At 71.9% G+C, this 57671-nt stretch carries 49 protein-coding genes, 1 pseudogene and 1 riboswitch (2 of these 51 running past the window's edge); of the genes and pseudogenes, 39 read left to right on the forward strand and 11 right to left on the reverse strand.

Annotation, left to right across the window (positions count from 1 at the left end; genetic code table 11):
* The 12 genes from AB0F29_RS09700 to AB0F29_RS09755 all read left to right on the forward strand — a co-directional run.
* Positions 1-579, forward strand: partial view of a dihydroorotase gene (locus AB0F29_RS09700; protein ID WP_018960534.1) — the end only. The gene continues 708 nt to the left of window position 1, outside the view; only the last 579 of its 1287 coding nucleotides appear in the window; the start codon falls outside the window, past its left edge; its stop codon occupies positions 577-579.
* The gene (locus AB0F29_RS09705; RefSeq protein ID WP_361869392.1) at positions 576-1184 is read left to right on the forward strand and encodes a hypothetical protein; all 609 of its coding nucleotides are present in this window, start codon (positions 576-578) and stop codon (positions 1182-1184) included. The genes AB0F29_RS09700 and AB0F29_RS09705 overlap by 4 nt, the downstream gene beginning before the upstream one ends.
* Positions 1181-2344, forward strand: coding sequence for a glutamine-hydrolyzing carbamoyl-phosphate synthase small subunit (carA, locus tag AB0F29_RS09710; protein ID WP_361869395.1), 1164 nt, complete (start codon positions 1181-1183; stop codon positions 2342-2344). Before AB0F29_RS09705 ends, carA begins: the two co-directional genes overlap by 4 nt.
* Complete coding sequence (carB, locus tag AB0F29_RS09715; protein WP_361869397.1) at positions 2337-5645, forward strand: carbamoyl-phosphate synthase large subunit; 3309 nt, start codon at positions 2337-2339, stop codon at positions 5643-5645. Before carA ends, carB begins: the two co-directional genes overlap by 8 nt.
* 104 nt (positions 5646-5749) lie before the next feature.
* Positions 5750-6862, forward strand: coding sequence for a quinone-dependent dihydroorotate dehydrogenase (locus AB0F29_RS09720; RefSeq protein ID WP_361869399.1), 1113 nt, complete (start codon positions 5750-5752; stop codon positions 6860-6862).
* Entirely contained in the window at positions 6859-7698 is an 840-nt protein-coding gene (gene pyrF / locus AB0F29_RS09725; protein WP_361869401.1) for an orotidine-5'-phosphate decarboxylase, read from the forward strand. Before AB0F29_RS09720 ends, pyrF begins: the two co-directional genes overlap by 4 nt.
* Before the next feature lie 244 nt (positions 7699-7942).
* Positions 7943-8266 (forward strand): integration host factor, encoded by a 324-nt coding sequence (locus AB0F29_RS09730; RefSeq protein ID WP_003970367.1) that lies wholly within the window; start codon positions 7943-7945, stop codon positions 8264-8266.
* A 38-nt stretch (positions 8267-8304) separates the two neighbouring features.
* On the forward strand, positions 8305-8898 hold the full coding sequence (gene gmk, locus AB0F29_RS09735) for a guanylate kinase (RefSeq protein WP_026290991.1): 594 nt from the start codon (positions 8305-8307) through the stop codon (positions 8896-8898).
* Between the two features lie 62 nt (positions 8899-8960).
* On the forward strand, positions 8961-9233 hold the full coding sequence (rpoZ, locus tag AB0F29_RS09740) for a DNA-directed RNA polymerase subunit omega (protein WP_003970369.1): 273 nt from the start codon (positions 8961-8963) through the stop codon (positions 9231-9233).
* Positions 9234-9417: 184 nt separating this feature from the next.
* Positions 9418-10668, forward strand: coding sequence for a bifunctional phosphopantothenoylcysteine decarboxylase/phosphopantothenate--cysteine ligase CoaBC (gene coaBC / locus AB0F29_RS09745; RefSeq protein ID WP_361869405.1), 1251 nt, complete (start codon positions 9418-9420; stop codon positions 10666-10668).
* A 192-nt stretch (positions 10669-10860) separates the two neighbouring features.
* Positions 10861-12069 (forward strand): methionine adenosyltransferase, encoded by a 1209-nt coding sequence (gene metK, locus AB0F29_RS09750; protein ID WP_361869407.1) that lies wholly within the window; start codon positions 10861-10863, stop codon positions 12067-12069.
* Between the two features lie 132 nt (positions 12070-12201).
* A complete protein-coding gene (locus AB0F29_RS09755; RefSeq protein WP_361869409.1) occupies positions 12202-14346 on the forward strand; it encodes a primosomal protein N' in 2145 nt (714 codons plus the stop codon).
* Between the two features lie 146 nt (positions 14347-14492).
* On the opposite strand, the gene AB0F29_RS09760 is transcribed toward AB0F29_RS09755, so the two are convergent.
* Complete coding sequence (locus AB0F29_RS09760) at positions 14493-15056, reverse strand: hypothetical protein (protein WP_018960544.1); 564 nt, start codon at positions 15054-15056, stop codon at positions 14493-14495.
* A gap of 269 nt (positions 15057-15325) precedes the next feature.
* Here AB0F29_RS09760 and fmt point away from each other — a divergent pair, with 269 nt between their 5' ends.
* Positions 15326-16258 (forward strand): methionyl-tRNA formyltransferase, encoded by a 933-nt coding sequence (gene fmt, locus AB0F29_RS09765; RefSeq protein ID WP_361869412.1) that lies wholly within the window; start codon positions 15326-15328, stop codon positions 16256-16258.
* Positions 16259-16383: 125 nt separating this feature from the next.
* Here fmt and AB0F29_RS09770 read toward each other — a convergent pair whose 3' ends face one another.
* The gene (locus AB0F29_RS09770; protein WP_361869414.1) at positions 16384-17328 is read right to left on the reverse strand and encodes an erythromycin esterase family protein; all 945 of its coding nucleotides are present in this window, start codon (positions 17326-17328) and stop codon (positions 16384-16386) included.
* 465 nt (positions 17329-17793) lie between these two features.
* Between AB0F29_RS09770 and AB0F29_RS09775 the strand changes: the two genes are divergently transcribed.
* The 3 genes from AB0F29_RS09775 (at position 17794) to AB0F29_RS09785 (ending at position 21254) form a co-directional block, all read left to right on the forward strand.
* Complete coding sequence (locus tag AB0F29_RS09775; protein ID WP_361869416.1) at positions 17794-19227, forward strand: transcription antitermination factor NusB; 1434 nt, start codon at positions 17794-17796, stop codon at positions 19225-19227.
* 214 nt (positions 19228-19441) lie between these two features.
* Positions 19442-20125, forward strand: coding sequence for a ribulose-phosphate 3-epimerase (gene rpe / locus AB0F29_RS09780; RefSeq protein ID WP_361869419.1), 684 nt, complete (start codon positions 19442-19444; stop codon positions 20123-20125).
* A 133-nt stretch (positions 20126-20258) separates the two neighbouring features.
* Positions 20259-21254: a sugar-binding domain-containing protein gene (locus AB0F29_RS09785; protein WP_018960549.1), complete on the forward strand. Its 996-nt coding sequence runs from the start codon at positions 20259-20261 to the stop codon at positions 21252-21254.
* Between the two features lie 68 nt (positions 21255-21322).
* Here AB0F29_RS09785 and AB0F29_RS09790 read toward each other — a convergent pair whose 3' ends face one another.
* Positions 21323-22396 (reverse strand): terpene cyclase, encoded by a 1074-nt coding sequence (locus AB0F29_RS09790; RefSeq protein ID WP_361869421.1) that lies wholly within the window; start codon positions 22394-22396, stop codon positions 21323-21325.
* Positions 22397-22703: 307 nt separating this feature from the next.
* On the opposite strand from AB0F29_RS09790, the gene AB0F29_RS09795 reads away from it, so the two are divergent.
* From AB0F29_RS09795 to AB0F29_RS09815, 5 genes are all read left to right on the forward strand, one after another.
* Entirely contained in the window at positions 22704-24170 is a 1467-nt protein-coding gene (locus AB0F29_RS09795) for a GuaB1 family IMP dehydrogenase-related protein (RefSeq protein WP_361869423.1), read from the forward strand.
* A gap of 165 nt (positions 24171-24335) precedes the next feature.
* Positions 24336-25793, forward strand: a complete 1458-nt coding sequence (locus AB0F29_RS09800; RefSeq protein WP_361869426.1) for an aldehyde dehydrogenase family protein — start codon at positions 24336-24338, stop codon at positions 25791-25793.
* Between the two features lie 140 nt (positions 25794-25933).
* Complete coding sequence (locus AB0F29_RS09805; RefSeq protein WP_018960553.1) at positions 25934-26392, forward strand: Lrp/AsnC family transcriptional regulator; 459 nt, start codon at positions 25934-25936, stop codon at positions 26390-26392.
* 206 nt (positions 26393-26598) lie between these two features.
* On the forward strand, positions 26599-27396 hold the full coding sequence (locus AB0F29_RS09810) for a carbon-nitrogen hydrolase family protein (RefSeq protein WP_361869428.1): 798 nt from the start codon (positions 26599-26601) through the stop codon (positions 27394-27396).
* A 48-nt stretch (positions 27397-27444) separates the two neighbouring features.
* Positions 27445-29154 (forward strand): NAD(P)/FAD-dependent oxidoreductase, encoded by a 1710-nt coding sequence (locus tag AB0F29_RS09815; protein WP_361869430.1) that lies wholly within the window; start codon positions 27445-27447, stop codon positions 29152-29154.
* 85 nt (positions 29155-29239) lie between these two features.
* On the opposite strand, the gene AB0F29_RS09820 is transcribed toward AB0F29_RS09815, so the two are convergent.
* Together AB0F29_RS09820 and AB0F29_RS09825 are read right to left on the reverse strand one after the other, a co-directional pair.
* Complete coding sequence (locus tag AB0F29_RS09820) at positions 29240-30682, reverse strand: solute carrier family 23 protein (protein ID WP_361869433.1); 1443 nt, start codon at positions 30680-30682, stop codon at positions 29240-29242.
* A 243-nt stretch (positions 30683-30925) separates the two neighbouring features.
* A complete protein-coding gene (locus tag AB0F29_RS09825; RefSeq protein ID WP_361869435.1) occupies positions 30926-32155 on the reverse strand; it encodes an MFS transporter in 1230 nt (409 codons plus the stop codon).
* A 162-nt stretch (positions 32156-32317) separates the two neighbouring features.
* Here AB0F29_RS09825 and AB0F29_RS09830 point away from each other — a divergent pair, with 162 nt between their 5' ends.
* Positions 32318-33508, forward strand: coding sequence for an ROK family transcriptional regulator (locus tag AB0F29_RS09830; RefSeq protein WP_361869438.1), 1191 nt, complete (start codon positions 32318-32320; stop codon positions 33506-33508).
* Positions 33509-33612: 104 nt separating this feature from the next.
* Here the strand turns inward: AB0F29_RS09830 and AB0F29_RS09835 are convergent, their stop codons facing one another.
* Together AB0F29_RS09835 and AB0F29_RS09840 are read right to left on the reverse strand one after the other, a co-directional pair.
* Positions 33613-34356, reverse strand: a complete 744-nt coding sequence (locus AB0F29_RS09835) for an SDR family oxidoreductase (protein WP_361869441.1) — start codon at positions 34354-34356, stop codon at positions 33613-33615.
* A 188-nt stretch (positions 34357-34544) separates the two neighbouring features.
* The gene (locus tag AB0F29_RS09840; protein WP_361869443.1) at positions 34545-36911 is read right to left on the reverse strand and encodes a chitinase C-terminal domain-containing protein; all 2367 of its coding nucleotides are present in this window, start codon (positions 36909-36911) and stop codon (positions 34545-34547) included.
* A gap of 332 nt (positions 36912-37243) precedes the next feature.
* A riboswitch (FMN riboswitch) is annotated at positions 37244-37374 on the forward strand.
* A gap of 173 nt (positions 37375-37547) precedes the next feature.
* Here AB0F29_RS09840 and ribD point away from each other — a divergent pair.
* From ribD to AB0F29_RS09890, 10 genes are all read left to right on the forward strand, one after another.
* On the forward strand, positions 37548-38648 hold the full coding sequence (gene ribD / locus AB0F29_RS09845) for a bifunctional diaminohydroxyphosphoribosylaminopyrimidine deaminase/5-amino-6-(5-phosphoribosylamino)uracil reductase RibD (protein WP_361869445.1): 1101 nt from the start codon (positions 37548-37550) through the stop codon (positions 38646-38648).
* Positions 38649-39257 (forward strand): riboflavin synthase, encoded by a 609-nt coding sequence (locus tag AB0F29_RS09850; protein WP_361869448.1) that lies wholly within the window; start codon positions 38649-38651, stop codon positions 39255-39257.
* Positions 39254-39898 carry a nicotinamide mononucleotide transporter family protein gene (locus AB0F29_RS09855; RefSeq protein WP_050359349.1) on the forward strand — a complete coding sequence of 215 codons (645 nt, stop codon included), beginning with the start codon at positions 39254-39256 and terminating at the stop codon, positions 39896-39898. The genes AB0F29_RS09850 and AB0F29_RS09855 overlap by 4 nt, the downstream gene beginning before the upstream one ends.
* Complete coding sequence (locus AB0F29_RS09860; RefSeq protein WP_361869450.1) at positions 39895-41193, forward strand: bifunctional 3,4-dihydroxy-2-butanone-4-phosphate synthase/GTP cyclohydrolase II; 1299 nt, start codon at positions 39895-39897, stop codon at positions 41191-41193. The genes AB0F29_RS09855 and AB0F29_RS09860 overlap by 4 nt, the downstream gene beginning before the upstream one ends.
* 41 nt (positions 41194-41234) lie before the next feature.
* Positions 41235-41720, forward strand: coding sequence for a 6,7-dimethyl-8-ribityllumazine synthase (gene ribH / locus AB0F29_RS09865; RefSeq protein ID WP_018960584.1), 486 nt, complete (start codon positions 41235-41237; stop codon positions 41718-41720).
* A gap of 35 nt (positions 41721-41755) precedes the next feature.
* Positions 41756-42028 (forward strand): phosphoribosyl-ATP diphosphatase, encoded by a 273-nt coding sequence (locus AB0F29_RS09870; RefSeq protein WP_018960585.1) that lies wholly within the window; start codon positions 41756-41758, stop codon positions 42026-42028.
* A gap of 91 nt (positions 42029-42119) precedes the next feature.
* Positions 42120-42968 carry an ATP phosphoribosyltransferase gene (hisG, locus tag AB0F29_RS09875; protein WP_361869454.1) on the forward strand — a complete coding sequence of 283 codons (849 nt, stop codon included), beginning with the start codon at positions 42120-42122 and terminating at the stop codon, positions 42966-42968.
* A gap of 34 nt (positions 42969-43002) precedes the next feature.
* Positions 43003-43473 carry a PH domain-containing protein gene (locus tag AB0F29_RS09880; protein WP_361869457.1) on the forward strand — a complete coding sequence of 157 codons (471 nt, stop codon included), beginning with the start codon at positions 43003-43005 and terminating at the stop codon, positions 43471-43473.
* Between the two features lie 230 nt (positions 43474-43703).
* Positions 43704-45077 (forward strand): hemolysin family protein, encoded by a 1374-nt coding sequence (locus AB0F29_RS09885; protein ID WP_361869460.1) that lies wholly within the window; start codon positions 43704-43706, stop codon positions 45075-45077.
* Positions 45074-46180: a hemolysin family protein gene (locus AB0F29_RS09890; RefSeq protein ID WP_361869463.1), complete on the forward strand. Its 1107-nt coding sequence runs from the start codon at positions 45074-45076 to the stop codon at positions 46178-46180. Before AB0F29_RS09885 ends, AB0F29_RS09890 begins: the two co-directional genes overlap by 4 nt.
* A 43-nt stretch (positions 46181-46223) precedes the next feature.
* On the opposite strand, the gene AB0F29_RS09895 is transcribed toward AB0F29_RS09890, so the two are convergent.
* Together AB0F29_RS09895 and AB0F29_RS09900 are read right to left on the reverse strand one after the other, a co-directional pair.
* Positions 46224-48134: an AAA family ATPase gene (locus tag AB0F29_RS09895; RefSeq protein ID WP_361869464.1), complete on the reverse strand. Its 1911-nt coding sequence runs from the start codon at positions 48132-48134 to the stop codon at positions 46224-46226.
* 356 nt (positions 48135-48490) lie between these two features.
* Complete coding sequence (locus tag AB0F29_RS09900; RefSeq protein ID WP_361869467.1) at positions 48491-49120, reverse strand: hypothetical protein; 630 nt, start codon at positions 49118-49120, stop codon at positions 48491-48493.
* Between the two features lie 186 nt (positions 49121-49306).
* Between AB0F29_RS09900 and AB0F29_RS09905 the strand changes: the two genes are divergently transcribed.
* The 3 genes from AB0F29_RS09905 (at position 49307) to AB0F29_RS09915 (ending at position 51948) form a co-directional block, all read left to right on the forward strand.
* On the forward strand, positions 49307-50671 hold the full coding sequence (locus AB0F29_RS09905) for a peptidase C39 family protein (RefSeq protein ID WP_361869470.1): 1365 nt from the start codon (positions 49307-49309) through the stop codon (positions 50669-50671).
* 93 nt (positions 50672-50764) lie between these two features.
* Positions 50765-51547 (forward strand): SAM-dependent methyltransferase, encoded by a 783-nt coding sequence (locus tag AB0F29_RS09910; RefSeq protein WP_361869472.1) that lies wholly within the window; start codon positions 50765-50767, stop codon positions 51545-51547.
* Positions 51548-51795: 248 nt separating this feature from the next.
* Entirely contained in the window at positions 51796-51948 is a 153-nt protein-coding gene (locus AB0F29_RS09915; RefSeq protein ID WP_018960604.1) for an SCO1431 family membrane protein, read from the forward strand.
* Here AB0F29_RS09915 and AB0F29_RS09920 read toward each other — a convergent pair.
* Positions 51926-52173, reverse strand: a pseudogene (locus AB0F29_RS09920) (glycoside hydrolase family 18 protein); the annotation flags it as partial. The gene AB0F29_RS09915 and the pseudogene AB0F29_RS09920 overlap by 23 nt on opposite strands.
* Before the next feature lie 428 nt (positions 52174-52601).
* Here AB0F29_RS09920 and AB0F29_RS09925 point away from each other — a divergent pair.
* Positions 52602-53774, forward strand: a complete 1173-nt coding sequence (locus AB0F29_RS09925; RefSeq protein WP_361869475.1) for an acyl-CoA dehydrogenase family protein — start codon at positions 52602-52604, stop codon at positions 53772-53774.
* Positions 53775-54208: 434 nt separating this feature from the next.
* Here AB0F29_RS09925 and AB0F29_RS09930 read toward each other — a convergent pair whose 3' ends face one another.
* Positions 54209-54607, reverse strand: a complete 399-nt coding sequence (locus AB0F29_RS09930; RefSeq protein ID WP_361869477.1) for a hypothetical protein — start codon at positions 54605-54607, stop codon at positions 54209-54211.
* A 202-nt stretch (positions 54608-54809) separates the two neighbouring features.
* On the opposite strand from AB0F29_RS09930, the gene AB0F29_RS09935 reads away from it, so the two are divergent.
* From AB0F29_RS09935 to AB0F29_RS09945, 3 genes are all read left to right on the forward strand, one after another.
* Entirely contained in the window at positions 54810-55250 is a 441-nt protein-coding gene (locus AB0F29_RS09935; RefSeq protein ID WP_215111217.1) for an Lrp/AsnC family transcriptional regulator, read from the forward strand.
* A gap of 71 nt (positions 55251-55321) precedes the next feature.
* Positions 55322-56968, forward strand: a complete 1647-nt coding sequence (locus AB0F29_RS09940) for an amidohydrolase (RefSeq protein WP_361869479.1) — start codon at positions 55322-55324, stop codon at positions 56966-56968.
* Between the two features lie 599 nt (positions 56969-57567).
* Positions 57568-57671: the start of a polyprenol monophosphomannose synthase gene (locus AB0F29_RS09945; protein WP_361869482.1), read on the forward strand. Its footprint extends 664 nt past the window's final position; only the first 104 of its 768 coding nucleotides appear in the window; it begins with the start codon at positions 57568-57570; the stop codon falls past the right edge of the window.

Consider the following 57671-nt stretch of genomic DNA (forward strand, 5'->3'; position numbering starts at 1 on the left):
GTGGAGATCGTCCGCTGGGCCAAGTCCAAGGGCTGGAACGTCACCGCCGAGGTCACCCCGCACCACCTCCTCCTCACCGACGAGCTGGTCCGCACCTACAACCCGGTCTACAAGGTGAACCCGCCGCTGCGCACCGAGGCCGACGTCCTGGCCCTGCGCGAGGCGCTCGCCGACGGCACGATCGACTGCGTCGCCACCGACCACGCCCCGCACCCGCACGAGGACAAGGACTGCGAGTGGGCCGCGGCCGCCATGGGCATGGTGGGCCTGGAGACCGCGCTCCCGGTCGTCCAGCAGACGATGGTGGACACCGGCCTGATGGACTGGGCGGGCGTCGCGGACCGCATGTCCTTCCGCCCCGCGGCCATCGGCCGGCTCGAAGGACACGGCCGCCCCGTCTCGGCGGGTGAGCCCGCCAACCTCACTCTGGTCGATCCGGCATACCGTGGAGCCGTGGACCCCGCGGGCTTCGCGTCCCGCAGCCGCAACACCCCCTACGAGGGCCGTGAGCTGCCGGGCCGCGTCACCCATACCTTCCTGCGGGGCCGTGCCACGGTCGTCGACGGGAAGCTCGCGTGACAACTCTGACCCCCCTGTACCACCTGGCCGCCGAGCAGAAGTCGGCGGAAGTGACGGACTGGGCCGCCCGCATCGCCTGGGTGGTCGGCCTGTTCGTCTTCATCGCCCTCGTCTACTGGCTGATGCGCCAGGGCTGGAAGTGGCGCGCCAGCCTCCAGTCCGACCTGCCGGAGCTCCCGGCCGCCCCCGAGGACTTCGCCGACGACGAGACGCTGCTGACGCTTCAGGGGCGCTACCACGCCTCCACCACCGCCGGGCAGTGGCTCGACCGGATCGTCGCGCACGGCCTCGGCACCCGCAGCCGCACCGAGCTCACGCTCACCGCCCGCGGCCTCGACGTCGTACGCCCCGGGGCGGCCGACTTCTTCATCCCGGCCGACGCCCTGCGCGAGGCCCGCCTCGACAAGGCGCTCGCGGGCAAGGTCCTCCCCGAGGGCGGCCTGCTGATCATCACCTGGGCGCACGGCGAGACGCTGATCGACTCCGGCTTCCGCTCCGACCACGCCGCCGAGCACCAGGCCTGGGTCGACGCCGTCAGCCGGCTCACCGGCGCACCGGCCGCCACGGAACTCACCAGCACCACTACGGAAGGCACCGCACGATGACGATCTCCACCCGGGGGGCCCACACCCCCGCCGTACTCGTCCTGGAGGACGGTCGCGCCTTCCGCGGCCGCGCCTACGGGGCCGTGGGGGAGACCTTCGGCGAAGCGGTGTTCTCCACCGGCATGACCGGCTACCAGGAAACGCTGACCGACCCCTCGTACCACCGCCAGGTCGTCGTCATGACGTCCCCGCACGTCGGCAACACCGGCGTGAACGACGAGGACCCCGAGTCCGCTCGCATCTGGGTCTCCGGCTACGTCGTCCGCGACCCCGCCCGCAAGCCCTCCAACTGGCGCTCCCAGCGCTCGCTGGACGAGGAACTGGTGGCGCAGGGCGTCGTCGGTATCAGCGGCGTCGACACCCGCGCCCTCACCCGCCACCTGCGCGAGCGCGGCGCGATGCGCGTCGGGATCTTCTCCGGCCCTGCGCTCATCAGCGGCTCCGCCGCGGGCATCCCCGACGAGGGGGCCCTCCTCGCCAAGGTCCGCCAGGCCCCCGAGATGACCGGCGCCGACCTCTCCGCCGAGGTCGCCACCAAGGAGGCCTACGTCGTCCCCGCGATCGGCACGAAGAAGTTCACCGTCGCCGCGATCGACCTCGGCATCAAGGGCATGACCCCCCACCGGATGGCCCAACGCGGCATCGAGGTGCACGTGCTGCCCGCCACCGCCACCCTGGACGAGGTGTACGCCGTCAACCCCGACGGCGTCTTCTTCTCCAACGGCCCCGGCGACCCGTCCACCGCCGACCACCCGGTCGCCCTCATGCGCGGCGTACTGGAGCGCTCCACGCCGCTCTTCGGCATCTGCTTCGGCAACCAGATCCTCGGCCGCGCGCTCGGCTTCGGCACCTACAAGCTGAAGTACGGCCACCGCGGCATCAACCAGCCGGTGCAGGACCGCACCACCGGCAAGGTCGAGGTCACCGCGCACAACCACGGCTTCGCCGTCGACGCCCCGCTGGACAAGGTCTCCGACACGGAGTTCGGCCGGGCCAAGGTCTCCCACGTCTGCCTGAACGACCAGGTGGTCGAGGGCCTCCAGCTCCTGGACCGGCCCGCCTTCAGCGTCCAGTACCACCCCGAGGCGGCCGCGGGCCCGCACGACGCCGCGTACCTCTTCGACCGTTTCACCACCCTGATGGAGGGCCAGCGTGCCTAAGCGCTCCGATATCCAGTCCGTCCTGGTCATCGGCTCCGGTCCGATCGTCATCGGCCAGGCCGCCGAGTTCGACTACTCCGGCACCCAGGCCTGCCGCGTCCTCAAGGCCGAGGGCCTGCGCGTCATCCTGGTGAACTCCAACCCGGCGACGATCATGACCGACCCGGAGATCGCCGACGCCACCTACGTCGAGCCGATCACCCCCGAGTTCGTCGAGAAGATCATCGCCAAGGAGCGCCCCGACGCGCTCCTGCCCACCCTCGGCGGCCAGACCGCGCTGAACACCGCGATCTCCATGCACGAGAACGGCGTTCTGGAGAAGTACGGCGTCGAGCTCATCGGCGCCAACGTCGAGGCGATCAACAAGGGCGAGGACCGCGACCTCTTCAAGGGCGTCGTCGCGGCCGTCAAGGAGAAGATCGGCTACGGCGAGTCCGCCCGCTCCGTCATCTGTCACACCATGGACGACGTCATCGCCGGCGTCGACACCCTCGGCGGCTACCCCGTCGTCGTCCGGCCCTCCTTCACCATGGGCGGCGCCGGCTCCGGCTTCGCCCACGACGAGGAGGAGCTGCGCCGCATCGCCGGACAGGGCCTCACGCTCTCCCCGACCACCGAGGTGCTCCTGGAGGAGTCCATCCTCGGCTGGAAGGAGTACGAGCTGGAGCTGATGCGCGACAGACACGACAACGTCGTGGTCGTCTGCTCCATCGAGAACTTCGACCCGATGGGCGTCCACACCGGCGACTCCATCACCGTCGCCCCCTCGATGACGCTCACCGACCGCGAGTACCAGCGGCTGCGCGACGTCGGCATCGCGATCATCCGCGAGGTCGGCGTCGACACCGGCGGCTGCAACATCCAGTTCGCCATCGACCCCGCCGACGGCCGGGTCATCGTCATCGAGATGAACCCGCGCGTCTCCCGCTCCTCGGCGCTCGCCTCCAAGGCCACCGGCTTCCCGATCGCCAAGATCGCGGCCAAGCTGGCCGTCGGCTACACCCTGGACGAGATCCCCAACGACATCACCGAGAAGACGCCGGCCTCCTTCGAGCCGACCCTCGACTACGTCGTCGTCAAGGCCCCGCGCTTTGCCTTCGAGAAGTTCCCCTCCGCCGACTCCACCCTCACCACCACCATGAAGTCGGTGGGCGAGGCCATGGCGATCGGCCGGAACTTCACCGAGGCCCTCCAGAAGGCCCTGCGCTCCCTGGAGAAGAAGGGCTCGCAGTTCGCCTTCACCGGCCCCATCGGTGACAAGGCCGAGCTGCTGGCCGAGGCGGTCCGCCCCACCGATGGCCGCATCAACACCGTCATGCAGGCGATCCGGGCCGGAGCCACCCAGGAGGAGGTCTTCGACGCCACGAAGATCGACCCCTGGTTCGTCGACCAGCTCTTCCTGATCAAGGAGATCGCCGACGAGCTGGCCTCCGCGGAGCGCCTGGACGCCGACCTGATCGCCGAGGCCAAGCGGCACGGCTTCTCCGACGCCCAGATCGGCGAGATCCGCGGGCTGCGCGAGGACGTCGTCCGCGAGGTCCGGCACGCGCTCGGCATCCGCCCGGTCTACAAGACGGTCGACACCTGCGCCGCCGAGTTCGCCGCGAACACGCCGTACTTCTACTCCTCCTACGACGAGGAGAGCGAGGTCGCGAGCCGCACCAAGCCGGCCGTGATCATCCTCGGCTCGGGCCCCAACCGCATCGGCCAGGGCATCGAGTTCGACTACTCCTGTGTGCACGCCTCCTTCGCCCTGAGCGACGCGGGCTACGAGACCGTCATGGTCAACTGCAACCCGGAGACCGTCTCCACCGACTACGACACCTCCGACCGGCTCTACTTCGAGCCGCTCACCCTGGAGGACGTCCTGGAGATCGTGCACGCCGAGTCGCTGGCGGGCCCGATCGCCGGTGTCATCGTGCAGCTCGGCGGCCAGACCCCGCTCGGCCTCGCGCAGGCGCTCAAGGACAACGGCGTGCCCGTCGTCGGCACCTCCCCGGAGGCCATCCACGCCGCCGAGGACCGGGGCGCCTTCGGCCGGGTCCTGGCCGAGGCCGGACTGCCCGCGCCCAAGCACGGCACGGCCACCACCTTCGGCGAGGCCAAGGCCATCGCCGACGAGATCGGCTACCCGGTCCTGGTCCGCCCGAGCTACGTGCTCGGCGGGCGCGGCATGGAGATCGTGTACGACGAGACGCGCCTCGCCTCGTACATCTCCGAGTCCACCGAGATCAGCCCCACCCGGCCGGTCCTGGTCGACCGCTTCCTCGACGACGCCATCGAGATCGACGTGGACGCCCTCTACGACGGCACCGAGCTGTACCTCGGCGGCGTCATGGAGCACATCGAGGAGGCCGGCATCCACTCCGGCGACTCGGCCTGCGCCCTGCCCCCGATCACGCTCGGCGGCTTCGACATCAAGCGGCTGCGCGCCTCCACCGAGTCCATCGCCAAGGGCGTCGGCGTCCTCGGACTGATCAACATCCAGTTCGCGCTCTCCGGCGACATCCTCTACGTCCTGGAGGCCAACCCGCGCGCCTCCCGCACGGTCCCCTTCACCTCGAAGGCGACCGCCGTGCCGCTCGCCAAGGCCGCCGCCCGCATCTCGCTGGGCGCGACCATCGCCGAGCTGCGCGCGGAGGGTCTGCTGCCGAAGACCGGCGACGGCGGCACCCTGCCGCTGGACGCGCCGATCTCCGTCAAGGAGGCCGTGATGCCGTGGTCGCGCTTCCGCGACATCCACGGCCGGGGCGTCGACACGGTCCTCGGCCCGGAGATGCGCTCCACCGGCGAGGTCATGGGCATCGACTCGGTCTTCGGCACGGCGTACGCCAAGTCGCAGGCCGGCGCCTACGGCCCGCTGCCCACGAAGGGCCGCGCGTTCATCTCGGTCGCCAACCGCGACAAGCGCTCCATGATCTTCCCGGCCCGCGAGCTGGTCGCCCACGGCTTCGAGCTGATGGCCACCTCCGGCACGGCCGAGGTCCTCAAGCGCAACGGCATCAACGCCACCGTCGTGCGCAAGCAGTCCGAGGGCACCGGCCCGAACGGCGAGAAGACGATCGTCCAGCTCATCCACGACGGCGAGGTCGACCTCATCGTCAACACGCCGTACGGCACCGGCGGACGGCTCGACGGCTACGAGATCCGCACCGCGGCCGTCGCCCGCTCCGTACCGTGCCTGACCACGGTCCAGGCGCTCGCCGCCGCGGTCCAGGGCATCGACGCCCTCAACCACGGTGGCGTCGGGGTCCGTTCCCTCCAGGAACACGCGGAACACTTGATCGCGGCCCGCGACTAGCGGCCCGGAGAGGGGGACACCGGAAACGGTGTCCCCCTCTCTGTGAGCCCTGTCGACTCCTCGCGAGCCCTGTCGAGCACACCGAGCACCAAGGACATCTCTTCATGTACGAGCTCTTCTTCCGGCTGGTCTTCAAGCGGATGGATCCCGAGAGGGCCCACTACGCCGCCTTCCGCTGGATCCGCCTCGCCGCCCGCATCCCCGTCCTGCGCACCTTCGTCGCGGCCACCCTCGCCCCGCGCTACAAGGAGCTGCGCACCGAGGCCCTCGGCCTGCGGATGCACGGTCCCTTCGGCCTCGCCGCCGGCTTCGACAAGAACGCCGTCGCGATCGACGGCATGGCGATGCTCGGCTTCGACCACATCGAGATCGGCACCGTCACCGGCGAACCGCAGCCGGGCAACCCCAAGAAGCGCCTCTTCCGGCTGGTCGCGGACCGCGCGCTGATCAACCGCATGGGCTTCAACAACGAGGGCTCCGCCGCCGTCGCCGCCCGCTTGGCCGCCCGCAACCCCGTCTTCCGCACCACGGTCGGCGTCAACATCGGCAAGACCAAGGCCGTCCCGGAGGCCGAGGCCGCCGCCGACTACGTGAAGTCCACCGAGGCGCTGGCCGGCCACGCCGACTACCTGGTCGTCAACGTCTCCTCGCCCAACACCCCCGGCCTGCGCAACCTCCAGGCCACCGAGTCGCTGCGCCCGCTGCTCACCGCCGTGCGCGAGGCCGCCGACCGCACCGTCACCACCCGGCGCGTCCCGCTGCTCGTCAAGATCGCCCCGGACCTCGCGGACGAGGACGTCGACGCCGTCGCCGACCTCGCCGTGGAGCTGGGCCTGGACGGCATCATCGCCACCAACACCACCATCGCGCGGGAGGGTCTGGGCCTGAAGTCGGCCCCCGGCCTGGTGGGGGAGACCGGCGGACTGTCCGGCGCGCCCCTCAAGGAGCGCTCACTGGAGGTCCTGAGCCGTCTGTACGCCCGCGTGGGGGACCGGATCACGCTGGTGGGCGTCGGGGGCGTCGAGAACGCCGAGGACGCCTGGCAGCGCATCCTCGCCGGAGCCACCCTCGTCCAGGGCTACAGCGCCTTCATCTACGAAGGTCCCTGCTACGCCCGCGCGATCCACAAGGGCCTCGCCGCCCGGCTCGCCACCTCCCCGTACGCCACCCTCGCCGAGGCCGTCGGCGCCGAGACCCGGAAGAAGGCCGCCCTGTGACGCCCGAACCCTTCGGCGCCCGCCTGCGCCGTGCCATGGACACCCGCGGGCCGCTCTGCGTCGGCATCGACCCGCACGCCTCCCTGCTCACCTCCTGGGGCCTCGACGACGACATCGCCGGCCTGGAGCGCTTCACCCGGACCGTCGTGGAGGCGCTGGCCGACCGGGTCGCCGTCCTCAAGCCGCAGTCCGCGTTCTTCGAGCGCTTCGGATCGCGCGGCGTCGCCGTCCTGGAGAAGGCCGTCGAGGAAGCACGCGCCGCCGGGGCGCTCGTCCTGATGGACGCCAAGCGTGGCGACATCGGCTCCACCATGGGCGCCTACGCGGCGACCTACCTGGACAAGGACTCCCCGCTCTTCTCCGACGCGGTCACGCTCTCCCCGTACCTGGGCTTCGGCTCGCTGCGCCCGGCGCTCGACGCCGCCGCAGTCTCCGGCGCGGGCGTCTTCGTTCTCGCCCTCACCTCCAACCCGGAGGGCGCCGAGGTCCAGCGGGCCACGGCGGCCGACGGCCGCTCGCTCGCCCAGCTGATGCTCGACCACATGGCCGCCGAGAACGCCGGGGCCCTCCCGCTCGGCTCGGTCGGCGCGGTGGTCGGCGCGACGCTCGGCGACGCCGGGGTCAACCTGGCGATCAACGGGCCGCTCCTCGCGCCCGGCATCGGCGCCCAGGGCGCGACCCCGGCGGATCTTCCGGCGGTGTTCGGCGACGCGGTGGGCAACGTGGTCCCCAGCGTGAGCCGGGGCGTGCTGCTCCACGGCCCGGACGTCTCCGGGCTGCGCGAAGCCGCCGAGCGGTTCGCGGACGAGGTCCGCGGGGCCGTATCCGGCAGCTGACCCTGACACGTTTACAGCGTGTTGACGAAATACTGACGGGAAACCTGGTCGATATGTCGCGAAAATCCTGGTCGGCCACAGCTGACCAGGACTTTTCGTCTGTTCTCGCTGACTACAGCGGCCCTTGCCGCTAGTCTCCGTCGAGAGCGGCCGAGCACAGTGTGTTCTCCGCTCACCTGGTGGGTGGCGTCCAGCTTCCCCGCCGGTCCGTATCCGACAGATCGACATCCGAGGTGACGTAGGCGTGGCTCTTCCGCCCCTTACCCCTGAACAGCGCGCAGCCGCGCTCGAAAAGGCCGCCGCGGCTCGCCGGGAGCGGGCCGAGGTCAAGAATCGACTCAAGCACTCCGGCGCTTCCCTCCATGAGGTCATCAAGCAGGGCCAGGAGAACGACGTCATCGGGAAGATGAAGGTCTCCGCACTGCTCGAATCCCTGCCGGGCGTCGGCAAGGTCCGCGCCAAGCAGATCATGGAGCGTCTCGGCATCTCCGAGAGCCGCCGGGTCAGGGGTCTTGGCTCCAATCAGATCGCGTCCTTGGAGCGTGAGTTCGGCGGCAGCCCCGCCTGACGTTCTCAGGCACTCCTGAGAACGGGGATAATCGCCCCATGGCTGCAACATCCCGGGGGACGTCCCCCGTACCCCCGGACGTACGTCCGCGGCTGACCGTGCTCTCCGGCCCCTCCGGGGTCGGCAAGAGCACGGTCGTCGCTCATATGCGCACCGTGCACCCCGAGGTCTGGCTCTCCGTGTCGGCGACGACACGCAAGCCACGCCCCGGGGAGCGCAACGGTGTGCACTACTTCTTCGTGGACGACGAGGAGTTCGACAAGCTCGTCGCCAACGGTGAACTGCTGGAGTGGGCCGAGTTCGCGGGCAACCGCTACGGCACGCCCCGGCGCGCCGTGCTCGACCGACTGGAGGCCGGCGAACCGGTCCTGCTGGAGATCGACCTCCAGGGCGCCCGGCTGGTCCGCCAGTCGATGTCCGACGCGCGCCTGGTCTTCCTGGCCCCGCCGAGCTGGGAGGAGTTGGTGCGCCGGCTCACCGGCCGGGGCACCGAGGCCCCCGAGGTCATCGAGCGCCGGCTCGCCGCCGCGAAGATCGAACTGGCCGCCGAGGCCGAGTTCGATACGACGCTCGTCAACACCTCCGTCGAGGACGTCGCGCGTGAGCTGCTAACGTTGATGCTTCAGGCCTAGATCTCCGCGATCGTTTCGGATCGTTTTGATCTTTGATCTACATCCCCTTCGGAAGGCAGAGAGTGTCCTCTTCCATCACCACGCCCGAGGGCATCATCAACCCGCCGATTGATGAGCTCCTCGAAGCCACCGACTCGAAGTACAGCCTGGTGATCTACGCGGCCAAGCGCGCCCGCCAGATCAACGCGTACTACTCGCAGCTCGGTGAAGGCCTCCTGGAGTACGTCGGTCCGCTCGTCGACACCCACGTGCACGAGAAGCCGCTCTCGATCGCACTCCGCGAGATCAACGCGGGCCTGCTGACCTCCGAGGCCATCGAGGGCCCCGCGCAGTAACGCAGGAGCACCACGGCACCTCACCTCAGGCCCGGCGGCCCGTCCGCCGGGCCTGAGGCGTGTCCGGGGCCGGATGAACCCGTGTCCGGGGCCGGATGAACCCGGTCTGCGCGGTGAGGCAGCATGGGAGGCGTACGTATGGGGCGCATACGTTGCCTTACGTTGCCGAGTGCGGGGAGACGCAGTGGACAAGCCGAAGGTCGTCCTGGGGGTCAGCGGGGGCATCGCCGCCTACAAGGCGTGCGAGCTGCTGCGCCGGCTGACCGAGTCCGGCCACGACGTACGGGTCGTCCCGACCGCCGCGTCGCTGCACTTCGTGGGGGCCGCCACCTGGTCGGCGCTCTCCGGCCACCCGGTCTCCGACGAGGTCTGGCAGGACGTCCACGAGGTCCCGCACGTGCGGATCGGGCAGGGCGCCGACCTGGTGGTGGTCGCCCCGGCCACCGCGGACATGCTGGCCAAGGCCGCCCACGGGCTCGCCGACGACCTGCTCACCAACACGCTGCTGACCGCCCGCTGTCCGGTGGTCTTCGCCCCCGCGATGCACACCGAGATGTGGGAGCACCCGGCCACCCAGGAGAACGTCGCCACCCTGCGCCGCCGGGGAGCCGTCGTCATCGAGCCCGCCGTCGGGCGGCTCACCGGGGTCGACACCGGCAAGGGCCGGCTCCCCGACCCCGGTGAGATCTTCGAGGTCTGCCGCCGGGTGCTGGCGCGCGGGGTCACCGAGCCCGACCTCGCGGGCCGCCATGTGGTGATCAGCGCCGGCGGCACGCGCGAACCGCTCGACCCGGTGCGTTTCCTGGGCAACCGCTCCTCCGGCAAGCAGGGGTACGCGCTGGCGCGCACCGCGGTGGCCCGGGGGGCGCGGGTCACGCTGATCGAGGCCAACACCGGGCTGCCCGACCCGGCCGGGGCCGATGTCCTCCGCGTCGGCACGGCCGTCCAGCTGCGCGAGGCCGTGCTGAAGGCCGCCCCCGGTGCGGACGTCATCGTGATGGCGGCCGCGGTGGCCGACTTCCGTCCTGCCGCGTACGCCTCCGGCAAGATCAAGAAGAAGGACGGCGAGGAGGCGCCCGTCGTCACTCTGGTCCGTAACCCCGACATCCTCGCCGAGGTCGCCGGCGAGCGGGCCCGCCCGGATCAGATCGTCGTCGGGTTCGCCGCCGAGACCGACGACGTGCTGGTCAACGGCCGTGCGAAGCTCCACCGCAAGGGCTGCGACCTCCTCGTGGTCAACGAGGTGGGGGAGCGCAAGACCTTCGGCGCCGAGGAGAGCGAAGCGGTCGTCCTCGCCGCCGACGGCCAGGAGACGCCGGTGCCGTACGGCCCCAAGGAAGCGCTCGCCGACACCGTCTGGGATCTGGTTTCGGGCAGGTTCCGGCCGATTCACGATCAACCCTCCGGGCGGGCGAAATCATCCCATAAGGCCTGAAACATGGGTCGGGGAGGGTGGATTGTCCTACTGGTTCCCTGTGTGGCGCACGTCACGAACCTCCCAAAGGGCGAGACACCTGCCCCGGTGGCCCGATGCGACCGATAAACTGGCCGACGGTACGCGCCGAGCGCAGCTCTCGGTCGTGCCACCCATGATCAGCCAGCAGCCGCTGCAACCCCAGGGAGCGATGTGTCCCGCCGTCTCTTCACCTCGGAATCCGTCACCGAGGGTCACCCCGACAAGATCGCTGACCAGATCAGCGACACGATTCTCGACGCGCTCCTCCGCGAGGACCCCTCCTCGCGCGTCGCCGTCGAGACCTTGATCACCACCGGTCTGGTGCATGTCGCGGGCGAGGTCACCACCAAGGCCTACGCCGACATCCCCAACCTCGTGCGCAACAAGGTTCTGGAGATCGGTTACGACTCCTCCAAAAAGGGCTTCGACGGTGCTTCCTGTGGCGTCTCGGTGTCGATCGGCGCGCAGTCGCCGGACATCGCGCAGGGCGTCGACACCGCGTACGAGAAGCGGGTCGAGGGGGATGAGGACGAGCTCGACAAGCAGGGCGCGGGCGATCAGGGCCTGATGTTCGGCTACGCCTGCGACGAGACCCCGGAGCTGATGCCGCTCCCGATCCACGTCGCGCACCGCCTCTCCCGGCGGCTGTCCGAGGTGCGCAAGAACGGGACCATCCCCTACCTGCGCCCTGACGGCAAGACCCAGGTCACCATCGAGTACGACGGTGACAAGGCGGTCCGGCTGGACACGGTGGTCGTCTCCTCGCAGCACGCCTCCGACATCGACCTGGACTCGCTGCTCGCGCCCGACATCCGCGAGTTCGTCGTCGAGCACGTCCTCGCGCAGCTCGTCGAGGACGGCATCAAGCTGGACACCGACGGCTACCGCCTGCTGGTGAACCCGACCGGCCGCTTCGAGATCGGCGGCCCGATGGGCGACGCCGGCCTGACCGGCCGCAAGATCATCATCGACACCTACGGCGGCATGGCCCGGCACGGCGGCGGCGCCTTCTCGGGCAAGGACCCGTCCAAGGTCGACCGTTCCGCCGCGTACGCGATGCGCTGGGTCGCCAAGAACGTCGTGGCCGCCGGTCTCGCCGCGCGCTGCGAGGTCCAGGTCGCCTACGCGATCGGCAAGGCCGAGCCCGTCGGCCTCTTCGTCGAGACCTTCGGCACCGCCGCGGTCGACACCGAGAAGATCGAGAACGCGATCGGCGAGGTCTTCGACCTCCGCCCGGCCGCGATCATCCGCGACCTCGACCTGCTCCGCCCCATCTACGCCCAGACCGCCGCCTACGGCCACTTCGGCCGCGAGCTCCCCGACTTCACCTGGGAGCGCACCGACCGCGTGGACGCCCTGCGCGCCGCCGCCGGTCTGTAGCGGGACCGCCCGCGTACGACAGCGGGGCGGGCGTCATCGAGAACGGCAGCGGGGCCCGGACACCGAACGCGGTGTCCGGGCCCCGCTGCCGTGTCCCGGCCGCTGTCAGTGCTCTCTGGTAGGAATTCAGCTGTGAGCAGCGAGAACGAGCAGTCCGCCGAACCCGGTGCCGGGGCGCCGGAGCAGCTTGCGCTGATCCGGGAGACCGTGCGCCGGGCGAAGGTGCCGCGTGCCAAGCCGCGTACCTGGCGCGGCGCGGCGCTCGCCGAGGAGCTGCCCGTCGCCCGCGTCCTGGTCAACAAGGGCGTTCTCCACCTCGACCAGTACTTCGACTACGCGGTCCCCGAGGAGCTGGACGCCGACGCGCAGCCGGGCGTCCGGGTGCGGGTCCGGTTCGGGGCGGGAGGACGCAATATCCAGGGCGGGCGGCGCGAGGGCGGCGGCCTGATCGACGGCTTCATCGTGGAGCGCCGCGCCGACTCCGACTACCGGGGGGCGCTGGCCGCCCTCGCCTCCGTGGTCTCCCCGGAGCCGGTCCTCGGGCCCGACCTGCTCGCCCTCTGCCGCGCCGTCGCCGACCGGTACGCGGGCAGCCTCGCCGATGTCCTCCAGCTCGCCGTCCCGCCCCGCAACGGCCGCGCCGAGTCCAAGCCCTCCCCGGACCCGCTGCCCCCGCCCCCCGCCCCGGAGCCGGGCACCTGGGAGCGGTACGGCCAGGGCCCGGCCTTCCTGCGCGCGCTGGCCGAGGGTGGCGCGCCGCGCGCGGTGTGGACCGCCCTGCCGGGCCCGCACTGGCCTGCCGAGATCGCGGGGGCCGTCGCCGCGACGCTCTCCTCCGGGCGCGGCGCGCTCGTCGTCGTCCCGGACGGACGGGCCGCCGGACGGGTCGACGCGGCCCTGACCGAGGCGCTCGGCGCCGGCCGGCACGCCCTGCTGACCGCCGACTCCGGCCCCGAGAAGCGCTACCGGCAGTGGCTCGCGGTGCGCCGGGGCTCGGTGCGGGCGGTCGTGGGGACCAGGGCCGCCATGTTCGCCCCCGTCCAGGACCTCGGCCTGGTCGTCGTCTGGGACGACGGGGACTCCAGCCACAGCGACGACAACGCCCCCTTCCCGCATGTCCGCGAGGTCCTGGAGCTGCGGTCGGCACAGGGCCGCTGCGGCTTTCTCCTCGGCGGGACCAGCTGCACGGTCGAGGCCGCCCAGCTCGTGGAGAGCGGCTGGGCGCTGCCGCTCCTCGCGGACCGTGAGCGGCTGCGCCTGGCCGCGCCCCTCATCCGTACGGTCGGGGACGGCGAGCTGGCCCGGGACGGCGCCGCCCGCACCGCCCGGCTGCCCAGCCTCGCCTGGGGGGCCGTGCGCGACGGTCTGCGCAGCGGTCCGGTGCTGGTCCAGGTGCCCCGCCGGGGTTACGCCCCCCGCCTCGCCTGCGAACGCTGCCGCACCCCCGCCCGCTGCCGGCACTGCGCGGGCCCCCTCCAGGCCCCGGACCAGCAGGATCTGAACTGCGCCTGGTGCGGGCGGGCCGAGCGGGCCTGGCACTGCGCGGAGTGCGGCTCGACCCGGCTGCGCGCCCAGATCGTCGGCGCCCGCCGCACGGCGGAGGAGCTGGGCAGGGCCTTCCCCGCCGTGCCCGTCCGCACCTCCGGGCGCGACCACATCCTGGACGCGGTGCCCGACGCCCCGGCCCTCGTCGTCAGCACGCCCGGCGCGGAGCCCGTGGCCGAAGGCGGCTACGCGGCGGCCCTGCTCCTGGACGGCTGGGCCATGCTGGGCCGGCCCGATCTGCGCGCGGGAGAGGAGGCGCTGCGCCGGTGGACGGCGGCGGGGGCGCTGGTGCGGGGCCAGGACGAGGGCGGCACGGTGGTGATCGTGGCCGAGCCGACGGAGCGCGCGGTGCAGGCGCTGGTCCGCTGGGACCCGGCGGGATTCGCCCGGCGGGAGCTGGCGGAGCGGGCCGAGCTGGGCTTCCCGCCGGTCTCCCGGATGGCCTCGGCGACCGGTCCCGCCGAGGCCCTGGCCGCGTTCCTCCGGACCGCCGGGCTGCCGCCGGAGGCCGAGATCCTGGGTCCGGTGCCGATTCCGTCGGCCGAGCCGGGCAGGCCCCGCCGCTCGGGGGACGCCCCGCCGGGCGAGAACTGGGAGCGGGCCCTGATCCGGGTGGTCCCGGGGCGGGGGGCGGCGCTCGCCCGCGCCCTGAAGACGGCGCTCGCGGCCCGCATGGCCAAGGGGGCGACCGACCCGGTGCGCATCAGGATCGACCCGCCCGACATCGGCTGAGACCGCGGGGGATGCCCCTGCGGGGACCCTGGGCCCGGACAGGCTCCGGGCCCCGGACAGGCCCTGGGCCCGGACAAGCCCTGGCACCGGACAGGGGACTGCCCCGCCGTGCGACCGGCACGGTGGGGCAGAGGGGCGGCGCCCGGTCAGCCGTTGCGGGGGCCCGGGAAGGCGCCGGGACGCAGCTCCTCGCGGACCGGCCGGTCCGCGAGAGGCTGCGGCGGCATCGAGCGGGCCGCCGGGACCGAGGGCACCGGGGAGCCGGGCCCCCCGGCGGATGAACCGGAGAGCCCGGGCCCGACGGAGACCGGGCGCGACACGGCCGCGGCCTCGCCGCCCGTCTCGGCGGTGGGCTGCGGCGTGGTCCGGCGCGTTCCGTAACGGCGGTGCACGGCCTGCTTGGTGACGCCGAGGGCGGAGCCCACCGCGTCCCAGGAGAAGCCCAGGGAGCGGTCGAAGTCCACCGCGGCCGTGACCAGCGTCTCGACGCTGTCCCGTAGTTCCTGCGCGAGGCGGACGGTGGGGGCCGGGGCCCTGCCGTAGACGACGAAGCCCGCGGAGGGGCCGGAGCGGCGCGGACGGTAGACGTTGCCCAGCTGGGCGGTGAGGGTGCGCAGCGCGTCCACCTGCCGCCGGACCCGCTCGATGTCCCGCACCAGAAGATGCAGACTGGCCCGCGCTTGGGCGTCGTGGGTTGCGTGGTCGGCCATGAAGAAGCCTCTCGAACCGGCGTTGAAAGGGATCGGGCCGCATCGGGGCGGCCCGCTTCGGTCAATCTCCTTTGACCAACGCCCGAGCCGGGTATGTGGTCACGCTATCGGGGCGTATGTGCATATGCACGGGGCGTGCGCGGCGCGCGTACGCCCCCCGGTCGCCGCCCCCACGCAAGGGAGCCACCGGGTCCCGATCAGGGGCACACCCCTAGACTGGTGTGCTGCTCGTCACCGTACGTCTTGGCCCGAGAGGCAGTCAGCCACCCATGAAGCTCGTCTTCGCCGGCACCCCCGAAGTCGCCGTCCCCGCACTGGACGCCCTGATCGCCTCCGGCCGCCACGAGGTGGCCGCCGTCGTGACCCGCCCGGACGCCCCCGCCGGGCGGGGCCGCCGGCTCGTCGCGAGTCCGGTGGCCGAGCGGGCGGAGGAGGCCGGGATCGAGGTGCTCAAGCCCGCGAAGCCCCGGGACGAGGAGTTCCTCGCCCGACTGCGCGAGATCGCCCCGGACTGCTGCCCGGTCGTCGCCTACGGGGCCCTGCTGCCCAAGGCCGCCCTCGATGTGCCCGCCCGGGGCTGGGTCAACCTGCACTTCTCGCTGCTGCCCGCCTGGCGGGGCGCGGCGCCGGTCCAGCACGCGGTGATGGCCGGGGACGAGGTGGCCGGCGCGTCGACCTTCCTGATCGAGGAGGGACTGGACTCCGGCCCGGTCTACGGTGTCCTCACCGAGGAGGTCCGCCCCACCGACACCAGCGGCGACCTGCTCACCCGGCTCGCCTTCGCGGGCGCCGGGCTGCTCGCCGCCACCATGGACGGCATCGAGGACGGCACGCTGCACGCCGTGCCCCAGCCGCACGACGGCGTCACCCTGGCCCCGAAGATCACCGTCGAGGACGCCCAGGTCCAGTGGTCCGCGCCCGCCCTGCGGGTCGACCGGGTGGTGCGCGGCTGCACCCCCGCCCCCGGCGCCTGGACCCTGTTCCGCGGCGAGAGGCTCAAGCTGATCCAGGTCACGCCGGTCCCAGGCCGCACCGACCTGGCCCCCGGCGAGCTGTCGGCCGCCAAGAACAACGTGTACGTGGGCACCGGATCGCACGCGGTCGAGCTGCTCTGGGTCCAGCCGCAGGGCAAGAAGCCGATGAAGGGCGCCGACTGGGCGCGCGGCGTCCGCATCGTCCACGGCGAGCTGCTCGGCCTGTAGCAAAGCGCCCCGAGCGGCCGGGACGGGACGCGGCCGGGACGTTCGAGTCGGGGGTCCTGTCCGGCGGATCAGCGCGTATCCGCGTGGCGGAGCCGACGTCCGCGGAGTGCTCCGCCGGGCAGCCTTCAGGGCAAGGGCCGGGACGGCGTCACCTCTTGCGTGTGGACGACGACGTCGAACCAGCTCGCGAGCGACCCGCCCGACATGTGGTGGGCCCCGTCTTCCCGGGGGTCGTAGAACGGGCCGATCAACCGCGTGCGCGTCGGGGCGTCCAGGAGGCGGCGGACCGGCTCGGGTCGCGATGTGCCCAGATCCAGGACGTACCCCGCCCTGTCCTCGGCGGCCGTATGCAGCAGGCTGTCGACGAAATCCGGGCGTGGAGCGGGCAGTGGCCGGCCGATCGAACCATGCCCCATGGTCAGGCCCACGGACCGGTAGTCCCGTCCCAGCCGTTCACGCAAGTAGCCGCCCATGTTCCGGTGCGACTCCAGGGGCTCGGAGGGGGACACGCTACGAGGGGCGCCGATGGCGGTGTGCGCCGTACCACCCCAGTAGACGACCTTGTCGCCGGTGAGCTGCTGCCACCAGCTCACCCCGTCGGCCAGCGTGCGTTCCAGTTCGGCCAGACCGTCGAGCCGTGTTGTGTGCCGCGCCGGTTCGGCGGGGAACCGCGCGAAACGTACCGGGTCGCCCGGGTGGCGCTTGTTGTAGGACCGCATCCAGTGGACGAGATCGAGGATCTCGGCGGTCTGCCAGAACGACCGTGCCTTTCCCAGCAGTGCACGGGGGTCTCCGTCGCCGGTGGCGACATGGACGTCCAGGCCGAGGCGAACGGGGTCGTCGCCCTCCAGGGCAAGGGAGCGGAACCCCTCTTCTTCCACCAGCAGCCGCACGATGCGATGCGCCACGTCCGACAGTTCGCGTGTCTGCCGGGCAGCTGCTCCGAGCGCCACGATCTTGGCGTCGCGCACGAGCGGGGCGAGCGGCCGCAGATCGTCCAGTGGCTCGTCAGGCTTCCTGTTGACGAGCGCATGGGAGTTCTTCTTGATCCATTCGGTCGCTGTCTCCATTGGCCTGCCCTTCATCCCCGAGCTCCGCTTCCTGCGGGCCTCTCCAGGAGATCGTCTGACCTGAAGCTTGGTTGAGGTCAATAGTTCGTGACGTCGAGTCGGCGCTCATCACTGGAGCGGCCCGTAGTGGGTCAGGGACGGATCCAATGGGGTACCGCGACCACCGTGACCGGCTCCGTGGAGGACGTAGGTTTCCGCGCTTGTGGACCGCCTTGCTGAAGCCCGTGGTCCCGCCACCTCGCCTGCCGCGTCGTTGGCGGTGGGCGTCCGCCCCGCTGCCCTGGCATGGGCAGATGCGGCTTCGGCCGTGCCCGCTCCTCGTTCGTCAGCTCTGCCCGCCCCCTGGCCATGCCAACGGTCCGTCGCTGGACCAGGCCAGGGTTCCTGCTGCCGTTCGGGCGTCCGGGGACGGCGACGTACGCTGGGAGGGTTCGCACCTCTCACCATCAGCGGAGCACCTTTCACGTGAACGACCAGCCGCGTCGCCGTCCCGCCAAGCCCCACCGCCGTCCGCAGAAGGACCCGGTCCGTTTCCTCGCCTTCGAGGCGCTCCGGGCCGTGGACGAGCGTGACGCGTACGCCAACCTCGTGCTGCCCCCGCTGCTGAAGAAGGCCCGTGCCAAGGGCGACTTCGACGGCCGGGACGCGGCGCTGGCGACCGAGCTGGTCTACGGGACGCTCCGCCGCCAGGGCACGTACGACGCGATCGTGGCGGCCTGCGTCGACCGGCCGCTGCGCGAGGTCGACCCGCCGGTCCTCGATGTCCTGAACATGGGCGTCCACCAGCTGCTCGGCACCCGTATCCCCACGCACGCGGCCGTCTCCGCCAGTGTGGAGCTGGCCCGGGTGGTGCTGGGGGAGGGGCGTGCGAAGTTCGTCAACGCGGTGCTGCGCAAGGTCACCGCGCACGATCTCGACGGCTGGGTGGAGAAGGTCGCCCCGCCGTACGACGAGGACGCCGAGGACCACCTCTCCGTCGTGCACTCGCACCCCCGCTGGATCGTCTCCGCCCTCTGGGACGCGCTGGGCGGCGGCCGGGCGGGCATCGAGGACCTGCTGGAAGCCGACAACGAGCGGCCCGAGGTGACGCTGGCGGCCCGCCCCGGCCGTTCCACCACCGATGAGCTGGCCGAGGCGCTCGGCGAGGACAACTCCCTGCCGGGCCGCTGGTCGCCGTACGCGGTCCGGATGGCCGAGGGCGGCGAGCCCGGCGCGCTGGAGGCCGTTCAGGAGGGCCGGGCGGGCGTCCAGGACGAGGGCAGCCAGCTCGTCGCCGCCGCCCTGGCCGCCGCACCCGTCGAGGGCCGCGACACCCGCTGGCTGGACGGCTGCGCGGGCCCCGGTGGCAAGGCCGCCCTGCTCGCCGCCATCGCCGCCGGGCGGGGGGCCGCCCTGCTCGCCGCCGAGAAGCAGCCGCACCGCGCCCGGCTGGTCGAGCGGGCGCTCGCAGGCAACCCCGGCCCCTATCAGGTGATCACCGCGGACGGCACCCGTCCGCCGTGGCTGCCCGGCACGTTCGACCGGATCCTGATGGACGTTCCCTGCTCCGGACTGGGCGCTCTGCGGCGTCGTCCGGAGTCCCGCTGGCGGCGTCGGGCCGAGGACCTCGAAGCCTTCGCCCCGCTCCAACGAGGCCTGCTGCGCGAGGCGTTGAAGGCCGTACGGGTCGGCGGCGTGGTCGGCTACGCGACCTGCTCGCCGCATCTCGCGGAGACCCGCGTGGTGGTCGAGGACGTCCTCAAGGGCCGGGGCGGGGAGCCGGTGGAGGCGGAGTGGATCGACGCTCGCCCGCTGATGCCCGGGGTGCCGGCGCTGGGGGACGGCCCCGACGTCCAGCTGTGGCCGCATCTGCACGGCACGGACGCGATGTACCTGGCGCTGCTGCGCCGGACCGGCTGAGCGTCCCGCCCGCGGGCGCGACGCCGTGCCAGGACGTCGGCCCCGCATCGCCCGATCTCCCCCGAGATCACCGAGATCACCGAGATCACCGAGAACGGCAAAGGAACAGTAAAGCGCCAGCAAAATGTGCAGAATGTGCGAAGTGTGATGGCCCTGTGAGGCTTCGGAGCGCATCGAGGCGGGGAACCGGCGGGAGACGTGGCAGGCTTGGGTCATGGCGCAGATCAACCCCAGCATCCTGTCCGCCGATTTCGCGCGTCTCGCCGAGGAGGCGGAGGCCGTCGAAGGCGCGGACTGGCTCCACGTCGATGTCATGGACAACCACTTCGTGCCCAACCTGACCCTCGGCGTGCCGATCGTCGAGGCGCTCAGCAAGGCCACGGACACTCCGCTGGACTGCCACCTCATGATCGAGGACGCGGACCGCTGGGCCCCCCAGTACGTGGAGGCGGGGGCCGGGTCCGTCACCTTCCACGCGGAGGCGGCGGCGGCTCCGGTGCGCCTGGCGCGGGAGATCCGGGCGAAGGGGGCCCGCGCCTCGATGGCTCTCAAGCCGGCGACGCCCATCGAGCCGTACGAGGACCTGCTGCCCGAGCTGGACATGCTGCTGATCATGACGGTCGAGCCGGGCTTCGGCGGCCAGGCCTTCCTGGACATCATGCTGCCGAAGATCCGCCGCACCCGGGAGCTGATCAGCAAGCACGGTCTCGAACTGTGGCTCCAGGTCGACGGCGGGGTGTCGGCCACCACCATCGAGCGCTGCGCCGAGGCCGGCGCCGACGTCTTCGTGGCGGGCTCCGCGGTCTACGGTGCGCAGGACCCGGCCGCGGCGGTGCGGGAGCTGCGGGCACAGGCGGACGCGGTCACGGCCGTCGCCCCCTGGGCATGCGGACACTGAACCAAGGGCAGATGAACGCGGTCCGACAGGGCCGATCAAGGATCGCCGGATCTGACAGGATGAACGGCGTATCGGGCGTGTGAACAGCAGTGAGGAGATCGCGGTGTCTGGCATCTCGGCGGGTCGGTCAGCCATGCGGATGGGACCCGCGGAGCTGGTGCAGGCGGCGGCCATGGCCCGCCGGTTCTACCTGGAGGGCAAGTCCAAGATCCAGATCGCCGAGGAGTTCGGCGTGAGCCGCTTCAAGGTGGCCCGGGTCCTGGAGACCGCCCTCGAACGCGATCTCGTACGCATCGAGATCCGGGTACCGGCCGAGCTGGACGCCGAACGCTCCGACGCCCTGCGGGCCCGTTACGGGCTGCGGCACGCGGTGGTCGTCGAGTCCCCGGCCGAGGAACAGGAGGACGCCCCCGACCCGGAGAACCTCGGCGAGGTCGCGGCCGACCTCCTCGGCGAGCTGGTCGTCGAGGGCGATGTACTCGGCCTGGCCTGGGGACGCTCCACCATCCATATGGCGGCCGCCCTCGACCGGCTCCCGCCGTGCACGGTCGTCCAGCTGACCGGCGTGTACGACGCGGGCACCGCCGAGCGCGGCTCGGTCGAGGCGGTCCGCCGGGCGGCGCAGGTCTCCGGCGGCGAGGCGCACCCCATCTACGCACCGATGCTGCTGCCCGACCCTGCGACGGCCGCCGCGCTGCGCGAGCAGACCGGCATCGCCCGGGCCTTCGAGTACTTCGACAAGGTGACGGTCGCCGCCGTCTCCATCGGCTCCTGGGAGCCGGGCATCTCCACGGTCCACGACATGCTCTCGGACGCCGAACGCGCCCATTACGCCTCGCTCGGCGTCGCCGCCGAGATGTCCGCGCACCTCTTCGACTCCGACGGCCGCCGGGTCGGCCGTGACCTGGGGGAACGCTGCATCACCGTGGAGGCGGACCGGCTGCGCCGGATCCCCGAGGTGGTCGCGATCGCGGGTGGTCTGCGCAAGGCGGCGGCGATCGGCGCGGTGCTGCGCTCCGGACTCGTCACCAGCCTGGTGACGGACACCGCCGCGGCCGACTTCCTGCTCACCGAGTCCCCCGCGGGTGTCCGTCCGGCACTGGAGCGGGCCGACCCCGACGGGGAGTGACAGGCGGGAACACACCGAGGGCCGTGCACCGCGTCCGGTGCACGGCCCTCGGCCCGTCCCGGCCCGCGTCAGCCCGCCGGCGGGGCCTTGGCCACGCACGGGGCGGCGGCGGTCTCGGTGCGCGCGGACGGAACGCCCAGCACGGTCTCCTCCAGATACTCCTCGGGCTCCTCGTACTGGCCCACGTCGGCGGGGTTGTAGCGCGGCGTCCGGCGTGACCAGTCCAGGTTGCCGCGCATCCAGCTCCGCATCCCGTCGAGGTAGGGCACCAGCATCCCGGACAGCTCCGGATACAGCTCCAGCAGCTCGTCCTCGGCGGTCAGGAACCGCTCGGTCTCCCTCGCGAGGCGCTCCGCGACGTGGTCCAGCGCCCGCTGCTCCCCGAAGCCCCGGTGATGGCGGACCAGGTGGACGAGATTGTGGATCTCGCCGAGCACCTGCTCCTTCTCGAAGGAGTACACGTCGTTGGCCCAGCACACGTGGTTGCACGCGGCTTCCAGGGCGGTGATGAAGCGGGGGTCGTTGTGGATCGACTCCGGGGCGTCGATGCCCGCCACGATCTCTATGAGGTCCATGCAGACGTGGATGGCCCCGGTGTGCCGCCGTTTGGCGATGTACGTGTCCTCCGATGGCACCACGTCCTCGGCGCGGTTCCCCGCCTCCCAGGTCGTGGCGGTCGTGAGGTAGGTGACCAGGTGCCAGGCGAACCGGGTCCGCCAGTGCGGGGCGGCGTTCGGCATCGTACGTTTCCACAGGTCGGCCAGGGCGGTCACGGCCGCCGGGACGTCCTCGCCCGGCAGTGGCTCGGGGGCGGACCCGTCGACCACCGCGCGCATCCGGTCGACGACGTCTCTCACCCGGTCGGGCGAACGTCCGAGGTGGCCGTCGTCGAGCTGGTCGTCGACCAGGAAGAGCCAGACGAACCAGTCGGCCACCAGATCGAGGTGTTCCTCGTCGGCCGTCGGATAGACCATGCCGACGAACGCCCCGAAATCGGCCTGTTCGAATCTGTTCCTCGCGGACTCGCGGTGGACCAGACCCGTCCGTCTGGTCCAGCTGTCCAGATGCCCACGGGTATGCGCCACGTGCGGGTTGGTCCGCTGCGGGAACGGGCAGTAGATGTCCGGCAGTTCGCTGTCCACAGGCGGATCGGGATCCTCTCCGGTCAAACGGTGTGCCCAGGGGTGGCGATGAGCCGATCGACGCTTCGGACACCCACGGGACCTGCGGGTTTGAAGCTACCTGACCCCTTGTCACCCGGTCCAGGGATGGTGATCACGAATGATTCGAATCCTGTTCGGGTAGGGTCCGTGGGTAAGGCAGGTTCCACTTGCCCGGAGCCCCCGACCGCCTTTTCGCGCCTCTTCGGAGGAAGAGACGAACGCGGGGGTCCTTTGTTGTGTCTTCGTGGAAACGACCTGCACCGTTTCGTATGAAAAAATGAGTGTTATGCGTTTTCTTGAGCCGGGCACCGGTCGCTACACAGAGTCCCCCGCGGTCCCGTACGACCTCACGTACGACGACGTCTTCATGGTCCCGGGCCGTTCCGCAGTCGGCTCCCGGCAAGGTGTGGACCTCTCGTCGCCCGACGGGACCGGCACCACCATTCCGCTCGTGGTCGCCAACATGACCGCCATCGCGGGCCGCCGGATGGCCGAGACCATCGCCCGCCGGGGCGGCCTCGTCGTCATCCCCCAGGACATCCCGATCGAGGTCGTCACCGACGTCATCTCCTGGGTCAAGACGCGCCACCTCGTCCTCGACACCCCGATCGAGCTGGCCCCCGGCCAGACCGTCGCCGACGCGCTGTCCCTGCTGCCCAAGCGGGCCCACGGCGCGGGCGTCGTCGTCGACGCCGACCGCCGTCCGGTGGGTGTGGTCACCGACCACGACCTCACGGGCGTCGACCGCTTCACCCAGCTCTCCGAGGTCATGTCCAAGGACCTGGTGCTGCTCGACGCGGACATCGACCCGCGCGACGCCTTCAACAAGCTCGACAGCGCCAACCGCAAGCTCGCCCCCGCGGTCGACGCGCAGGGACGCCTCGTCGGCATCCTCACCCGCAAGGCCGCCCTGCGCGCCACGCTCTACACCCCCGCCACCGACGCCGAGGGCAAGCTGCGCATCGCCGCCGCCGTCGGCATCAACGGTGACGTGGCCGGCAAGGCCAAGCAGCTCCTGGACGCGGGCGCCGACGTCCTCGTCGTGGACACCGCCCACGGCCACCAGGAGTCCATGATCAGCGCGGTGAAGGCCGTCCGGGCGCTCGACCCGCGGGTCCCTATCGTCGCGGGCAACATCGTCGCCGCCGAGGGCGTGCGCGACCTGATCGAGGCGGGCGCGGACATCATCAAGGTCGGCGTCGGCCCCGGCGCCATGTGCACCACCCGGATGATGACGGGCGTCGGCCGCCCGCAGTTCTCCGCCGTCCTGGAGTGCGCCGCCGAGGCGAAGAAGCACGGCAAGCACGTCTGGGCGGACGGCGGCGTCCGGCACCCGCGCGACGTCGCGATGGCGCTCGCCGCCGGCGCGTCCAACGTGATGATCGGCTCCTGGTTCGCGGGGACGTACGAGTCGCCCGGCGACCTCCAGCAGTCCGCCGACGGCCGCTTCTACAAGGAGTCCTTCGGGATGGCCTCGGCCCGCGCCGTGAAGAACCGCACCTCGGACGAGTCCGCGTACGACCGCGCCCGCAAGGCGCTCTTCGAGGAGGGCATCTCCACCTCGCGGATGTTCCTCGACCCGACACGCCCGGGAGTCGAGGACCTCGTCGACTCGATCATCGCGGGTGTCCGCTCCTCCTGCACCTACGCCGGCGCCGGCTCCCTCGCCGAATTCGCCGAGAAGGCGGTCGTCGGCGTCCAGAGCGCCGCCGGTTACGCCGAGGGCAAGCCGCTCCACGCCAGCTGGAGTTGATCCCGGAGTCACCGCAACGACCCTGCCTCCTCCGGTACTTCGCGCCGGAGGAGGCAGGGTCGTTTTCGGGCTCCGGGAGCGGGCCGGGGGTGCGCTTCAACTTCGTTGAATGGTAAGTAATATGAAGCTCACTCAGCTGCCCGCCTCTCTGCGGTAAGGGATCTCATGTCCTTCTTCACTGACCTGGCCCACCAGTACATCGACGGCGAGTGGAGGCCGGGGAAGGGGTCCTGGGACATCATCGACTTCAACCCGTTCGACGGGGAGAAGCTCGCCTCGATCCCGGTCGCCACCGCCGACGAGGTCGACCAGGCCTACCGCGCCGCCGAGCGCGCCCAGCAGGCGTGGGCGGACACCAACCCGTACAGCAGGCGGGCCGTCCTGGAGAAGGCGCTGCACCTCGTCGAGGAGCGCGAGCCGGAGATCAGCGACGCGATCGTCGCCGAGCTCGGCGGCACCCGGCTGAAGGCCGCCTTCGAACTGCACCTGGCCAAGGAGTTCCTCCGCGAGGCGATCCAGCTGGCGCTGCGCCCCGCCGGACAGATCCTCCCCTCGCCGACCGAGGGCAAGGAGAACCGCGTCTACCGCGTGCCCGTCGGCGTCGTCGGCGTGATCAGCCCGTTCAACTTCCCGTTCCTGCTCTCCCTCAAGTCCGTCGCCCCCGCGCTGGCCCTCGGCAACGCCGTCGTCCTCAAGCCGCACCAGAACACCCCGATCTGCGGCGGCACCCTGCTGGCCAGGATCTTCGAGGACGCGGGGCTGCCCGCCGGGCTCCTGAACGTCGTGATCACCGACATCGCGGAGATCGGCGACACCCTGCTGGAGCACCCCGTGCCGCAGGTCATCTCCTTCACCGGCTCGGACAAGGTCGGCCGTCACGTCGCCACCGTCTGTGCCCGGAACCTCAAGCGGGCCGTCCTCGAACTCGGCGGCAACAGCGCCCTGATCGTGCTCGACGACGCGGACGTGGACTACGCCGTCGACGCGGCGGTCTTCAGCCGGTACGTCCACCAGGGCCAGGTCTGCATGGCCGCCAACCGCATCCTGGTCGACCGCGCCGTGGAGGCGGAGTTCACCGAGAAGTTCGTCGCCAAGGTCGCCTCGCTCACCGTCGGCGACCCCGCCGACCCGGCCACCCAGATCGGGCCGCTGATCAACTCCTCGCAGGCCGAGTCCATCTCCAAGCTCGTCGACCAGACCGTGGCGGCCGGGGCGACGGCGCTGCTGCACGGCCGCGCCGACGGCAACCTGGTCAGCCCCTCCGTGCTGACCGGTCTCGCCGCCGACTCGCCCGTCCTGCACCAGGAGATCTTCGGCCCCGTCGCCCTGCTGGTCCCCTTCGACGGTGAGGACGAGGCCGTCCGCATCGCCAACGACACCCCGTACGGCCTCAGCGGCGCCGTCCACACCGGCAACATCGAGCGCGGGGTGCGGATCGGCCAGCGCATCCACACCGGCATGATCCACATCAACGACGGCACCGTCCACGACGAGCCGATCGTCCCCTTCGGCGGCGAGAAGAGCTCCGGCCTCGGCCGGCTGAACGGCGACTCGATGGTCGAGGCCTTCACCACCCAGAAGTGGATCTCCATCCAGCACGGCCGCTCGCAGTTCCCCTTCTGAGCGCCTCCCGCCCCCGGCCCGGCCGGCCGGGACCCCATCACGCCGGGCACGCCCGCGACGGCGGCGCATGGTCTACTGCGGGAGGCGGCACGCTCCGCCTCCCGCAAGCCGACCCATCGCAGAGAAGTGAACCGCCCGACGTGCGCCTGAACGACCTCGACGAACGCATCGTCCACGCCCTCGCCGAAGACGCCCGGCGCTCCTACGCCGACATCGGCGCGATCGTCGGCCTCTCCGCCCCCGCCGTGAAGCGCCGCGTCGACCGGCTGCGGGCCGAGGGGGCGATCACCGGCTTCACCGTGCGGGTCGACCCGGCGGCGCTCGGCTGGGAGACCGAGGGCTTCATCGAGATCTACTGCAGCCGCAACACCTCCCCGGACGCCATCAGGCAGGGCCTCGCCCGCTACCCGGAGATCGCCTCGGCCTCGACGGTGACCGGGGAGGCGGACGCGGTGGTGCAGGTCTTCGCCGCCGACATGCGCCACTTCGAACAGGTCCTGGAGCGGATCGCGGGAGAGCCGTACGTCGAGCGCACCAAATCCGTCCTGGTGCTCTCGCCGCTGCTGCGGCGGTACTCGGCGGAGGGCCCGCCCGCCTGAGGCGCGCCACCCGGGGTTCCCCCGGCAGTGGCGCACGTCACCCCGTTGACCTGCGAGGACGCCCCGCGCAACGATTCGCCGCGCCAGGCCCTCCCCACGCAACGAATCAACGGTTGGTGCGCAACACTCGCGCCTTGTCCGGGCCGATCGGGGCCACGTACCTTCGATACGTCTCCCCACCCCGCCCGCACCGCCCGAGGTCAGCCATGCCGTCGTTGCGCACCGCCCTGCTCCAGAGCTCCGGACGCCCGGGTGCCGTCGCCGAGAACCTGAAGGTGCTGGACGAGGCCGCCGCACGCGCCGCCGGTGCGGGGGCCCGGCTGCTGGTCTCGCCCGAGCTGTTCCTCACCGGATACGCCATCGGCGACGCCGTCCCCGAGCTGGCCGAACGCGCCGACGGCCCCGGCGCCGGGGCCGTCGCCGAGATCGCCGTACGCCACGGCCTCGCGGTCCTCTACGGCTACCCGGAGCGCGACGGGGAGCGGATCTTCAACGCGTCCCAGCTCATCGGCCCCGACGGCGGGCGCCTCGCGAACTACCGCAAGACCCACCTGTTCGGGTGCTTCGAGCAGGAGTGGTTCACCCCCGGCGACCAGTCGGTCGTCCAGGCCGACCTCGACGGCATCCGCGTCGGCCTGCTGATCTGCTACGACGTCGAGTTCCCGGAGAACGTCCGGGCGCACGCCCTCGCCGGCACCGATCTGCTGCTGGTGCCCACCGCGCAGATGCACCCCTTCCAGTTCGTCGCCGAATCCGTCGTCCCCGTACGGGCCTTCGAGAGCCAGATGTACGTGGCGTACGTCAACCGCACCGGTCAGGAAGGCGCGTTCGAGTTCGTCGGGCTCAGCTGTCTGGCCGGCCCCGACGGCACCGTGCGCACCCGCGCCGGGCACGGCGAGGAACTCGTCGTCGGCGAGGTGGACCCGGAGCTCCTGGCCGCCTCCCGCGCCGCCAACCCGTATCTGCGCGACCGCCGCCCCGGTCTGTACGGCTCCCTCGCCTGAACCCGCCTCCTCCCCGAACTTCCGTACCGCGCAAGGAGTCCGTACCCCATGACGTCCACGGTGCCCAACGCCGTCCAGCACACCGACGCGACCGCCCCGCCGATCACCATGTTCGGGCCGGACTTCCCGTACGCGTACGACGACTTCCTCGCCCATCCGGCGGGCCTCGGGCAGATACCGGCGACCGAGCACGGCCAGGAGGTCGCCGTCATCGGCGGCGGGCTCTCCGGGATCATCGCCGCGTACGAGCTGATGAAGATGGGCCTCAGGCCCGTCGTCTACGAGGCCGACCGGATCGGCGGCCGGCTGCGCACCGTCGGCTTCGACGGCTGCGACCCCTCGCTCACCGCCGAGATGGGCGCCATGCGCTTCCCGCCCTCCTCCACGGCGCTCCAGCACTACATCGACCTGGTGGGCCTGGAGACCCGGCCCTTCCCCAACCCGCTCTCCCCGGCGACGCCCTCGACCGTCGTCGACCTCAAGGGCGAGTCGCACTACGCCGAGACCATCGACGACCTGCCGCAGGTCTACCGCGACGTGGCCGAGGCGTGGAGCGCCGCTCTGGAGCAGGGCGCCGACTTCTCCGACATGAACCGGGCGCTGCGCGAGCGCGACGTACCGCGCATCCGGGAGATCTGGTCGCAGCTCGTCGAGCGGCTCGACAACCAGACGTTCTACGGCTTCCTCTGCGACTCCGACGCGTTCAGGTCCTTCCGGCACCGCGAGATCTTCGGGCAGGTCGGCTTCGGCACCGGCGGCTGGGACACCGACTTCCCCAACTCCATCCTGGAGATCCTGCGCGTCGTCTACACCGAGGCCGACGACCACCACCGCGGCATCGTCGGCGGCAGCCAGCAGCTCCCGCTGCGCCTGTGGGACCGCGAGCCGCAGAAGATCGTCCACTGGCCGCTCGGCACCTCGCTGGCCTCCCTGCACGAGGGCGAGCCACGTCCCGCCGTGACCCGGCTGACCCGTACCGCGGGCAACCGCATCACGGTCACCGACGCCACCGGAGACATCCGCACCTTCCGGGCCGCGGTCTTCACCGGCCAGTCCTGGCTGCTGCTCTCCAAGATCGACTGCGACGACGCGCTCTTCCCGATCGACCACTGGACGGCGATGGAGCGCACCCACTACATGGAGTCGTCCAAGCTGTTCGTCCCGGTCGACCGGCCGTTCTGGCTGGACAAGGCCGTCGACGGCCAGGGCAACGCCACCGGCCGCGACACCATGTCGATGACGCTCACCGACCGGATGACCCGGGGGACCTACCTCCTGGACGACGGCCCCGACAGGCCCGCCGTCATCTGCCTCTCCTACACGTGGTGCGACGACAGCTTGAAGTGGCTGCCGCTCTCCCCGAAGGAGCGCATGGAGGTCATGCTCAAGTCGCTCGGCGAGATCTACCCGAACGTCGACGTCCGGAGCCACATCATCGGCAATCCGGTCACCGTCTCCTGGGAGAACGAGCCCTGGTTCATGGGCGCGTTCAAGGCGAACCTGCCCGGCCACTACCGCTACCAGCGACGACTGTTCACCCACTTCATGCAGGACGGACTGCCCGCCGACAAGCGGGGCCTGTTCCTGGCGGGCGACGACATCTCCTGGACGGCCGGCTGGGCCGAGGGCGCGGTGCAGACCGCGCTGAACGCCGTCTGGGGCGTCATGCACCAGTTCGGCGGGGCGACCGACGCGACCAACCCCGGGCCCGGCGACGTCTTCGACGAGATCGCCCCGGTGGAACTCCCCGAGGACTGAGCGGGGCCCGGGTGCGTCAGCGGCAGCGGGGCGGGCGCCCGAGACGGGACCCGGCGGTCGGGGTCCCGGAGCAGCGCCCGCAGGATCAGGACTTCCGGGGCCCCGCGCCCTTGTCGCCGTCGCCGGAACTCGTGACGTCCGCGCTCTCGTCGTCCGCGCTCTCGTCGTACGCGGAGGTGCCGGAGTCCAGCAGCGGTTCCTGCGTCCTGAGATGGGCAGGGGCGAAGGCCCGCAGCACGTGGTAACCGGTGATCACGACGATCGTGCCGAGCGCGATGCCGCCCAGCTCGAAGTTGTCGGTGATCTTCAGGCTCACCCCGCCGACGCCGATGATGATGCCCGCGGCCGCCGGGACGAGGTTGAGCGGATTACGCAGGTCCACCCGGCCGTTCAGCCAGATCTGCGCACCGAGCAGGCCGATCATCCCGTACAGGATCACGGTGATCCCGCCGAGGACTCCGCCCGGGATCGCGGCGACGACCGCGCCGAATTTGGGGCACAGACCGAACAGCAGCGCGAAGCATGCCGCCGCCCAGTACGCGGCGGTGGAGTAGACGCGGGTCGCGGCCATCACGCCGATGTTCTCGGAGTACGTGGTGTTGGGCGGCCCGCCGACGGCGGTGGAGAGCATCGACGCGGCGCCGTCCGCCGCGATGGCGGTGCCGAGCTTGTCGTCCAGGGAGTCGCCGGTCATCTCGCCCACGGCCTTCACGTGCCCGGCATTCTCCGCGATCAGCGCGATCACCACGGGCAGCGCCACCAGGATCGCGGACCACTCGAAGCTCGGCGCGTGGAAGGACGGCAGCCCGATCCAGTCGGCCGAGCCGACGGCGGACAGATCGAGGCGCCAGTGGTCGGTGGCCTCGCCACCGCCCGCCGACGAGTGGATCTTGCCGAACGTCAGGTCCAGGACCCAGGACAGCGCGTATCCGAAGACCAGCCCCAGGAAGATCGCGATCCGGGAGAGGAAGCCGCGCAGGCACACCACGGCGAGACCGGTGAACAGCATCACGGCCAGCGCCGTCCACTGGTCCTGCGGCCAGTACGTCGACGCGGTCACCGGCGCCAGGTTGAAGCCGATCAGCATCACCACCGCGCCCGTCACCACCGGCGGCATCGCCGCGTGGATGATCCGCGCGCCGAACCGCCGCACGACGATACCCACGAGAAAGAGGGCCACCGCGACCACGAACACCGCGCCCGTGATGGTGGCGACATCGCCGCCGCCCGCCCGGATCGTGGCCGCGACGCCGACGAAGGAGAGCGAGCAGCCCAGATAGCTGGGCACTCGCCCCTTGGTCGCCAGCAGGAAGATCATGGTCGCGACGCCGGACATCATGATCGCGAGGTTCGGGTCGAGGCCCATCAGGACCGGCGCGACGAACGACGCCCCGAACATCGCCACCACGTGCTGTGCGCCGAGTCCGAACGTACGGGGCCAGGAGAGCCGCTCGTCGGGGCGGACCACCGCCCCGGGCGCCGGTGTCTTCCCGTCGCCGTGCAAGGTCCAGCGCACGCCGAGGCTCATGGATGCTCCCTGAAGGTCTGCTCGGTGTGCCGGCCGGTCTGCGACCCGGTCTTCGGTGTTCACCTGCGGAAAAGATCAGCGTCATGGTAGTGGTGCGCCGGGCGGCCGGCGCGCGGAGGTCTCCCGCCGCGCGCCGCGGTACCGCGTCCCGGCCTGCCGTACCACGCCGCCGACCGCCGCACCCGCCCGCCGCCGTACCGCGTCCCGCGCCGCCGTACCCGTGCGTGCCGCAGCCCCGCCCGGTCAGCTCTCGGCCGCGCTCTTCGCCGTCGTACCGCTTCCGGCCGCCGATCCGGTGACCTTGCGGTCGGCCGATCGCAGCACCCCGGCGCCCAGCACCAGGCCGAAGGCCAGCGCCGTCACCACGCCGAACGACACCACCAGCGAGGTGGCCTCGGCCAGCGAGCCGATCGCGGAGGGGGCGATCAGGCTGGAGGTGTACGTGATGGTGGCGATGCCCGCGATGGCCTGACTCGGGTTCGGCCCGCTGCGCCCGGCCGCCGCGAAGGCCAGCGGGACCACGACCGCCACACCGAGGCCCAGCAGCGCGAAGCCGCACATCGCGGCCGCGGGGGAGGGCGAGAACACGACCAGCAGCCCGCCCGCGGTGGCCATCAGCCCGCCGGTCCGCACCGTGCGGACCGCGCCGAAACGGTCGACGATCCGGTCTCCGGCGATCCGGGCCAGGGCCATCGTCAGGGTGAACGCCGTGGTGGACGCCGCGGCGAGACCGTCCGAACTGTCCAGGACATCCCGCAGGTAGACCGCCGACCAGTCCAGGCTCGCGCCCTCCGCGAACACCGCGCAGAACCCGATCGCCCCGATGATCAGAGCCGACTTCGGCGGCACCGTGAAACGTGGCGGCGGCTCCTCGTCCGGGCGGCTCTTGAGATCGAGGACGCCCCGGCAGGCGATCAGCCCCAGGGCCGTGAGCACCAGGGCGGCGATGGCGTGGTGCAGCCGGGCGTCGGTCGCGGTGTGCGCGGCGACGGTGCCCGCCGCCGAACCGATCAGCGCGCCCACGCTCCACATGCCGTGCAGGCCCGACATGATCGACTTGTCGAGACGGTTCTCCACCTCGATGCCCAGGGCGTTCATCGCCACGTCGGACATCCCGGCCGTCGCCCCGTAGACGAACAGCGCCGCGCACAGCGTGACCAGGCTCGGCGCGAGCGCGGGCAGGATCAGCGCCAGCGTCCACAGCGCCAGCAGCCCCCGCAGGGCGGTCCGCGCGCCGAACCGGTGGCTGATCCGGCCGGCGAGCGGCATCGCGATCGACGCGCCGATCGCCGGGAACGCCAGCGCCAGCCCGAGCTGGCCCGCGCTCACTCCGGCGTGGTCCTGGATCCACGGCATCCGGGTCGCGAAACTGCCGGTCACCGCCCCGTGGACGGTGAAGACCGCGGCGATGGCGATCCGCGCCCGCTTCACCTGCTCCGTGCTGTAGACCGTGACGGTCGGGTCGTCTCTCATGCCGTCGTATCTCTCCCCTGGGAATTCTCGGATGCCGGCGGTCCCGGCGCCCCGTGCGACGATGCGGGCCGTAAACTATCAGGAACCCTGCCTGATAAATAGCCGTTACTGTGCCGCCCGGCCCCGGCAAGCGGCGGGGCGGCGATCTGGAAGGATCTCGGTATGCCCGCATCACCGAGCACGGCTCGGGCCATCAACGACCGGCTCGCCCTGCGGCTGCTCCAGCAGGACGGCCCGCTGACGGCCACCCAGCTCAAGACGTTGACCGGACTCTCCCGCCCGACCGTCGCCGACCTCGTCGAACGGCTCCAGAGGGCCGGGCTGATCCAGGTCGTGGGCGAGTCCGGGGCCGTCCGCCGCGGACCCAACGCCCGGCTGTACGGGATCGTCGCCGACCGGGCCCATCTCGCGGCGCTGGACGTACGGCTCGGAAGCGTCAGCGTGGTCGTCACCGACCTGTTGGGGGCCACGCTCGCCGAGGGTTCCCTGCCCATCGGCAGCGAGACCGGCACCGAGCCGGCCGTCGAGCGGGCCGTCGCCCTTCTGGAGCGCACAGCCCGCGCGGCGGGGTCCGTCCCGCTGCACAGCGTCGGGGTCGGAGCGCCGGGGCTGATCGACCCCGGCACCGGCGAACTGCGCGACACCACCGGCCTGCCCGCCTGGCACCGAGGCCTGGTCCGGGAGCTCCAGCGGCGGCTTCCCGCCGCCGTCCTGGTGGAGAACGAGACCAACCTCGCGGCCGTCGCGGAACACCGGGCGGGCGCCGCCCGCGACCGGGAGACCTTCGTCCTGCTCTGGCTCGGCCAGGGGATCGGGGCCGCCGTCATGCTGGACGGCAAGCTGCGTCAGGGGGCGTCCGGCGGCGCGGGCGAGATCGGTTTCCTCCCCGTCCCCGGCGTGAGCGGGCCGCCCTCGGCGGTCAACTGCGAGGGCGGCTTCCACTCCCTGGCCGGCTCCGCCGCACTGTGCGAACTCGCCGTCGCGCACGGCCTCGTGGACCCCGGCGCGGTGACCGGCGGCCGGGAGGAGGCGGCGGCCGTGGACGCGGTGCGGACCGCCCTGGGCGCGGGGGAGGCGGGCGAGCCCTTCCTGAAGGAGCTGGCGGACCGCCTCGCCCTGGGCGCCGCCGCCGTCGTCTCGGTGCTCGACCCCGGCTGCGTCCTGCTCGCGGGGGCCGTGGGCCACGCGGGCGGTCCCGCGTTCGCCGCCCGGGTCGAGGAGCGGCTGGCCGCGATGTCACCCCTGCGGACCGAGGTCCGGGCCGGTTCGCTGGGCGACGGGGCCGTGCTGCGCGGTGCGCTGATCACCGCCCGGGACGCGGCGCAGGACGCGCTGTTCGCGCCGGAGGGCTGACCGGCGGCCCGCAGCTCCGCGTTGGCGGCGGCCGACCGCAGCTCCGCGTAGGCGGCGGCGGGCCGGTCCGGCTCAGCACGGGTGGCGTCGGCGGATCGGTCCGCTCAGGCCGGGTGGCGGTGGCGGTGGTCGAGGAACTCCTCGAACGTCACGGTCCCCGTGGCGTGCCCGGGCGCCAGGTGGTCGCCGCGCCGGTAGCCCGCGTACGCCTTGCCGGCCAGCCGGACCGGTACCACCCGCCGCCTGCGTCCGGTGGCCCGCAGGAACGTCCCGGCCAGTTCCGTGAGCCCGCGGACCTCGGGGCCGCCCAGGTCGGGCACCCGGCCGGACGGTCCAGGTAGCGCCAGGGCCGCCAGCCGGTCGGCGACCTCGCCGCTGTCGACCGGCTGGACCCGCACACCGGAGGGCACCGGCAGCACGGGCAGCTTCGCCGCGCCGGAGAGGATGCGCAGGACCAGGTCGTGGAACTGTGTGGTCCGCAGGATCGTCGAGCCGAGACCGGAGTCCTCGATCATCCGCTCCACCCGGCGCTTGACCGTGTAGTAGCCCAGCGGCAGCCGGTCCACGCCCACGATCGAGATGTAGAGCAGATGCGGCGTCCCGGCCCGCTCCGCCGCGTCGATGAGGAACCCCGCCGCCCGGTCGTCGCCGCGCGGGGTCGTGGCGCAGTGGACGATCACGTCCGCCCCCTCGACCGCCGCGTCCAGGCCCTTGCCGTCGCGCAGATCGACGGCGTACGAGGGGGAGCGGCGGCTGAGCCCGCGGACGTCGGCCCCTTCGGCGCCCAGCCGCTCCGCGACCTGCCGGCCGAGGGTTCCGGTGGCGCCGGTGACCAGCATCGTCGTCATGGTGCCAGCCTGCCAGAACGGAGTCCGGGCCGCCGGAAAGCGCCCGGGGCCGGTCAGCTGCCCCGGCCCCGGCCCCGGCAACGCCCCCGGCCCCGGCGGTGGACGCCGGGGCCGGGGACGACAGGGCCGGACGCCCGGTGGTGAACGGAGGGGTGGAGCCGCTCACCACCGGGCGGTCGGAGAAGGGTTCAGCAGGCGCCGAGGTCCTTCCAGGCGCCCCACTGGCCGGCGGATCCGGGCGTCTCGCCCTTCGTCCACCACGAGGCCTTCCACTGGTGGCCGCCGTGGCTCACGGTGGAGCCGCCGCCGTACTCGGTGGCCGCGTTCCAGACCGGGGCCGAGCAGGTGCCGCCCGGCTGCGTCGGGGTCGGGGTCGGCGTCGGACCGGTCGGGTCCGGCGTCGGGGTCGGGGTCGGCGTGGGGTTGGTCCCGGTGCCGGGCTCGACCACGGTGGTGCCGCGCGCCAGGTCACCGGCGAGGGAGTAGGACTTCCCGCCGAAGGTCACGGTCCAGTTCGACGGTGTGGAGGTCGGCAGGTAGTAGACGAAGTCCAGCTCCACCGAGGCGCCGGGGGCCAGCGTCTGCCAGGCCGGGAGCTTCAGCGAGACGCGGTTGTAGTCGCCCTTGAGGCCGCCGATGTTGTTGGCCGCCGTGTGGTCGCTGCGGATGATCGTCGTGCCGAAGCCGGACTGGTCCTTGGCGTTGGCCGGGGCGGAGGTGGAGTAGTCGAACTGGAACTCCGTACCGCCGGGCAGCGTGGCCTGGGTCCGGTTGGTGATCTTCAGCTTGGGGCTGATCGGGTAGTTGGAGTCGCCCAGCGGGAACTGTCCGAAGGAGACGTCGATGTTCACGGCCTGGGTGGGCAGGTCGATCGTGGAGCGCTTCGCGCCGTACGGGGTGGCCGACTTGAACGCGTCGTACATCGCGGTGGTCAGCGTCGAGCCGGTCTCGTACTGGCCCTTGGCCGCGTTCCACTGGTAGTCGCCCGCCAGCTCCCAGATCATCGTGCCGCCGATGCCCTTGTCCACGACGTAGTCGGCCTTGGCCTTCACCGACTGCTCGTCCTCGGTGGAGAGGAACACCTTCTTCTGGGCGTTCCACAGCCACGGCGCGACCAGCGTGGAGTCGTACTTGCGGACGTACGTGCCGGTCAGCTGGGTGTTCGCGGGGAAGCCGTAGTCGGTGACGTAGTCGCCGACGATGCCCTTCTCCAGGTTCTTCGCGTGCCACATCGGGTTGGAACCGGCAGGCGATTCCTTGCCGTTGGTGTCCTTGTCGTGCCAGAGGTTGTCGATCCCGACAGCGCCGTCACCGCACTTGGTCAGCCCCGCGCCCGCCGGGCAGTCGGTCGTGGCCGCCTTGCCCCACAGGCCGTCGGTGCCGCCCTGCACGTTCTTGAAGCCGCGGGTGTAGTACGGCAGGCCGATGTTGATCCGGCCGGCCGGCATCGAGCCGCGGAAGTAGTGGTAGGCCCAGTCGGTGTTGAGGTAGCCGGTGCCGCCGTACTGCGAGGTGGAGTACACGCTCGCCTGCGCCAGCTCGGCGTCCTTGCCGTCGTCGAACAGGGAGGCGTTCGGGCCGACGTACTCGTTCCAGGCGCCGTGCAGGTCGTAGGACATGATGTTGACGTAGTCCAGGTACTTCTGCATCTGGTACGTCTCCATGCCCCGCAGCAGGTAGCCGGAGGAGGGGGCGGCGACGGTCAGCAGGTAGTGCTTGCCGTCGGCGGCGCCCGCGCGGTCGAGCTTCTCGCGCAACGTCTTCATCAGGGCGTCGTAGCCCTTGACCAGCCCGGCGCGGCGGCCGTTGGACAGCGTGTGGTCCAGCGGGTTGCCCGCGTCCTTCATGGTCGTCGCGTACTCGTAGTCGATGTCGACGCCGTTGAAGCCGTACTTCTTGATGAAATCGACGGCCGAGTCGGCGAAGGTGTTGATGCCGCTCTGGTTGACCGAGCCGTCGGCGTTGGTCGCCATCGAGTAGAAGCCGCCCGAGTCGACGCGCTTGCCGTCGGGGCCGAAGTAGCCGCCGGTCTCGGCCCAACCGCCCACGGAGACCAGGGACTTCACGTTCGGGTGCTTCTTCTTGTACTTCGTCAGCAGGTTGAAGTGCCCCTTGTAGGGGAGCGCCGGGTCCATCTCCGCGCCTGCGACACCGGGCCAGGTCATGCCGGTGGAGGCGTTGTCGGCGCTGTCGGGGCCGACCGAGAGCTTGTTGGAGCCGTCGACGTGCGCGAAGGCGTAGTTGAGGTGCGTGACCTTGTCCCACGGGATGTCCGGGACCAGGTAGGCGTCCTTGCCGTCCTTGCCGGTACGCCAGTTGGTGAAGTAGCCGATCACGCGGCGCTTGTGGTCGGCCCCCATCATCTCTCGGCCGTCGGCGTCGTAGACGGAGCAGTAGGGGACGTCGACGCCGGGGGTCTGGTAAAGCCCGTCGGGGCGACAGGAGGTCTGGTCGGCGGCGGCCGACGGACCTGCGGCGAGTGAGCTCATCAGCAGTCCGGCGACGGCGGCGCCGGCGGCGAGCAGGGTGGCTCTCGCTCGGGTGGGGGACAGCATGTGGTCGTTCCTCCTGGGGAGGTCGGCAGAACACAACTGGCAAAAGGGGGTGGGTCGTGTGGGTCCCGGTGTGCGCACACCGCCGGACCGAACCTCGGAGGTGACGCAGAGATTAAGAGGACTAGACCAGTGCGTCAATAGGTCTGGACCTTTAAGCGTCAACTTTTCCGACGGGTTCCCTGTGGCTCCTCTGTGGCTTCCCTGTGGCGCCCCGATGACTACGTTGTCGGGTTCTCGCCAACGGATTCACGCCACGTGTCCTGTGACCCAGCCCACAGTGCTCACCCGCATGGCCGTGAGACGTCCGTGGCAGACTGGTTCCGTACCAGTAGCAGCGCACTCCGGGGTCGGTGCAATTCCGAACCGGCGGTTATAGTCCGCGACCCGACCGCAGCCAGCGGCCGGTTGACCAGGTGAGATTCCTGGACCGACGGTGAAAGTCCGGATGGGAGGCAGTGCGCGGCGGGTTGTCATCGGTACGCCGCCGTCGGCGGACGCATGGCCGGGAGTCTCCCGTGGCGCCGTGCGTTCCTGGCGTTCCCGTTCTCGGGTTTTCGGCGTTTCCGCTGGTGAGCCGCTCTATCTGTCGTCATCGACAGGCCCCGGAGTCCGTGCCCGAAGAGGCAGGAGGACCCGGTGGACACCGCAGCCGACATCACCGCCATGCGCCGAGCGATCACGCTCGCGGCGCGCGGTCTCGGCTCCACCAGCCCCAATCCGGTCGTCGGATGTGTGATCACCGACGCCGCCGGAGCCGTCGCAGGCGAAGGCTTCCACCAGCGCGCCGGAGGACCGCACGCCGAGGTCCACGCCCTGCGCGCGGCCGGCGGGCGGGCCCGTGGCGGCACTGCCTACGTCACCCTCGAACCCTGCGACCACACCGGCCGCACCGGCCCCTGCTCCCAGGCCCTCCTGGCCGCCGGGATCAGCCGCGTCGTGTACGCGGTCGCCGACCCGAACCCCGGGGCCGCGGGCGGCGGCGGCACCCTGCGCCACGCCGGGATCCTGGCCGAGCAGGGCCTCCTCGCGGAGGAGGCCGAGGCGGGCAACGCCGCCTGGCTGACCTCGGTGCGCCTCGGGCGGCCGTACGTCCTGTGGAAGTACGCCGCCACCCTCGACGGCCGGATCGCCGCTGCCGACGCCACCAGCCGCTGGATCACCTCGCCCGAGGCCCGCGCCGACGTCCACCGGCTGCGCGCCGAGGCGGACGCCGTGCTCGTCGGCTCCGGCACCGCCCGCACCGACGACCCCCAGCTGGCGGTACGCGGCACCGACGGCGTCACCCAGCCGCTGCGGGTCGTCGTCGACACGAACGCCACCGCCGTGAAGCCCGGCGCCCGGATCCTGGACGACACCGCGCCCACCCTGGTCGCCGTCGCCGACGACGCCCCCGCCGGTCACCTTCCCGAGGCCGCCGTGCTGCGCCTGCCCCGTGCCGCCGCCGGACCCGGCCTCGACCTCGACGCCCTCCTCGGGGCCCTGCACGAGCGCGGCGTCCTCTCCGTACTCCTCGAAGGCGGCCCCACCCTCGCCGGCGCGTTCGTCGCCGCGGGAAAGGTCGACAAGGTCGTCGGCTATCTCGCCCCGGTGCTGCTCGGCGCGGGCCCCGCCGCCCTCGCCGACGCCGGAATCACCACGATCGCCGAGGCGTTGCGCCTCGATGTGACCGAGACCGTGCCGATCGGCCCCGATCTGCGCATCACCGCCGTCCCCGCCCCTGCTCGGAAGGGAAACTGAGTGTTCACCGGAATTGTCGAAGAACTGGGTGAGGTCACCGCCGTCGAGCGGCTGGCGGACGCCTCCCGCTTCCGGCTGCGCGGCCCCGTCGTCACCGAGGGAGCCGAGCACGGCGACTCCATCGCGGTGAACGGCGTCTGCCTCACCGTCGTGGACACCGCCGACGGCGAGTTCACCGCCGACGTGATGGCCGAGACGCTGAAGCGCTCCAGCCTCGGCGCGCTCACCACCGGCTCCCGGGTCAACCTGGAGCGCCCGATGGCGCTCGGCGGCCGGCTCGGCGGACACCTCGTCCAGGGCCATGTGGACGGCACCGGCACCATCGTCGAGCGGACCCCCTCCGAGCACTGGGAGCTCGTCAAGGTCTCCCTGCCGGCCGAGCTGACCCGGTACGTCGTGGAGAAGGGCTCCATCACCGTCGACGGCGTCAGCCTCACCGTCGTCGACGCGGCGGCCGACCACTTCACCATCAGCCTCATCCCCACCACCCTCGCCCTGACCACGCTCGGCCGCAAGCAGCCCGGCGACCCGGTCAACCTGGAGGTGGACGTGCTGGCCAAGTACGTCGAGCGGCTGCTCGGCGACCGGGCCGGACAGGACCCGCGATGAACGCGGCGAACTGGCTCAACTCCGAGGCCTTCACCGTGTTCGGCCAGCACATCAAGTGGTCGGACATGATCGGCAACCTCGTCGGCCTGATCGCCCTGGCCCTCGGCTGGCGGCGCTCGATATGGACCTGGCCCGCCCAGCTCCTCTCCGGCGTGATCCTGCTCGTCGCCTTCGCCTCCGCGCACCTCTCCGGCAGCGCGGGCAAGCAACTGGTCGTCATCGTCGTCGCCCTGTGGGGCTGGTGGTCCTGGAACCGCGGCAAGCAGCAGGCCCAGGACGGCTCCATAGCCGTCCGCTTCGCCACCTGGCGCGAGCGCGGTGTGCTGATCGGCGCCGCCGCCCTCGGCACCCTCGCCGTCGGCGGCCTGTTCACCGCCTTCCCGTCGCTGTCCTGGGACCCCTGGCCGGACGCGTACATCTTCGTCGGCACCGTCGTCGCGATGTACGCCCAGGCCCGCGGCATGGTCGAGTTCTGGTTCGCCTGGCTCCTCGTCGACCTGGTCGGCGTCCCGCTGAACTTCGCCAACGGATTCGCCTTCTCCGGCTTCGTCTACGTCCTTTACGGCGCCCTCGTCCTGTGGGGGATGCGCGACTGGTGGCTGCGTACGCGGACACCCGCTCTGGAAGGAGCCACGGCATGACTGCCCAGCCCACCTGGCTGCACCCCGACCACGAACCGCTCCCCGAGAACCTCTCCCTGGACCCGGTCGAGCAGGCCGTCCGCGACATCGCCGCCGGCCGGCCCGTCGTCGTCGTGGACGACGAGGACCGCGAGAACGAGGGCGACCTCGTCATCGCCGCCGAGAAGGCCACCCCGGAGATCGTCGCCTTCATGATGAGCGAGTGCCGCGGTCTGATCTGCGCGCCCATGGAGAGCGACGAGCTGGAACGCCTCGACCTGCCGCAGATGGTCGAGCACAACACCGAGTCGATGCGGACCGCGTTCACCGTCTCCGTCGACGCCTCCGCCGCGCACGGCGTCACCACCGGCATCTCCGCCGCCGACCGCGCCACCACCCTGCGCATGCTCGCCGGCGGCGTCGCGGGCCCCGGCGACTTCGTCCGGCCCGGCCACATCTTCCCGCTGCGCGCCCGCTCCGGCGGCGTCCTCGCCCGCAACGGCCACACCGAGGCCGCCGTCGACCTCGCCCGGCTCGCCGGACTCCGCCCCGCCGGGGCCATCGTCGAGATCGCGGGCGAGGACGGCGTCATGCTCCGGCTGCCCGAGCTGATCCCCTTCGCCCGCAAGCACGGCCTGACGATCATCTCCATCGAGGACCTGATCGCCTACCGCCGCAGCAACGAGCCCACCGTCCGCCGCGAGGCCGAGACCCGGCTGCCCACCGCGTTCGGCGACTTCACCGCGTACGGCTACCGCTCCAGCGTCGACGGCGTCGAGCACGTCGCCCTGGTCCACGGCGACATCGGCGACGGCGAGGACGTCCTCGTCCGGATCCACTCCGAGTGCCTGACCGGCGACATCTTCCAGTCCCAGCGCTGCGACTGCGGCCCCCAGCTGCACGCCTCCATGCGGCGCATCACCGAGCAGGGCCGGGGCGTCGTCGTCTACCTGCGCGGCCACGAGGGACGCGGCATCGGCCTGCTCTCCAAGCTGCGCGCGTACGAACTCCAGGAGCGCGGCGTGGACACCCTCGACGCCAACCTGGAGCTCGGCCTGCCCGCCGACGCCCGCGACTACGCGGCGGGCGCCCAGATCCTCGCGGACCTCGGCGTGCGCAGCCTGCGGCTCATGACCAACAACCCCGACAAGACCGCCGCCGTCGTCCGCCACGGCCTCGCCGTAACCGGCCGGGAACCCATGCCCGTCCAGGCCGGCGAGCACAACCTGCGCTACCTGCGCACCAAGCGCGACCGCATGGGCCACGACCTGCCCTGGCTGGACGGCGCCCCCGCGTCGACCTGCGCCAACCAGTAACGCGAACCACCGAACACCACGTAACCAGCAACAGGAGAGACATGAGCGGCAAGGGTGCACCCGAACTGTCCGTACGCAACTGCGGCGACCTGCGCGTGGCCGTGATCGCGGCCCAGTGGCACGAGAAGGTCATGGACGGACTCGTCGACGGCGCCCTGCGCGCCCTGCGCGAGCTGGGCATCGACGAGCCGACCCTCCTCCGCGTCCCGGGCAGCTTCGAGCTGCCCGTCGTCGCCAAGGTGCTCGCCGGACGCGGCTACGACGCGATCGTCGCCCTCGGCGTGGTCATCCGGGGCGGCACTCCCCACTTCGAGTACGTCTCCCAGGGCGTCACCCTCGGCCTCACCCAGGTCACCGTCGACACCGGTGTTCCCGTCGGCTTCGGCGTACTGACCTGCGACACCGAGGAGCAGGCGCTGGACCGGGCCGGCCTCGAAGGGTCCAACGAGGACAAGGGGCACGAAGCGGTCACCGCCGCCGTGGCCACCGCGGCCACGCTGCGCACCGTCAACGAACCCTGGCGCTGAGTGCCCTCCCGCGACCCCGTATTCTGAGGACCATCATGGCTGACAAAACCTTCGAAGAGCTCTTCGCCGAGCTCCAGCTCAAGGCCGCCGAGGGCGACCCCGCGACCTCCCGCACCGCCGAACTGGTGGGCAAGGGCGTGCATGCCATCGGCAAGAAGGTCGTCGAGGAGGCCGCCGAGGTCTGGATGGCGGCCGAGTACGAGGGCAAGGAAGCCACCGCCGAGGAGATCTCCCAGCTGCTGTACCACGTCCAGGTGATGATGGTCGCCCGCGGCATCTCGCTCGACGACGTCTACGCCCATCTCTGAGCCGACCTCAGCGCCGTCGCCCGGGCCCGGCCCGGGCGACACCACCGCGAAACCGCCCGCACACTCCCTCCGCACGAAGGAAGCCGACCTCATGCTGCGCATCGCCGTCCCCAACAAGGGTTCACTCTCCGGGCCTGCGATGGCGATGCTCCATGAGGCCGGCTACCAGCAGCGCAAGGAGTCGAAGGAACTGGTCCTGGTCGACCCCGGGAACGAGGTCGAGTTCTTCTACCTCCGCCCCCGCGACATCGCGATCTACGTCAGCTCCGGCAAGCTCGACATCGGCATCACCGGCCGCGACCTGCTGCTGGACTCCGGGGCCGACTCCGAGGAGATCCTCCAGCTCGGCTTCGCCCGCTCCACCTTCCGCTACGCCACCAAGCCCGGCACCGCGGCGGGCCCGCAGGACTTCGACGGCATGACGATCGCCACCTCCTACGAGGGCATCGTCGCCGCCCACCTCGACAAGGCGGGCGTCAACGCCTCCGTCGTCCACCTCGACGGCGCCGTCGAGACCGCCATCGAGCTGGGCGTCGCCCAGATCATCGCCGACGTGGTGGAGACCGGCACCAGCCTGCGCAACGCCGGGCTCGAAGTGATCGGCGACCCGATCATGACCTCCGAGGCCGTCGTCATCCGCCGCAACGGCGCCCCCGCCGACGACCCCAAGGTGCAGCAGTTCCTCCGCCGCCTCCAGGGCGTCCTGGTCGCCCGGTCCTACGTGATGATGGACTACGACTGCCGCGTCGAGCACCTGGAGCGCGCCGTCGCCCTCACCCCGGGCCTGGAGTCGCCGACCATCTCCCCGCTGCACCACGAGGGCTGGGTCGCCGTCCGCTCCATGGTCGCCGCCAAGGAGGCCCAGCGGATCATGGACGACCTGTACGAGCTCGGCGCCCGCGCCATCCTCACCACGGCCATCCACGCCTGCCGCCTCTGACGGTCCCGGCCCGCCCCCCCGAGAGAAGACCCGTATGTCCGCGCCCAGGCCCGAACAGCCCACCCTGCCGGTCACCTTCCGGCCCACCCTCACCCGGGTGGTCCTGCTGAGCACGGGCCTGGCGATGTTCGTCGTCATCACCGTCATCGCGCTGATGCTGGAGCGGCTGAACCCGGGGGAGCGGATCACCTTCGTCTTCGTCGCGGCGCTCTTCTTCGGCGTCCTGGCCCTGCTCAGCAGGCCCAAGGTCACCGCCGACGAGACCGGGGTCACCGTCGTCAACCTCACCCTGACCCGCAGGCTGGCGTGGGAGGAGATCCTCCGCGTCAACCTGCGCTCCGGCGACCCCTGGGTCTACCTCGACCTCAGCGACGGAACGAGCCTGCCCGCCCTCGGCATCCAGCCCGGCCTGGCCAAGCAGCAGGCCATCCGCGACGCCCGCGCCCTGCGCTCCCTCGCCGAGTCGCGCGGCTCCGGGAGCGACGACACCCCGGCCGCCGGCTGAGAGCCTGCCCGGGCCGAGGTCACCCGAAAGCCTCTGTGCCCCTGCCCGGTGCGGGGCCTTCTTGTCTACTCTGGTGGGCGGCGGCGCCCCGCGCGCCCCGCCCCGCCCGATCCACGGCCCCACCCCGGGCCCGCGGGGCTTTCCCTGCGACCCAAGGAGTGACTCCCTCCAGCAATGGACGGATCGTCCGGTAGTACCTGCGCCGCCCCTTCCCCGGAGGCGGCGGCCTCATGACCACCCCCCTGCTGCTCCTCGGAGCGGCCTTTCTCCTCATCCTCGCCAACGGATTCTTCGTGGCGGCCGAATTCGGGCTCGTCACCGTGGAGAAGCCCGACGTCGAACGGGCCGCCGCCGAAGGCGACCGACGGGCGCGTACCGTCGTCGAAGCCCTGCGCGAACTCTCCTTCCAGCTCTCCGGCACCCAGCTCGGCATCACCATCACCTCCCTGATGGTGGGCATGCTCGCCGAACCGGCCCTCGCCCAGCTGCTCGCCGGACCCCTCACCGCCGCCGGACTCCCCGCGGGGGCCGTCCCGGGCGCCGGCGTCGTCGTCGGCATGCTCCTGGCCTCGGCCGTGCAGATGGTCGTCGGCGAACTCGTGCCCAAGAACTGGGCGGTCTCCCGGCCGCTCCAGGTGGCCCGCTTCGTCGCCGGACCGCAGTCCCGCTTCGCCGCGCTCCTGCGACCGGTGATCACCCTCCTCAACGCCCTGGCCAACCGGCTGGTGCGGCTTCTGGGCGTCGAGCCCACCGCAGAACTGGCCTCCGCCCGTACCCCGGGCGAGCTGGTCTCCCTGGCCCGGCACTCCGCCGAGGCCGGAGCCCTGGAACAGGACACCGCCGACCTCTTCGTCCGGACTCTCGCGCTGGCCGGTCTCACCGCCCAGCACGTCATGACGCCCCGGGTGAAGGTCAGCGCCCTGCACTCCACCGCGACCGCCGCGGACGTCCTCAACCTCACCCGCGCCACCGGCCTCTCCCGCTTCCCGGTCTACCGGGACCGCATCGACGAGGTCATCGGCATGGTCCACCTCAAGGACGCCCTCGCCGTCCCCGCCTCCGAGCGCCTGCGCACCCCGGCCGGACGGATCGCCGTCCCCCCGCTCCTGGTGCCCGGGACGCTTCCGGTGGAAGCGCTGCTGCGGCGGCTGCGCCACGAACAGCCGATAGCCGTGGTCGTCGACGAATACGGCGGCACCGCGGGCGTCGTCACCCTGGAGGACATCATCGAGGAGCTCGTCGGCGAGGTCCGCGACGAGCACGACGCCGAGGGCGCGGGCCGCTCCGAGCTGACCGCCGCCCCCGGCGAGGACGGCCGCCCGGTGTGGGACGCCGAGGGCAGCTGCCGGGTGCACACCCTGCGCCGCAGCGGACTCGACGTGCCGAAGGGGCCCTACGAGACCGTCGCCGGGCTCGTCGCCGGACTGCTGGGCCGTATCCCCGCCCCCGGCGACCGGGCCGAACTCCCCGGCTGGCGGATCTCCGTCCGCCAGGTCGGCCACAACCGCGCCGAACGGGTCCGCTTCACCCGGGTGCCCGACCCTCTGGTGCCCGAACCGCTGCCGGACAGGGCCGCACCGGCACTGCTGGAGGCCGCGCGATGAGCATGCTCCAGCTCCTCCTCGCCGCCCTTCTCGTGCTGGCGAACGGCTTCTTCGTCGGCGCCGAGTTCGCCCTCGTCTCCGTACGCCGAAGCCAGATCGAACCGCTCGCCGCACAGGGCTCGGGCCGGGCCCGCACGGTCCTGCACGGCCTGGAGAACCTGCCGCAGATGATGGCCGCCGCCCAGTTCGGCATCACCGTCTGCTCCCTCACCCTGGGAGCCGTCGCCGAGCCGACGCTCGCCCATCTCCTGGAGCCGGTCTTCCACGCGGCGCACGTCCCCGACGGGCTCGTCCACCCCCTCGGCTTCGCCCTCGCGCTCCTGTCGGTGGTCGTCCTGCACCTGGTCATCGGCGAGATGGTCCCGAAGAACCTCGCGATGGCCGCTCCCGAGCGGACCGCACTGTGGCTGAGCCCGGGTCTGGTCGCCTTCGCCCGGCTCTGCCGTCCGGTCACCACCGCGCTCGGCGCCTGCGCCGGCCTGGTGCTGCGGCTGTTCGGCGTCGAACCGAAGGACGAGGTGGAGGCCGTCTTCACCAGCGAGCAGCTCAACCGGCTCGTGGAGGACTCCGGACAGGCGGGCCTCCTCGGACCCGAGGCGGCGACACGCCTGGAGGACGCCCTCGAACTGGGCAGCAGGCCCGTCGCCGACGTCCTGCTGGAGCGGGCGGCCCTGGTCACGGTCGACCCGTCGGTGACCCCCCGCCGGATCGAGGAGCTGACCGTGCGCACCGGCTTCTCCCGCTTCCCGGTCTGCGCGGACGGCGGCGGCCCCTATCTGGGCTACCTCCACGTCAAGGACGTCCTGGAGCTGGAGGACGCCGACCGCGCGGTACCGCAGCAGATCTGGCGCCCGATGGCGACCGTACGGGCCGAACTCCCGCTGGACGACGCCCTGACCGTGATGCGCCGGGCCGCGACGCACCTGGCGCAGGTCGCGGACGCCTCGGGCCGGGTCCTCGGCCTGGTCGCCATGGAGGACGTCCTGGAGACGCTGGTGGGGGAGGTGCGCGACCCGGCCCACCGGACGGTCTCGGTGCCCCGCCGCACGGTGGACGTGCCGAAGGCGCCGGACCTTCCGGCGCCCGGGGCCCTCGTGCACTGAGGTGAGGCGACGCCGCGCCGGGAGCGGACGCCCGGCGCGGCCGTCAGCCCGCGCCCGGCTCCTGCTTGCCCCGGCCCACAGGGCCGCGCCCCGACAGCACCTCGCCGTAGGCCTGCATCAGGTCCGCCAGCCGCAGCGTCGACAGGTCCTGGCGGGTCAGCTCGCCCGGATAGCCGGAGAGCCGCAGATCACGGTAGGCACAGCTCTTCTCGTACAGCGTCCGCAGGAAACGGCCGTTGCCCAGCTCGTCGATCCAGCCCTGGTCCACCACATGACCGCTGATCGAGCGCAGCTCGTCCACCGCCTCCTCGTCCCAGACGTCGTCGTTCTCCGCGGCCAGCACGCCCCCGATCGCGGTGAGTTCGAGCGGCCGGTAGCTGGGGAAGTCGACCCGGCTGGTGAAGCGGGAGGAGAGCCCCGGGTTGGTGGCGAGCAGCCGGTCCATGCCCTCCGGGTAACCCGCGAGGATGACGACGAGATGGTCCCGGTTGTCCTCGGCCCGCTTGAGGAGGACCTGGAGCGCCTCGTCGCCGTACGCGTCGCCCTTGCTGTAACCGGAGTTGGCCAGGCTGTACGCCTCGTCGACGAACAGCACCCCGCCCAGGGCCGAGTCGATCAGCTCGTTGGCCTTCACAGCCGTCTGCCCCAGGAACTCCCCGACCAGATCGGACCGTTGGGCCTCGACCAGATGATCGCCGCCGAGCAGCCCGAGGGCGTAGAAGACCCGGCCCAGGATGCGTGCCACGGTGGTCTTGCCGGTGCCGGAGGGGCCGGAGAAGACGAAGTGACGCTTCGGCGGCTGGACCGGGAGGCCCTGCTCGGCCCGCAGCCGGGCCATGTTCAACTGCGCCGAGAGCGCCTTGACCTGCCGCTTGACCGGTTCGAGACCGACCATGCGCTCCAACTGCGCCAGCGCGTCGGCCAGCAGGGCGGGATCGCTGGGCCCGGCCGGGAAGGGCGGCGGCTTCCGGGCCTTGGTGCGGCGGGCGCCCTCGACGGGGGCGGGCGGACCGAGGACCGGCTCGTCGCCGAGCAGCCCCGGGTCGCTCATCGGCCAGGACTCCCGCCCGTCCACCGGATCGGCGCCGAGCAGCGCGTCGCCCTCCGACTGCGCCCCCGCCCCCGCCCCCGACGCACCCGAACCGAAACCGGTCAGGGTCACGGCGGCCAGGTCCGCCGACTCGTCGTACCCGTCGCCCTCCACGAGCGCGGCGAGCCGGGCGGAGGTGTCCATGAAGGCCGGGTCCACCCGGTGCACCGCCCGGTACAGCGGCAGGGCGGCCGCGCTGCGCCCCGTGCCCTCGTGGGCCCGCGCCAGCCAGTAGCGCAACTCCTTGCGCTGCGGCTGTTCGCTGCGACAGCGCATCAGCGCGGCCGACAGCAGGGGCTCCGCCTGCCCGAACATCTCCAGCCGCACCCGCGCCATCCCGCCGAACAGGCCCGCCTCGATGCCCAGCAACGGATCGTCGACGAGCTGCTCGGTGCAGCGCACCAACTGCTCCCAGTCCTTGACCAGATAGGAGCGGCAGGCGTGCAGGAACCGCACCTGCGGATCCGCGTCCACCGGCGGCAACCCGGCCAACGCCCGGTCCAGCTCCGGCACATGGCGTCCGTCCAGCCAGTGCGAGGCGTGCGCGAGCAGCAGATCGCGCCGGCTCTCCAGCACCGGCTGCACCCACCAGCCGAGCCAGTACCAGGAGTTGAGCGTACGTCGGTGGCGTGCGCGCTGTTCGCCGAAGCGGTCGCGGTGCCGGTACATGCGTAACAGGGCCGTGGTGGTGTCGATGCGGAGCGCGTGGAGGCCGAGCCAGCCGTCCGCCATGCCCGGATCGAACCGCACCGCGGCTCTGAACTCCTCCTCGGCCTGCGGGTAGGCGCCCATCGTGTAGGCGTCCATGCCACGCAGCCAGGCGAGGTCGGCAGGGGCTCCAGCGCCCTGTGTGCCGATGTCCATCAGGTCCCCCACAAACCGTGCCCCCAGGATGTCCCGCCCGCACAGCATGCCCACCGGAGCGTGCTGAATCACGGCATGGAGGAAGGGAATTGACCACACCGAGGTGCATCGTACCCGCGCACGAGAGGCGGACGCCCGATGACTGGCCCCTGCGGCGGTGACCCAGGGTGAGTGAATCGCTCTGCGTGGTCGCCGGGGTGGCAGGGGGAGCACAGGGCGAAGCCCCCGATCACGGGGGAACAACCGGGGGCTTCGCGTCCATGGGGGCTCCGAAAAGCCGCACAATGAGAACGTAAGACCAGTAAGGCCCCCCGGTCAAGCGGAGTTGAGGCACTTCCGGGCTGATTTCCGACTGCTCAGTATGGCGGGACATTCCGGCTACCATGCGTGACGGTTCGGTTCACCCCCGCTGTCGCGCCGGGCCCCGCCAGCCACACGTACCCCTCCGGCAACTGGCGTACCAGAGTGTCGGCGTACGGCCGTGACGGATCCTCCGCGAAATGCCGGGCCTCGGCGAGCGTCCACCCGTCCCAGAACGCGGTGAGCCCGGTTCCGTCCCGCCGCCGGCCCCGCTCCCAGGACACCTCCCGGTCCAGCTCCATCCAGCACAGCGCCGCCAGCCACGGACGCACCCGACGGCGCCCCGCGCCGACCCCCTCCACCAGCACCACCGGCGCCGGCTCCAGGGTCCGCGCCGGGCCGAAGCGCCGCTCCGTCCAGTCGTACGGGGCGTAGCGGGCGCTCTCGCCGCGCGAGAGGGGCAGGATCACCTGCTCCCGCAGCCGTCCCGCCCAGCCGAACAGCTCCTCGTGCGTGGCGAGGTCGTCCAGATGGAGGACCGGCGCACCGCCCAGCGCCGCCGCGAGACGGGCGGCGAAGGTGCTCTTGCCCGAACCGGCGTGCCCGTCGACCGCGACGAGCCGCACCGGCCCGCACGAGGGGGGCAGCGCGGAAAGGTCATCGGCGTGGCGGGCCAGGTCGTCCATGGCTCCAGGGTACGTTCCGGCACGGAGGCGCCCGGGGTCCACCGCAGGTCACGCCAGTGGTCCAGACCCATATTCGGCCCGGCGGCGACTGCCGAACACTGGCCCGATCCGGCCGCGACCCGGGATAGTTGGCGCACCGCACGGCACCCGCAGACCACCTTCCGCATCCGACCGGGGGTCACGACCATGACCAGTCCGACTTCGCGCAGAACCGTTCTGACCGCCGCGCTCGCCGCGGCGACTGCCGCCGGCACCGTGGGATCCACCCCGTCCGCGTCCGCCGCCCCGACCTCGCCCACCGGCCCCTCCGGGGCCCCGGCGCCCCTCGTGGACAACCGTTTCTGGCACACCTACACCGACTGGCGCTTCGGCACGGGCGACGGAACCCGGGTGCTTCCGGGGCCCCGGCCCGGCGTCGTGATCGCCGTCCCGGCCGGCCGCACCGACTACACCGACCCGCACACCGGCAGGACGGCCGCCTGGGACTACGCCACCTGGACCTCCCCGGTGCACCGCTCGGCCGTCCCCGCCACCGAGGTGATCGCCTCCTGGAACGCCCGCACCCCGGCCGGCACCTGGATCCAGGTCGAGCTGAGCGGCGTCTACGGGAACGGCACCGCGACGCCCTGGTTCGTGATGGGCCGCTGGGCGGCGGGCGACGGCGACATCCGCCGTACGTCCGTCGACGGCCAGGGCGACCCGTACAGCTCCGTGTGGACGGACACCTTCTCCGTGGACGATCCCGCGAGCGGCGTCCGCCTGGTCTCCTACCGGCTGCGGCTCACGCTGTACCGCGCCCCGGGCAGCCGCCTCACTCCGACCGTCTGGCGGGTCGGCGCGATGGCCTCCGACGTGCCCGACCGCTTCACCGTGCCCGCGAGCACCCCCGCGTTCGCGCGCGAACTGCCCGTGCCCCGCTACTCGCAGAACATCCACATCGGGCAGTACCCCGAGTACGACAACGGCGGTGAGGCGTGGTGCAGCCCCACCTCCTCTCAGATGATCATCGAGCACTGGGGCCGCCGCCCCACGGCCGAGGACCTGGCCTGGGTCAAGCCCGGCCTGCCCGACCCCCAGGTCTGCCACGCCGCCCGCCAGACCTACGACTACGCGTACGCGGGCTGCGGCAACTGGCCGTTCAACGCCGCCTACGCCGCCACGTACCGCGACCTGAACGCCGTCGTCACCCGGCTCGGCTCGCTCACCGACGTGGAGCGGCTGATCCGCGCCGGCATCCCCGTCATCACCTCCCAGTCCTTCCTCAAGGAGGAACTGACCGGCGCCGGATACGGAACGGCCGGCCATCTGATGACGGTCATCGGCTTCACCCCCGAGGGCGACGTCATCGCCAACGACCCCGCGTCCCCCGACAACGACGCGGTACGCCGCGTCTACCGGCGGCGCGAATGGGAGAACATCTGGCTGCGGACCAAGCGCTACGACGCGGCCGGCAAGGTCAGAAGCGGTACGGGCGGGGTGTGTTACGTCTACTGGCCGACCCGGACGACACCGGGTCAGCAGCGCGTGCTGAGGTCGCTCGGCCTGCTGTGAGCAGGTGCGGCCCCGCGGCCGCACCCGCCGGGCGCGCGGCCAAAGTGCCATGCCCGCAGAGGAGTTGCCGGAGGGCCCCGCTATGTTGAACAAGTGACCGACATCAGTTCGCGCATCGACACATCCCGCCCGCACACGGCCCGGATATGGAACTACTGGACCGGCGGCAAGGACAACTACCCCGTCGACCGGCAGGCCGGAGACGAGATCCGGGAGCTGCACCCCGGGATCGGCGCGTACGCCAAGGAGGACCGCCTGTTCCTGGGACGGGCGGTCCGGCACCTGGCCGAGCGGGAGGGCATCACGCAGTTCCTGGACATCGGAACGGGGCTGCCCAGCGCCGACAACACCCATGAGGTCGCCCAGCGCGTGACGCCGGACGCCCGTGTCGTGTACGTGGACAACGACCCGCTCGTGCTGGCGCACGCCCAGGCCCTGCTGGTCGGGACGCCCGAGGGGCGCATCGACTACCTGGACGCCGATCTGCGGGACGTCGACGCGATCCTGGCGGCCGCGGCGAAGACACTCGACTTCTCGCGGCCGGTGGCGCTGATGCTGCTCGGCGTCGTCATCTTCGTCGAGGACGACGAGGAGTCGTACGGAGTCGTCCGCCGGCTGATGGCCGCGCTCGCCCCCGGCAGCTACCTCGTCCTGTCCCACACGGTCACGCACCCCGACATGCCGGACGTCGACGAGGCGGTGGCGTTCTGGAACGAGCACGGGACACCGAAGCTCACGCAGCGGACCCCGGCTGCCGTGACGCGCTACTTCGAGGGCCTGGAGCTGCTGGAGCCCGGGGTCGTGCCGTGCTCCGCGTGGCGGGCCGCGGCACCGGTGCCCGACGTCGCGATGTACGCGGGCGTCGGCCGCAAGTGAAGGACGGCTCCCGGTGGTCCGTCGGGCCACCGGGCGGCGGGGCCGGTGTGGCGTGCCCCACTGCGCGCTTCCGCCCGCGTGGCCCGTCCCGGCCCGTTCTCCTTGCCGTACCTGCGGAGCGCGACGCCCACGGAGGCTCGGCCCGCCCGGGACCGTGACCGGGATCTCGTTTTCCGTGGCCCCGGGTGCTGGCACTCTGGTCGGGTCACGGGGGACCCCAGCCGAAGCCGTACGAAGAGCGAGACGCCATGACCGCGACCACCGCCGCAGGAAACGCCCACCACGCCCGCCGCGCGCGCACCGGCGGTCCCGAGGACGGCTCGAAGCTGATGGAGCACATCGCCGGCTGGGCCTTCGTGGTCGTGTTCGCGATGCTCGTCACCCAGCTCGGCCTGCTGTGAAGAACGTGCCTCCCAGGCCCTGTTCGTTCTTGTGGTTCATCTCGGTGCCGATGGTCTCCGGGGTGTCGTAGCTCCACCAGTCGGTGCCGCGGTGCGCGTACGCCGTACCGGCCACCTTGCCCGTGGCGGGGCAGCTGTTCCTGAGGACCCGGCCCGGTAGTCCTTGATGCCCGCCTCGTAGATGCCCGCCTCGTACGTGCCCGGGGCCGCGCCGGTCGCCGTGCCGTCGGAGCCGTCCGCCGTGATCGCCGAGGTGACCAGGTCGGTCCCGAAGGACTTGCGCGGCTCGCCAGCAGATTGCCCTTCTCGTGGTCGGCGTACGTGTCGTCGAGCGCGCACGTGCCGCCGGTCACGTTTCCGAAGGCGTAGTTGATGTTCAGGCCAGTTGGGTCAATGGTTCGGACCAATTCGCCGATGGTTCGCGGCCGTCGCGGACCGCCCGGCCTGCGCGGTTGTCCCCCGTGACGGGAGGCATTCGATCGGGCATACTCAACGCGCCACAGCCGATCACCGCGCCACCCGTGACCCGGGAAGGCAGGATCGGCCGGGCAGTCTGTCTTTCCCGGGCCCACTTCCGGGAGATCACCCGGCGGCGCCTCTCCCACCCCGAGCGAGTGACCGCCGCAACGCCCGACAGGGAGGAGAGCGCCGTCATGTCCGACCGTGCCCCGCAGCCGGTGGAACGCCGTCTGCCCACCGAGGAGTCCCGGCAGCTCGTCGCGCTCGTCCGCGACATCGTGTCGAAGGAGATCGCTCCCCGGGCGGCCGAGGAGGAGGAAGCGGGCGTCTTCCCCCGTGAGGTCTTCACCCTCCTGTCCGAGGCCGGACTCCTGGGACTCCCGTACGACTCCGCCCACGGCGGCGGTGACCAGCCCTACGAGGTCTACCTCCAGGTCCTGGAAGAACTGGCCGCCGCACGGCTCACCGTCGGTCTCGGCGTCAGCGTCCACTCCCTCGCCTGCCACGCCCTGGCCGGATACGGCACCGACGAGCAGCGCGCCACGCACCTGACGGCGATGCTCTCCGGGGGCCTGCTGGGCGCCTACTGCCTCTCCGAACCCGCCTCGGGCTCCGACGCCGCCTCCCTGCGCACCAAGGCCGTGCGGGACGGGGACGACTGGGTCATCACCGGGACCAAGGCATGGATCACCCACGGTGGGGTCGCGGACTTCTACACCGTGCTCGCCCGCACCGGCGTCGAGGGCCCCCGCGGCATCACGGCCTTCCTCGTCCCCGGCGACGCCGAGGGGCTGAACGCCGCTCTCCCCGAGAAGAAGATGGGGATGAAGGGCTCGCCCACGGTCCAGCTCCACTTCGACGGCGTACGGGTCGGCGACGACCGGCGCATCGGTGAGGAGGGCCAGGGCTTCGCCATCGCCCTGTCCGCGCTCGACTCCGGGCGCCTGGGCATCGCCGCCTGTGCCGTCGGGGTCGCCCAGGCCGCCCTGGACGAAGCCGTCCGGTACGCCACGGACCGGCGGCAGTTCGGCCGCCCCATCGCGGACTTCCAGGGGCTGCGGTTCATGCTCGCCGACATGGCCACCCAGATCGAGGCCGGCCGGGCGCTGTACCTGGAGGCGGCGCGGCTGCGGGACGCGGGGGAGTCCTTCTCCCAGCAGGCCGCCATGGCGAAGCTGTTCTGCACGGACGCGGCCATGCGGGTGACCACCGACGCCGTCCAGGTGCTCGGCGGCTACGGCTACACGCTCGACTTCCCGGTCGAACGGCTGATGCGCGAGGCGAAGGTGCTCCAGATCGTGGAGGGCACCAATCAGATCCAGCGCATGGTCATCGCGCGCCACCTCGCGGGTCCCGAGACGCGCTGAACCGCGGCGGCGCCTCGGGCCACGGGGGCAGTGCCGCGACCTGGCGCCACTCCGGGTCGCGGCGGCCCGGCAGTGTGCGGCCGTCGCTCTCCCACTGCCTGAGCAGCGCGCTGTAGATCGGCGGGTCCGCGGGGGCGTCCATGGGTGAGGTCCCCGTGGAGCGGGGCAGCGGCTGTGTGGGCGTTCCCGGCTGCGGAACCGATTCTTCGGGCGGGGGTGCGGCGAGCCGGCGGCGACCCGAACCGACTGGTGAGTGCAGCGTGGTCATACGGGGCCAACGCGGCGGGGCCGGCCGGGGTCACTGCCACGCCGATTCGAGCGCTCGTTCGCGGGCGCCGCGGCGTCGAACTCCCGCCTGCCCTCCGGGCGACGACGGGAGTTCGACGACAGCACCCGGGCCGTCGTGGTGCCGGGCAGCGCGTACGGCGTACGGGTCAGGCGGCCTCGCGCCGCATCCCCGGCACGCGCAGCGGACGGTAGCCGGACCCTCCGGCGTGCGAGAAGGGCTGCATCCGCCAGTCGAGCCCCTGGGGGAGCGTCAACAGCAGCCCCGCCTCCTGCTCCTGGAGTTCCAGCGTCTCGTCCGCGGGCCGGGCGTCGCTCACGCCGCGGCCGGTTCCGGAGCAGACGGTGAGGACGAACGGGTTCCACGGCGTGGGGCACCGGGCGTGCTCCGGCAGGACGTCCTCGTCGGCCAGCAGCGCGATGGGCTGGGTGCAGTCCGGGCAGATCACCCGGACCATCTCGAACATGTCGTACGCGTCGGCGCTACCGTCGTCGTCCGGATCAACAGGCTCCGGTTCGGTACGTTCGGTGAGCTTCAGGCTCTGCATGGAAATTCCCCCCTCGGGTGGGCCGGCAAGGCGCCACGGCCTCGACCACAGCAAGCACTTCCCGCCGCGCATCCCCGATAACCGCGAGGCGGCCCGCTACCGACCCGCGAGCATGTGGCATTCGTCACATGCGGCCCGCGGGTGCCGAACCGTGACCCGCGCGACTGTGCCGAGCGGCGCCCTGGGCCATAGGTTGATCCACATGGAGGAGCTGGACCGTCAGATCGTTGAGTTGCTCGTCAAGGACGGGCGGATGAGCTACACCGACCTGGGCAAGGCCACGGGCCTGTCCACTTCGGCGGTTCATCAGCGCGTCCGCCGACTGGAGCAGCGCGGGGTGATCCGCGGCTACGCCGCGGTCGTCGACCCCGAGGCCGTCGGGCTGCCCATCACCGCGTTCATCTCGGTGAAACCGTTCGACCCGAGCGCACCCGACGACATCGCCGAACGGCTCGCCGGAGTGCCCGAACTGGAGGCCTGCCACAGCGTCGCCGGGGACGAGAACTACATCCTCAAGGTGCGCGTGGCGACCCCGCTGGAGCTGGAGCACCTGCTCACCCGGATCCGCACGCTCGCCGGTGTGTCCACCCGGACCACCGTCGTCCTGTCCACCCCGTACGAGGCCCGGCCCCCGCGTATCTGAGCGGCGGGCCGCCCGCCGCTCAGGAGGGGGCCGAGGACCGGGCGGCGGCCGGCAGGCGCGAGACTGGTCCCATGAGCCAGAGCACCGCCCCCCAGAGCGCCCCCGAACACCGCACCGTGCTGTTGCGCGGCGGAGACGTCCACAGCCCCGCAGACCCGTTCGCCACCGCGATGGTCGTCGAACGCGGCCATGTCGCCTGGGTGGGGTCCGAGGGAGCCGCCGACGCCTTCGCGAGCGGCGTGGACGAGGTGGTCGACCTCGAAGGCGCCCTGGTCACCCCGGCATTCACCGACGCCCATGTGCACACCACCGCCACCGGCCTGGCCCTGACGGGGCTCGACCTCTCCGGCGCCCGCACCCTGCCCGAGGCCCTCGGCCTCGTCCGTGCGTTCGCGAACGGGCGCCCTGCCGGGGACGTTCTGCTCGGACACGGCTGGGACGCCGCCCGCTGGCCCGAGCGGCGGCACCCCTCGCGCGCCGAACTCGACGAGGCGGCCGGCGGCCGGGCCCTGTACCTGCCGCGGATCGACGTGCACTCCGCGGTCGTCACGACCGCCCTGCTCGACCTCGTCCCCGGCGTCACCGCGATGACCGGCTACCACCCCGACGCGCCGCTCACCGGCGACGCCCACCACGCGGTACGGGCCGCCGCCCACGGCGCGCTCCCGGCCGCCCAGCGGGGAGCCGCGCAGCGCGCCGCCCTCGATCACGCCGCCTCCCTCGGCATCGGCAGCGTGCACGAGTGCGGGGGGCCGGAGATCTCCGACGAGGAGGACTTCACCTCGCTCCTCGCCCTCGCCGCCGAGCGGCCCGGACCCCGCGTCCTCGGCCTCTGGGCCGAGGAGATCGCCGACGAGAAGGACGCCCGGCGCATCCGTGAACTGGGCGCGATCGGCGCGGCCGGCGACCTGTTCGTCGACGGTTCCCTCGGCTCGCGCACCGCCTGCCTGCACCGGCCCTACGCGGACGACCCGCACACCGGCACCGCGCACCTGGACGCCGCCCGGATCGCAGCCCATGTCACCGCCTGCACCGAGGCGGGCCTCCAGGCGGGCTTCCACGCCATCGGCGACGCCGCGGTCACCGCCGTGGTGGACGGGATCCGGGCCGCCGCGGGGACGCTCGGCCTCGACCGGATCCGGGCCGCCCGCCACCGCGTCGAACACGCCGAGATGCTCAGCCCCGAGACGATCGCCGCCTTCGCGGAACTGGGCCTCACCGCCTCCGTCCAGCCCGCCTTCGACGCCGCCTGGGGCGGCCCGGAGGGGATGTACGCCGAGCGCCTCGGCACGGCGCGGGCCGCCACCCTCAACCCGTACGCGGCGCTGCTGCGGGCGGGAGTGCCGCTGGCCTTCGGCTCCGACAGCCCGGTCACCCCGCTCGACCCCTGGGGCACCGTGCGGGCCGCCGCCCACCACCGCACCCCGGAGCACCGCATCTCGGTCCGCGCCGGTTTCACCGCGCACACCCGCGGCGGCTGGCGGGCCGTCGGCCGCGACGACGCGGGCCTCCTGGTGCCCGGCGCCCCGGCCGACTACGCCGTCTGGCGCACCGCCGAACTCCTGGTCCAGGCCCCCGACGACCGGGTCGCCCGATGGTCCACCGACCCCCGGTCCGGCACGCCCGGCCTGCCGGATCTCACCCCCGGGGCCGACCTTCCCGTCTGCCTGCGGACCGTGGTCTTCGGACAAACTGTCTACGTGCGACCGAACGAGTGACGTCGGGACATTTCGTACCGCCGATCGATGGCCCGATCGCTGGTCCGCCACCTGCGGCCCGTCCGTACTGACCAGGCGATTCCGGGAAAAGTCGCAGGTCGCACGGGTGTTGACAGAAAGCGCCCACGGGCCGGTAGGTTCGGCCGGGTCCACCACAGGACGTCCGTCCGGTTAAACCTCCACGCAGTCGTCGAACGCCGCTGGGTCATGAGGTGGTGTGCCGCACCGGCCCACCACCGCCGACAGCCAGGTTCAGCGCCCGCGCCTCGGGGGCGAGGGAAGGTTCCAGCCGGACGGAGGGTGGGACCCGGGTGGGGCCCGGACGTTCAGTAGACAACGGCTTTCGGTCGACCCGCAGCCAGCGGGTCCCAGGTCGGCCCGAAGGGCGCGCCGGGCCCCGATCCGAAGTTCCGACGCTTTCCTTCACGTCTTCTCCCGCGTCTTCTCCCGGAGGGGGCCGCCGGGTCCCGGGCCCGTATTCTGTCCGCAGTTCCACGGGTCTGTCCGCGCCGCGCCACGCGCCCGCGCGACCGCGTCGGCGCCCGACGGCGGTGCGCTGGATATGGTGTCCCCCTGTGTACGGACTCTAAGGGGCAGTAGTGAACGACGGCGGTCAGAGGCAGTTCGGCCCGCTCGGCAGGGTTCTGGTGATCATTCCGACCTACAACGAGGTCGAGAACATCGGGCCGATCGTCGACCGGGT

The sequence above is a fragment of the Streptomyces sp. NPDC026589 genome (assembly GCF_040638385.1).
In the GTDB taxonomy this organism is placed as follows: Bacteria; Actinomycetota; Actinomycetes; order Streptomycetales; family Streptomycetaceae; genus Streptomyces.

Coding starts and splice junctions, on each gene's coding strand:
- AB0F29_RS09820 (WP_361869433.1), bottom strand. CDS start 30,682: ATGAGCCTCGGCGTGCGCTGGACCTTGCACGGCGACGGGAAGACACCG.
- AB0F29_RS09770 (WP_361869414.1), bottom strand. CDS start 17,328: ATGGAGACAGCGACCGAATGGATCAAGAAGAACTCCCATGCGCTCGTC.
- hisG (WP_361869454.1), top strand. CDS start 42,120: ATGCTGCGCATCGCCGTCCCCAACAAGGGTTCACTCTCCGGGCCTGCG.
- AB0F29_RS09840 (WP_361869443.1), bottom strand. CDS start 36,911: ATGCTGTCCCCCACCCGAGCGAGAGCCACCCTGCTCGCCGCCGGCGCC.
- AB0F29_RS09785 (WP_018960549.1), top strand. CDS start 20,259: ATGCGGATGGGACCCGCGGAGCTGGTGCAGGCGGCGGCCATGGCCCGC.
- AB0F29_RS09810 (WP_361869428.1), top strand. CDS start 26,599: ATGCCGTCGTTGCGCACCGCCCTGCTCCAGAGCTCCGGACGCCCGGGT.
- AB0F29_RS09795 (WP_361869423.1), top strand. CDS start 22,704: ATGCGTTTTCTTGAGCCGGGCACCGGTCGCTACACAGAGTCCCCCGCG.
- ribH (WP_018960584.1), top strand. CDS start 41,235: ATGAGCGGCAAGGGTGCACCCGAACTGTCCGTACGCAACTGCGGCGAC.
- AB0F29_RS09940 (WP_361869479.1), top strand. CDS start 55,322: ATGAGCCAGAGCACCGCCCCCCAGAGCGCCCCCGAACACCGCACCGTG.
- AB0F29_RS09905 (WP_361869470.1), top strand. CDS start 49,307: ATGACCAGTCCGACTTCGCGCAGAACCGTTCTGACCGCCGCGCTCGCC.
- rpe (WP_361869419.1), top strand. CDS start 19,442: ATGGCGCAGATCAACCCCAGCATCCTGTCCGCCGATTTCGCGCGTCTC.
- AB0F29_RS09830 (WP_361869438.1), top strand. CDS start 32,318: ATGCCCGCATCACCGAGCACGGCTCGGGCCATCAACGACCGGCTCGCC.
- carA (WP_361869395.1), top strand. CDS start 1,181: ATGACGATCTCCACCCGGGGGGCCCACACCCCCGCCGTACTCGTCCTG.
- AB0F29_RS09885 (WP_361869460.1), top strand. CDS start 43,704: ATGACCACCCCCCTGCTGCTCCTCGGAGCGGCCTTTCTCCTCATCCTC.
- fmt (WP_361869412.1), top strand. CDS start 15,326: ATGAAGCTCGTCTTCGCCGGCACCCCCGAAGTCGCCGTCCCCGCACTG.
- AB0F29_RS09935 (WP_215111217.1), top strand. CDS start 54,810: ATGGAGGAGCTGGACCGTCAGATCGTTGAGTTGCTCGTCAAGGACGGG.
- AB0F29_RS09860 (WP_361869450.1), top strand. CDS start 39,895: ATGACTGCCCAGCCCACCTGGCTGCACCCCGACCACGAACCGCTCCCC.
- gmk (WP_026290991.1), top strand. CDS start 8,305: ATGGCTGCAACATCCCGGGGGACGTCCCCCGTACCCCCGGACGTACGT.
- AB0F29_RS09835 (WP_361869441.1), bottom strand. CDS start 34,356: ATGACGACGATGCTGGTCACCGGCGCCACCGGAACCCTCGGCCGGCAG.
- AB0F29_RS09825 (WP_361869435.1), bottom strand. CDS start 32,155: ATGAGAGACGACCCGACCGTCACGGTCTACAGCACGGAGCAGGTGAAG.
- AB0F29_RS09800 (WP_361869426.1), top strand. CDS start 24,336: ATGTCCTTCTTCACTGACCTGGCCCACCAGTACATCGACGGCGAGTGG.
- AB0F29_RS09930 (WP_361869477.1), bottom strand. CDS start 54,607: ATGCAGAGCCTGAAGCTCACCGAACGTACCGAACCGGAGCCTGTTGAT.
- AB0F29_RS09915 (WP_018960604.1), top strand. CDS start 51,796: ATGACCGCGACCACCGCCGCAGGAAACGCCCACCACGCCCGCCGCGCG.
- AB0F29_RS09895 (WP_361869464.1), bottom strand. CDS start 48,134: ATGGACATCGGCACACAGGGCGCTGGAGCCCCTGCCGACCTCGCCTGG.
- AB0F29_RS09760 (WP_018960544.1), bottom strand. CDS start 15,056: ATGGCCGACCACGCAACCCACGACGCCCAAGCGCGGGCCAGTCTGCAT.
- AB0F29_RS09855 (WP_050359349.1), top strand. CDS start 39,254: ATGAACGCGGCGAACTGGCTCAACTCCGAGGCCTTCACCGTGTTCGGC.
- AB0F29_RS09925 (WP_361869475.1), top strand. CDS start 52,602: ATGTCCGACCGTGCCCCGCAGCCGGTGGAACGCCGTCTGCCCACCGAG.
- AB0F29_RS09880 (WP_361869457.1), top strand. CDS start 43,003: ATGTCCGCGCCCAGGCCCGAACAGCCCACCCTGCCGGTCACCTTCCGG.
- AB0F29_RS09815 (WP_361869430.1), top strand. CDS start 27,445: ATGACGTCCACGGTGCCCAACGCCGTCCAGCACACCGACGCGACCGCC.
- AB0F29_RS09720 (WP_361869399.1), top strand. CDS start 5,750: ATGTACGAGCTCTTCTTCCGGCTGGTCTTCAAGCGGATGGATCCCGAG.
- AB0F29_RS09870 (WP_018960585.1), top strand. CDS start 41,756: ATGGCTGACAAAACCTTCGAAGAGCTCTTCGCCGAGCTCCAGCTCAAG.
- AB0F29_RS09900 (WP_361869467.1), bottom strand. CDS start 49,120: ATGGACGACCTGGCCCGCCACGCCGATGACCTTTCCGCGCTGCCCCCC.
- AB0F29_RS09890 (WP_361869463.1), top strand. CDS start 45,074: ATGAGCATGCTCCAGCTCCTCCTCGCCGCCCTTCTCGTGCTGGCGAAC.